This window comes from Actinomycetota bacterium (genome assembly GCA_040754375.1).
Taxonomy (GTDB): domain Bacteria; phylum Actinomycetota; class Acidimicrobiia; order Acidimicrobiales; family AC-14; genus JBFMCT01.
In genome coordinates, this window is record JBFMCT010000008.1 from 1 (window position 1) to 57,472 (window position 57,472).

The following is a 57,472-nucleotide window of genomic DNA, read 5'->3' on the forward strand; positions in this document are numbered from 1 at the left end:
CCGACCACGACCACGACCACGACCGCACCGACCACGACCGCACCGACCACCACGACCACCACGACCACCACCACGCCGGCGGGTACGGAGCCGCCGGACGCTCCTCGGGTGGCGGTCTCCAACACCCCCGATCCCGCGACCCTCCCCGAGGAGGGCGGGCTGTTCGTCCACACGGTGACGGTCACCAACACCGGGCCGACGCCGGTCCGTATCGTCTCGCTGCTCGACAGTGTCGCCGGCGACTTGACGACCCAGAGCGGATCCACCTGCGCCACGGCTGCCAGTACCGTCCTGGCGCCCGGTGCGACCTATTCCTGCTCGTTCACGCTGGCCTTCAGCGGTGAGGGCGGGGCCACCCGTTCGAACACGGTGAGCGTGACTGCCGTCGACGGCCAGGGGCGGCTGGCCACAGCCCAGTCCACGGCCACGGTCAGCCTCTTCGACGTACCCCCCGAGGTCGAGGTCACCGTGACGGTAACCCCCGAGGCACGACCCGAACCGGGCGGCACCTTCACCTACGCGGTAGCGGTCACCAACACCAGCAATCCCGAGACGGTCACGATCGTCGAGCTGCGCAGCGACACCCACGGCGACCTGAGCGGCCGAGGGACGTGCCGCACCGGTGTGGTCCTCATGCCGGGGCGAACATTCACCTGTTCGTTCACGGCCACCTTCACCGGCCGCGCCGGGAGCACCCTTGTCACCCAGGTGGTCGTGACGGTGGAGGACAACGAGGGCACCCGGGCCACGGCGACGAGCCCGGCTGCGGGGGGCACGGTCAGGCTGACCGCCGCCTCACCCTCGGCTGCCTCCCCCACCCCCCCGGCTGCCGCTGCCGAAGGACATCGGGCATCGGTCGCGTTGACCGGCCCGGACGTACAGGGGCCGGCGCGAATTGCGACCGCCCTGGTGCTGATGGGGACGGTGATGTTGGGGCTCAGTTGGCGACGTGCCCGCCCCCGGCCCGTGGAACGCTAGGGGTTCTCGGCGGCTCATTCGCCGTTGGGCCGACGTTGGAAGGGGGGCCCTCCCTTCGATTAACACGCAGGTGGCGAACGTGACCGTCGGCTCGCACCGGCAGTTGGGATCGTGTTGGACGGGTGGGGAAGATGTGGAAGGGGTGCAAAGGTCCTGGCAGTGGGCATGGGCCTGGGGTAGCCTGCTCTCACACACGGCGTGGGCTTGGTCACGTTGTGTTGTAACGGTGGGAGGCGACGTGGCTGGGTTCGTGAGCGGTTGGGTGAGCGTAGGCGGCTTTAGCCGACGCCGGCGGGAAGCGTTCCTCCGCCGCCTCGCCAGCGCGGTCGTCGTGCTCTTGGGGTTGTCGACCATCCTCGCCTCCAGTGCGTCCGGCGTCCTGCTGATCCAGGCCAACGCCGACTTCCCCGACTCGGTCGTGGGCCAGACGTTCCCCGCGGGTTACGCGGTCAGCAACTTCTCGACCCCCCCGCAGTCGGTCGACTTCCCCAACATCCACATCAGCCAGATCGACCTCTACCCCGCCTGCACCCAGCCGACCACCGACTGCATCGGCGGCACCCCCGAGGCGGGCGTCTACGCCCTGAGCGCCACCGGGGTGGGCCAGTCCATCCCCGCCGGTAACGCCACGTGCGAGGGCACCTGGACCATCACCCCCAACACCGGCAATACAGCCACGGCCACCAGCTACCGGCTCACCCCGCCCGGCGGGGAGGGCACCCTCGTCTTGTCAACCGGTAACACCTGCACCATCAACTTCACGGCTACCGCCCTGCGGGTGCCCACCACCGACGTCCAAGCGGCGCCCGGGGTGCAGACCTACCACTCCACCGGTGTAACCCCGTCCTCCCAGCCACCGCAGGACCCCTTCACCTTCTCGAGGACCGGCCAGGCCGACTTCAGCACGGTGGGCCAGGGCCCCACGGAGGTGACCACGGTGGCGGGCCAGGGGGCGGCCACGCCGGGCACCAACCTGGGCACGACCACCGACACCGCCACCCTCAGCCCGGTGCCACCCAACACGGGAGCAGGCGCCACCCCCACCGGGACCATCACGTTCAACCTCTACGGCCCCAACGACCCGACCTGCGCAGGCGCGCCCTTCAACACCCAGCAGGTCGTGGTCACGGGGTTCGGCGACCACGTCACGCCCACACCCGTTCCCATCACCCAGGCCGGCACCTACATCTGGGTGGCCGCCTACAGCGGGGATGCGAACTACGCGGCCGACGCCAACGCCTGCGGCGAGCCTCTCGAGACCGTCACCTTCGCCCCCGCCCAGCCCAACATCGTCACCCAAGCGGTCACCCCCGTCACGGTCGGCAGCCCCATCTCCGACACGGCCACGCTCTCCAACGGTGTGAACCCCACGGGCACCATCACCTTTACCTTGTTCGGCCCGGGCGACCCGACGTGCGCCAGCCCGGCGATCTTCACCGACACCGTCACAGTGAACGGCAACGGCAACTACACGTCCGATCCCTTCACGCCCACGCTCCCGGGTGAGTACCAGTGGGTCGCGGTCTACAGCGGCGACGCCAACAACCTCGAGGCCATCAGCCCGTGCGGCGCCCCGAACGAGACCTCGGTGGTCAACGCTCCGGTGGCCACAGTGGTCACCAACGCCACTCCGACGGCCAACCTGGGCGAGCCCATAACCGACGTGGCCACCGTGAGCGGGCCGGGCGCCCCCGCCCCCAACCCCACCGGCACGGTCACCTTCACGGTGTACGGGCCCAACGACCCCACGTGCGCCGGGCCGGTGGTCTTCACCAGTGCCAACCGGCCCCTAGCCGGTGGCCCGCCGCCCACGGCTACATCGGAGCCGTTCACCCCGACACTCCCCGGCGACTACGAGTGGGTGGCGGTCTACAACGGCGATGCCGTCTACGCCCCGGTGACGAGCCCGTGCGGCGCCCCCAACGAGACCTCGACCGTCCTGCGCCCGGTGGCCACGATCGTGACCAACGCCACCCCGACGGTGACGATCGGTGGCTCCATCACCGACGTGGCCACCGTGAGTGGCCCGGGCGCCCCCGCCCCCAACCCCACCGGCACGGTCACCTTCACCGTGTTCGGCCCCAACGACGCCGCCTGCACCGGTCCGGCCGTGTTCACCAGCGCCAACCGGCCCCTGGCCGGCGGCCCGCCGCCCACGGCCACCTCGGAGGCGTTCACGCCGACCGCCGTGGGCACCTATCGCTGGGTGGCGGTCTACAACGGCGACGCAGTCTATCTCCCGGCGACCAGCCCGTGCAACGCACCCAATGAGTCGAGCGTCGTGACCCAGGCCGAGCCCACCCTGGTGACCCTGGCCACTCAGGCCGGGACTGTCGGTAGTCCCATCTCGGACACCGCCACCCTCTCGGGTGGCGTCAACCCGACGGGCACGATCACCTTCACATTGTTCGGTCCCGACGACGCCACCTGCGCGGGCCCGGCCGTGTTCACGTCGGTCGTGGCCGTCGACAGCGGCAACGGCGACTACGTCTCGGGTGACTACGTGCCGACGGCCCCCGGCAGCTACCGCTGGGTGGCCGACTACAGCGGCGACGCCAACAACGCGCCGGCCAACAGCCCCTGCAACGCCCCCGGCGAGATCACCGCCGTCGACCGGGCCTCGCCGCTGCTGACCACCGAGGCGGTCGAGCAGGTGACGCTGACCCAACCCATCAGCGACACCGCCACCCTGGCCGGGGGAGTGGCCACGCCACCGGCGGCCGGCCCCACGGGCACCATCACCTTCACCCTCTACGGCCCCAACGACGCGGCCTGCGCCGGGCCGGTGGCGTTCACCTCGACGGTGCCGGTCAACGGCAACGGCAACTACAACTCGGGCAACTTCACGCCCACCGCCGTGGGGTCCTACAACTGGGTGGCCGAGTACAGCGGCGACGCCAACAACGCGCCCGCGCTGTCGCCCTGCGGCGCTCCCAACGAGACCTCCATCGTGACCGCGCTGCCGACTGTCCAGGTCGTCAAGACGGCCAACCCCACGACCATGCCCGAGCCGGGTGGGCCGGTGACCTACAGCGTCGTCGTGACCAACACCAGCACCGATGACCTGACGATCACCTCGCTCACCGACGACATCTACGGAGACATCACCACTCGCCCGGGCTCCACGTGCACCGACGCCATCGGCACGGTGCTGGCTTCGGGGGCTAACTACCCGTGCCAGTTCACGGCCGACTTCACGGGCAACGCCGGCGACTCGCTCACCGACGTGGTCACGGTGGTGGCCGAGAACCCCGATGGCGTCGAGGCCACCGACGACGACGACGCCACGGTCACCCTGACCGACGTGCTGCCCACTGTGCTGGTCGACAAGACGGCCAACCCCTTGACCCGCCCGGAGCCCGGGGGCACGTTCACGTTCACGGTCGTGGTCACCAACACCAGCGTGGAGGACGTGACCGTCCTCTCACTGACCGACAGCATCTACGGCGACCTCACCACCCTGCCCGGCTCGACCTGCGGCCCCGTCGTGGGGAGCGTCCTCGCTCCGGGGGCCAGCTCGCCGCCGTGCACGTTCACCGCCGACTTCACCGGTGGCGGTGGCGACACCGAGACCAACACGGTCACCGTGGTGGTGGAGGACGACGAAGGCAACGAGGCCTCTGACTCCGACGACGCCACGATCACCCTCACCGACGTTCTGCCCACCATCACCGTCGACAAGACCGCTGACCCGCTTGTCATGCCCGAGCCCGGGGGCACCTTCACGTTCACGGTAGTGGTGACCAACACCAGCATCGAGCCCGTCACCCTCACCACCCTGACCGACGACATCTACGGCAACCTCAACGGCCAGGGCACGTGCGCCACCGGGGGCGTGATCGCGGCCAACGGGGGCACGTACTCGTGCTCGTTCCCCGGCGACTTCTTCGGCGGTGCCGGCGACATCCAGACCGATGTCGTCACGGCTGTGGCCGTGGACGACGAGGGCAACCAGGCCACCGACTCCGACGACGCCACCGTCTCGATCCTGAACGTGGTGCCCCAGATCGTGGTGACCAAGGACGCCGATCCCAGCAGCCTCCCCGAGCCGGGCGGCACGTTCACGTTCAGCGTCCTGGTGGTCAACAACAGCATCGAGGACGTCACCATCACCTCGATCACCGACGACATCTACGGCAACCTCAACGGGCAGGGCACATGTGCCACGGGTGCGGTGCTGGCCTCCGGGGAGAGCTACAGCTGCGAGTTCGAAGGGGACTTCTTCGGCAACGCGGGCGACAGCCAGACCGACGTTGTGACCGTGACGGCGGTCGACGACGACGGCTCGGAGGTCTCCGACTCCGACGACGCCACCGTGACGATCACCGACGTCCTGCCCACGATCGACGTGGACAAGACGGCCAGCCCCATCAGCCGGCCCGAGCCGGGCGGCCCGTTCACCTACACCGTCGTGGTGACCAATACCAGCATCGAGGCGGTGACCATCACCTCGCTGACCGACGACGTGTACGGCGACGTGACGACACGGAGCGATTCCACCTGTACGGATGCCATCGGCACCGTCTTGGCCCCCGGTGCGAGCTACACGTGCCAGTTCGTGGCCACGTTCACCGGTGACGCGGGCGCGTCGCTCACCGACACCGTCACAGCCGTGGCCGTCGACGACGACGGGTCCAGCGTGACGGCATCCGACGACGCCACCGTCTTCATCACCGACGTCCCGCCGACGGTCACGGTCGACAAGACGGCCAGCCCGCCCAGCCGGCCCGAGCCCGGCGGCACCTTCACCTTCGGGGTGGTGGTCACCAATACGAGCATCGAGCCGGTGACGATCACTTCGCTGACCGACGACATCTACGGTGACCTCAACGGCCGCGGCACGTGTGCCATCGGGGCCGTCCTCCAGCCCGGGGCCAGCTATGCCTGCTCGTTCACGGGTGTCTTCACCGGCAACGCGGGCGACACCCAGACCGACATCGTCACGGTGGTCGTGGTCGACAACGAGGGGACGTCGGCCACCGACAGTGACACGGCCACGGTCACCATCACCGACGTGCCGCCCACGGTGACGCTGACCAAGACGGCCAACCCGACCAGCCTGCCCGAGCCCGGGGGCACGTTCACCTTCACTGTCGTCGTGACCAACACGTCCAACGAGGCCGTGACGATCACCTCGCTGGTAGACGACATCTACGGCAACCTGAACGGCCGGGGTACCTGCGCCATCGGCGTGATAATCCCGGCGGGCAGTTCCTACACGTGCGCGTTCCAAGGCTCTTTCCTGGGCGGCGGAGGTGACACCCAGACCGACGTCGTGACGGTGGTGGTGACCGACGACGACGGGTCGACGGCCACCGCCAGCGACACGGCCACCGTGACCATCACCGACGTACTGCCGACGGTCTCGGTGACCAAGACCGCCGACCCCACCTCGCGGCCGGCGCCGGGCGGGCCGTTCACGTTCACCGTCAGGGGTCAGCTGAGTAACGGCGTCAAAGTGGCCAACAATTCGTCTACTAACCCGTGTTAGAGGCCGCGATGGGGGGGGTCCGCGCTGTCGTGGCGAAGATTGCCGCCACTGCGCCGGTGATGGCGTTGACCAAGGCCGGGAGAGGTAGCCGGGCGCCGCCGACGCCGAGGGCGAGCGCCACCGCAGTGAGGGAGACCGGAGGAGCGCTCCGCACAACACCTCCACCTGGCGTCCATGGCGGCGGAGCCAGGCGAGGGAGCGCTGGGCCCGCCTGAACCCAAGGGCCAGCAGCACGAAGAGGATGCCCAGGCCGATTCACTCAGCTCTCACCCAGGAGTCGTCGGGCGGTCCGGCTATGAGCCGCTTGACCGCCGCCACCGAGGCGAGTAGCTCCTCATTCGAGAAGCTTGGAGGTTCGATGCGGCGCCAATGGTCAGTCGAGCGCGCGGGATCCCACGGGCAGGCCGAACGTACCCATTCGAGTCTGTTCGAGCACTGGCCGGTAGCTGGGTCTTTGCGGGAGTAGTGGAGAACTTGTCCGTTGTGGATCTTGTCGCGTGGGTCGTCCGAGAGAAGCAGTCCGCACCACTGCTCTTGGGTCATGCCTTCGATCAAGAAGCGCGCCGCCCACCTCACGTCCTCGTGCGTGGAGACGATGCAACTGCCGCCGGGGCAGTCTCGCCGCAGCGTGTTGAGGACACGCTCCACCCGCAAGCAGACCTCGGCCAACGACTCGCCCTCAGGCGGGCGCCAATAGCACGGGTCCTCCTTACGTTCGGAGAGCTCGGCGGAGAAGCGCTCGAAGCGCTCGCTCTCGGGCATCACGAAATCCGCACGTCCCCAGGATCGTTCGCGCAACAGGATGTCCTGCACCCAACGCGCTTTGGGCAGCCGTAGGTGCGCAGCGGTCTCCCTCGCCCGCAGGTACTCGGAGGTGTAATACCGCGAGAAGGTCGGCGAGACGTGTTCGCGAATCCAGTGTCCTGCGGCCTCGGCCTGCGCTATTCCGAGGTCGGTGAGCCGCCAGTCGCGGTTGAGGCGGGCGCGGAACTCCCCGGTATAGCAACTGTTGTCTCCTTGCTTGGACTGCTCGCGCGCTTCGTTTCCCTCACTTCGACCATGGCGGACCAACACAAGATCGACAGGCATGACCACCTCGGACTCTCGAAGATCGTCGGCCGGGTTCTTTGGGGTACCGGTCATTTTGGCGCAGTATCCAACGTTGGGCGTGGTGGGTGGGTGGGGAAGACCGTCGGGTCGGTGCTGCCCAACTGGGTGTGAAGGTCCGAGAGGGTCGGCGAGCTCCACGGTCTCGACTGCGCCCCTGCTGCTCCCGGTCCCGCCGGAGCGCGCCAGATCGTTCAGGCAGACCGCCAGCAAAAGCCGGGGCGAGGGCTGGGCGGGGTATCGAGGGCCTGGTCAGGGAGGTTGACGGGACTCAGTCAGCCAAGATCGCCGCGTCGGGAACGGTGCTCGAGACTCGCCCGACTCCCCGGATCAAGCCGCTGCACTGACGAGGACGCCCTCGGCACTCTCGCCCCGCCGCTGCGGTCACGCCGGCGGGTCGGTTTGCTCCTGTGGTGCGACGAGCGACCCGGGGTGCCCCTGGCAACGCCCTGCTTCGGCTGGGTGCTCCGCCATCGAGGCTCGCCGTGCTGCAGGGTATCCCTGACCGGGCGGAACCGACGCCAGTGCCCGCGGGCTGCAGTTCCTGTCCAGGGTGATGGCGTCGCCGAGGCCAACCGCCACCAGCGCCTTCATACTCGTCTCGTTGGGATCGGCGAAGGTCAGCTCGCCGCCCAGCTGCGCAGCCGCATCGACCGCACCTACCAAGGCCTGAAGGCTGGAGCCATCGATCCCAGAGACGTCGTGCACGTCCAAGACCACCTTCAGGTTGCCCTGGCCTTCGATCAGATCGGCCAGCACGGCCTGGAGCGCGTCGGCGTCGGAGGCACCCAGGTGCCCGTGGCGGTCACCACAACTACGCCCATGGCCCGACTGATGGCCAGAGCAATGGCCGTCTTCGCGACCCGAGCACTCGGAGGTCGTGGGGCACAGTCGCGAGGTGGGCGGCGAGGGAGGTGAAGCGCCTGAGGACGGCCGGCAACGCTGCTTGCGTTGCGCCCCGCCGGTGTATCACCGAGCGGCAGTAGTTCTGCGGGCATGGCTTCGCTCCGGAAGGTCGGGGGCGAGCGATCAGGGGCGCCCGCACGACATGGACCGTCACTCCTGATCGGCTGTCTGGTGCAACCGAGCAACGGGGCTTTCAACTGGTACGAGGCTGATGGTCCAACCCTTATGAAGAGCGGAGGCCTCACCGGCGCCCCGCCGGTGTGGCCTGAGAATCGGAGGCGGGTGCAGGGTCTCGGTCCGGTTCGACGTCGGATTCTGGGATGTGGGCGGGGTCGGAGGCGGGATGGCGCGCTGGCGGCACGATGCCGGCGTTGCGGTCGCGCTTGTCCGCGTGGAGCGACGCCATTACCGCTGCGGCGATGACGATGGTGATGACGCTGAGGGACACGTAGGTGGGCATGTGCAGCTCGAACGGCTTGCCGATGAGGAGCATCTTGACGCCGACGAAGGCGAGGATGACGCCGAGGCCGACGTTGAGGTAGCGGAACTTGCCCTGCATTCCACCGAGGAGGAAGTAGAGCGAGCGCAGGCCGAGGATGGCGAAGGCGTTTGCGGCGAACACGATGAACGGCTCGCGGCTGACGGCGAGGATGGCCGGCACCGAGTCGACGGCGAAGACGACATCGGTCGCTTCGATGAGGACGAGGACGGCGAACAGCGGCGTCGCCACACGTTTGCCGTTCTCGCGCGTGAAGAGCTTTTGGCCGTCGAAGCGGCTGGTGGTCGGGACGAGGCGCCGTACGAGGCGCATGGCGACGTTGTTGTTGTAGTCGACTTTCTTCGACTCATCGTGGCGGGCGATCTTGAGCGCGGTGTAGAGCAGGAAGGCGCCGAAGATGTAGAGGACCCAATCGAAGCGCTCGATGAGCGATACGCCGGCGAAGATGAAGATGCCTCGCAGGACGAGTGCCCCGAAGATTCCCCAGAACAGCACCCGGAACTGGTACTCGCGGCGCACTGCGAAGAACGAGAAGATGACGGCCCACACGAACACGTTGTCGATGGAGAGGCTCTTCTCGATGAGGAAGCCGGCGAAGTACTCGCCGCCAGCTTGCCCGCCCTGCCACATCAGCAGGATCAGGCCGAACGCGAGGCCAAGGGAGATCCACACCGCAGACTCGATGGCCGCCTCTTTGATGCTGATGACGTGGGCCGTGCGGTGCACGAGCAGCAGGTCGGCAACGAGCATGATGACGATGGCGCTCACGAGGGCGAACCACGCCCAGGCGGGTACGTCGAAGCTGGCGAAGCTCTCGTTCACGCCGGGTGCGGCGGCCACGAGCGGGGCGGTGATGACGCTAAGCATGAGGGCTCCTGCGATCAGCGGACGCGAGGGTTGCGATCCGCTCCGCGGTGGACGGATCGGCGGGGCGGGGCGCGGGCGGAACTGACTTCTCGGCCCTGCAGGCGGTTGGCGTTGTAGGTCGAGGGCTGGGCGGTCCGCCAGCTCGCGGCCCGGCCGTCGTCGCTTCAGGATCTGACGTGGATCCGCCTCGGCCCCGCGCGTCGGTGCGGCCTCTGCGCTCCCGCAACGGGCGGTAGATGATCTCGCGCCGGGCCCAGGAGCGCAGCCAATAGGCGGCGATCAGGAGCGCGATGGCGCCGGCGGCCGGCAGCCATGCAGCGGTGCCGCTCATCTGCTGCCCGCGAGCACCGCTGGGACGTCGCGACGAGAACCCGCGATGACGGTACGCGGGCCGTTGGGGTCCAAGCGCACGAGCTGGAGGCGGAGGGACGGGAACTGCTCTGCGACCACCTCTCCGGCGATGGCCAACGCGGTCTCGAGCGTGGCGATTTCGGCTTGGGGCCCGGCGAAACAGGCGGAGCCGCCGAGCCGGTCGCAGTCGTGGTGGGCGACGAGCACGATCTCGGCCGGACTGTCCAGCTCGCAGGCCATGCGGATGGTGTCGATGATGGCGTCACGGTCGGGGGTGGCGAGCGCGGCGGCGCCACCGGGCCAGGCGATGAGGTCGACGGTGCCGGTGAGTCCGCGCCGGGCGAGGAAGCGGCGCATCGGTTCGACGAAGCGGTAGTCGCTGCAGGACAGAACCACCGCCTGGCACTGGGCGGCGGGGAGGGCGGAGTCCTCCATTCGGGCGCCAGGTCGGTGGGTTGGTTGCATGAAGCCAATACTGCGCTGCGAGGACCTCGAAGACAATGCGCGCTCCCGGACCAGCAGTGGCCCTCTATACTTCCGAACATCGGAGTGCCGGGATCGTCTTCGACCTAGACTCGGGTTCGAGATGACCGCCCAGGGTGCGGAGGGGAGGTTGGGCGCCGCCCGACCTACCCGCTCCAGGATCGAATCGTTGGTGGCGCCATCGCGCGACGGTGCGATCGGCCGGATCGCGGCCAAGGCTGCTCGCGAGGCGGGCGTCGACCGTGCCTTGCTCGGCGGTTACCTGGAGGCAGTGCTCGAGGACGAAGCGCCCTTCGGGGTCGTCGGCGGCGTGACCGGTGAGCTGGGCGATGCGCTCGAGCCGGTAGACGACGGCGCGGGGACTGAGATGGAGGCGGCGTGCGGTCCCCCGACGCGTAGCCGGACTCGGCGAAGTACGCGTCGAGCGTGGCGATCAACGGTTCGGGGCCGCCACGGGCGCCATCGAGAGGGCCGAGCACGGCTCGGACCATCTCGGTGACCGTGATCGGGTCGAGGGCGAGCACTCGGTAGGGCAGTACCGACTCGAACCGGATGATCGGCTCGGCGAGGCCCAGGCGGCGGGCTAGCTCCAGCGCCTCGCAGGCCTCGTTGTAGGAGCGGACCAGGCCGCCCGGACCGGCACAGGGGCGGCCCACGCCGACCTCACACTGAAGCGGCCTGGGTTTGAGGGTCCGGGCCGTGCTCGGCCCGCTCGATGGCGCCCGTGGCGGCCCCCGAACCGCATCCCTTCATCGCGCCGAATCGGCTGCCGGAACGCCCCCGCGCCGACTTCGAACTGCGCCGCCACGAAAGTGGCTGATCCACTCCTGATCACGGAAGCTGCAGCGCCTCTGAGTCGTCCGGTGTCTGCCGTTGTTTCCGGGACACCGCAGCCCCATGATGGGTGCCATGACTCCTGTGACGACGCCGACACCCGGCTCGCCGGCCCCGCAGACCGCCGGCCGCACCGCCCACCGCGCCTTGCGGCAGACCTCGCCGGCGCCGAGCACCCCGCCCACCGTGGTCCACACCCCCAGGAGCATCCCATGACAGTCGCCATTCCCCACACCGCTGGCGAGGTCCGCCTCACCCGTCAGGGTCGCCGCCACCTGGGCGCCCGCGCCCGGAACCTGCGAGACGAGATCATCCCCCGCCTGATCGAGCTGCGCGACGGCTCCGACCGCGACGACTCGGTCGTGGCCGACTACCAGAGGGCCACTGCCGAGTTGGCTCGGATCTGCACGGTTCTCGCCACCGCTCGCCCCGTCGAGGCGCTCGCAGATTACCCCGACGTGGTCGAGCTCGGCGAAGCCGTCACCATCCGCGTCGTTGGTGCGCCCCCCGAGCGCTACGTCATCGTCGACTCCTCCGAAGCGATCGTCGGCGCCGGACGGGCGTCGGCGCTCTCCCCGTTGGGCCGGGCGCTGCTGGGTCGCCGCGTCGGTGACGAGGTCGAAGTCGCCGCCCCTGGCGGCACCTACCGATGTGTCATCGAGAGCGCCACCAGAACCGAGACCGCCCGGCCACCAAGCCCCTAACCATGACTGCTTCCGCGCCGAACAAATCCGACCCGCACACGACGGGGGCGGCCCCCCGCCGGTGCACGAAGGACCACGCTGCGATGCCGTCGACCGCCGCCCCGACCGGCCCGTCGAGCCCCACCAACCCCGAGGCCACCCCGTGAGCGCTCGACTGGCACATCCCGCCACGCAGGACCTCCGCCGGGACGCGTCACCCCACCCGCTGCCCGCACCGTCCGTCGCCCCAACTCGTCCCGCGATCGCCGAGGTCCTGCTTCGGGTGGTCACCCCGGCCGACCTGGCCCGCCTGCCATACCTGAGCGGCTACCCATGGTTTCGGTCCTCCTGCCGACCACACCAGGGGCGCGACTCGATCCCGAGGACCGGGGTAACCTCGCAGACCTTGTCGAACGGACACAACGGCGGCTCGCCGCCGCGCTGCCCGGCGCCCCATCGACGAGCTCATCGGACCGCTCCGGCGCCTCGCGGCCCTGGTCATCGACTCCTACCGGCTCCTCTGGTTTACCGGACGTTCCTAGATTGGCACGACACCGGGTCGACCCCCGGCGGGATCGCGCTCGCTACCGCTCACCATCGTGCAGCCCCACCACTGGAACGGATCACGACCGAGGACCGCAACGGCGCCCTCGGCCACTTCGACGGGGTTGGGTCGCCCTGGCACTCCGCGCGCCGATCCCACCGAAGCCTGGTAGCTGCGGCGAGCATGGGAGCCGTGGCACACGGGAAACGATCGGCGGAATCACCCGGGGGTACCGGTATGAACCGAAGGGGTCTCCCCACGATGGCCAAGATCAAGGTGTTCGGTGCCGCCGCCGACCTGCCCGTGATCAGTGGGGTGTTCACCATCGCCGAAGTGACCGCATGCGGATCGACCCGGGCCATTGTGGTCTCCAAGACCTTCGTGAGCAGTCCAGAGCCCCTCGGGTGATCCCGGCAACCGTTCCGACCGTCACCCGCGAAGGTCCGGTGTCGGCTCGCGTCGGCATGGTGGGCGGGGGCCAGCTCGCCCGGATGACGCACCAGGCCGCCGTCGACCTCGGCATCTTTCTGGAGGTCCTGGCCCCGTCGGCGACCGAGCCAGCGGTGATGGCGGGAGCGCACCACCTGCGCGGCCCCCACGACTCGCTCCAGATGCTGCGCACCCTCGCCGAGCGGTGCGAGGTCGTCACGCTGGACCACGAGCACGTCCCCACCGAGCACCTGCACACGCTGCAGGCGGCCGGGTACACACTGCGGCCCCGCGCCGAAGTAGTCGGGCTCGCCCAGGACAAGCTCCTGGCCCGCCGTACCCTCGAGCACCTCGGGTTCCGGGTGCCGCCCCATGCCCCCGCCGATCCCGGCGACACCGACGCGGTGGCCGCCTTCGCGGAGCGCTGGGGTTGGCCGGTGGTGGTGAAGTCCCGCCGCGGCGGGTACGACGGCCGCGGGGTGCACCTCGTCGAGGACCTCACCACCGCCCGGGCCGTGCTCCGCACCGATACCCCCGGAGGCTGGCTGATCGAAGCCAACGTCGCCATGGTCACCGAGCTCGCTGTCCTCGTCGCCCGCAACCCCTCGGGCTTCACCGCCGTCTACCCGGTAGTGGAGACCCGCCAGGTCGATGGCATGTGCCGCGAGCTCGTCATGCCGGCCGCGATACCCCACTCTGTCGCTGACGCGGCGTCGCGCCTCGCGAAGTCGATCGCCGACGGCATCGACGCCACCGGCATCCTCGCCGTCGAGCTGTTCCTCACCCGCGAAGGCGACCTCGTCGTCAACGAGCTCGCCGCACGCCCCCACAATTCCGGGCACGCCACCATCGAGGCGACGGTCACCTCCCAGTTCCACAACCACCTGCGAGGGATCCTCGACTGGCCTCTTGGATCCACCGCCATGGTCGCACCCGCGGCCGCGACCGTGAACGTCATCGGCAACACCGCCGGGACCGACCCGCTCCAGAACCTGCCCGCAGCCCTCGCCGTCCCTGGAGCCAACGTGCATCTCTACGCCAAAGCCCCCATCCCCGGGCGAAAGCTCGGCCACGTCACCGCCGTGGGCTCCGACCCCGACGAGGCCCTCGGCACCGCCCGAGCCGCCGCGGTGATCCTCGCCGAACCATGACCGGCATCGCACCCCTCGTCGGCATCGTCATGGGCAGCGCCTCGGACCTCGACACCATGGCGGCGGCATCCGACGTGCTCGACGGGCTTGGCCTCCCCAACGAGGTGCGGATCCTCTCGGCGCACCGCACTCCCTGGGACCTGCTCGACTACGGGACCACCGCCGCCGATCGGGGCCTACGGGTCCTCATCGGCGCGGCTGGAGGCGCCGCCCATCTGCCCGGCATGCTCGCCGCGGTCACCACCTTGCCGGTCATCGGCGTCCCCGTCCCGTCCCGGTACCTCGCCGGCCTCGACTCGCTCCTGTCGATCGTGCAGATGCCCACCGGCATACCCGTCGCCACCGTCGCCATCGGCGGCGCCGCCAACGCCGCCCTCCTCGCCGCCCGGATCATCGGAATCTCCGACCCTGCCATCTGCGCCGCCGTCCGAGCCCACCAGGCCGACATGGCCGATGCCTCACGGGACTCCGACGCCCACCTCTATGGCGGGGCCACACCCTGCTGAACGGCAAGCGCGTCCTTATCGCCGGGGGAGGTTCGCCCCGGGGTCCTGCTGAAGTGAGGCGGCGCTTTTGGCCGTCGGACCCGGTCGAGAGGCCGAAGGTCGGCATACCGGCCGGTAGATCGTCCCGCAGCTACCCGGGAACGGCCGGCTTGCGCGGCATGATCGCAATGTCCGACACGAGCGCCTTCAAGCGGTGGCCTACGCTCATCAGAGCGTCGAGGTCCTCGAGAACTTTCAGCAGGCGTGATTCGGACATGATGATGTAGATCACGACGTTCGAATCGCTGTTGAGCATTCCCGAGCGCAACCCCGACTCGCCAGCGCCCGTGGCGGGCACGATCGTGTAGCCGCCTACGCCACGGTGGCGTGCCGTCTTCACGACCAGGGCCTGCAGCTCACTCGGGGCGATGACCATCAGCAGTTTCTTGTGCTCAAGGGGTCTCATGTTCACGGCCTCCGGCGGGTCGATGCAGTAGGGGTGCGCCATTCTGTCGTAACCCGTTCTTCATCCGCCGCTGGTGCCCGGAGGGTAGGCGGCAACGAGACTGAGATGACCCGTGGATGCGCGACACCATCAATGTTCACCACGCGAGACCGCTCATCCAGAAGTACAGCGGGATGCCGACGAGAATGTTGAAGGGGAACGTCACCGCGAGAGCCATCGTGAAGTACACGCCCGGCTGAGCCTCCGGAATCGCATAGCGGACTATGGCCGGTACCACTATGTAGGACGCGCTTGAAGCCAGCACCGCGACCAGCACGGCATCGCCCTGGCTCAGCCCAAGGAGCCGGCCGAGCCCCAGAGCGAGACTGGCGTTGACCACCGGCATTACGCCAGCGAACCCGATCAGGAAGCGCCCCACGAGCGCTTGCGACTCGAGCAGCTGGCGCGCGACCAGCAGACCCAGTTCGAGCAAGAAGAACGCGAGGATGCCCTTGAAGATGTCAGCCGTGAACGGCTGCATCATCTCCTTCCCCCGCTCGCCGGTGACGAAGCCGATGAGCAGGCTGCCGATCAGCAGGAGGTGGGCGCCGTCCGTGAAGGCTTCGTGCAACACTCTCTTCATGGACAGCGAGGACGGCCGCGGTGGATCCTCAAGCTCCGGACCTGCGTTGACAGCTGCCGCACCGTGGGCAACCGCCTGCTGGGCCTGCCGGTTTCGCGCGAGTGTGGCGAGCAGCACCGCCATGACGATCGCTGGCGATTCCATCAGTACCAACGCCACCGCCATGTAGCCGCCGAACTCGATCTCGTTCCGACCGAGGAACTGCTGGGCGGTGATGAACGTCACGGCACTAACGGAGCCATAGGTGGCAGCGATGGCGGCCGCGTTGAAGGGGTCGCAACGGCGGAGGCGCAGGATCACGAAGCTGTAGCACGGGACCACGCAGGCCATCAGCATCGCTGCGAGCAGAGCCAGCGCTCCCGTCGCTGGGAGCCCGCCGATAGCCAGCTCGGCGCCGCCCTTGAGGCCCAGGGCGACTAGGAGGTAGAGCGAGAAGAACTTCGCGAGAGCCGGCGGGATCTCCAGATTGGAGCGGACTGCACCGATCAACACCCCGAGGACAAAGAACAGGATCGCCGGATCAAGCAGACCCTGGACGAGCTGGGTAGGCATAGGCTAACTCCAGTCCGTCCCGCTCGACTGCGGTCGAACTGTCACTGGGCGGCGGGGAGGGTGGAGTCTCTCCATTCGGGCGCCAGGTCGGTGGGTTGGTTGCATGAAGCCAATACTCCGCTGCCGAGGACCTCGAAGACAATGAGCGCTCCCGGACCAGAATTGGCCCTCTATACTTCCGAACATCGGAGTGCGGGGATCCGTCTCCGGGCCTAGACTCGGGTTCGAGATGACCGCCCAGGCTGCGGACGGGAGGTTGGGTGCCGCCCGACCTACCCGCTCCAGGATCGAATCATTGGTGGCGCCATCGCGCGACGGTGCGATCGGGTTGATCGCGGCTAAGGCTGCTCGCGAGGCGGGCGTCGACCGTGCCTTCCTCGGCGGTTACCTGGAGGCAGTGCTCGAGGCCGCTGTTCTCGGACGCCGGTTGGGCCGGACCGATCTGGACGCCTGCCGCCAGATGGGAGAGTCCGCGGCCGACCAGGGGATCGCTCTCTCCGCGTTGCTCGACCTGTACTTGAGCGCGCTGTGGCGGCTGTGGGACGACATCACCGGGCGAGCCGGCCGCGCCGACGCGGCGCTGGTGGCGGCGGTGGCCGGCGCGTTGTTCCGTACGGCCGATGACGCCGCCGAGGCCCTGGCCGAGGGGCATGAGAGGGCGCAGCGCCAGAGCGTGCGTCGCGAGGAGACGATGCGGCGAGAATTTGTCGACGACCTGCTCAGCGGCGGCGGCGACCCGGACCTGGTGGGGGAGTGGGCCGCCCGCTTTGGCTTCAACCTGGCCGGCACGCACCTGGTGACCGTGGCCCGCACCCGCACCCATCGAGTCCTCGTCGACGCCGGCCCGGTACACGCCCGAGTCGAGACCCACGTGCTGGTGAGCTTCGGTGGGCGCGACGTGGTGGTGGCCACCAGGGACGGCGCCCTCGTCTGCGTGCTCCCGGCCACCGCAACCGACCCGGCCGCAGACTTGGCTCGCACCCTGCACGAGAGCGACGAGGGGCCCTGGCAGGTCGGCGTGGGCCGCCCCTATGCAGGTCCGGGCGGCCTGGTGCGCTCCTACAACGAGGCATGCGAGGCGCTGGAGCTGGCCCGCCGCCTGGGCCTGGCCGAGCCGATCGTCCGGTTCGAGTCGCTACTGCCCTACCGGGTGCTCGCCCTCGACCCGATCACCGTCGCCGAGATAGTCCACGCCGTGCTCGGCCCCCTCGATGGCGCCCGTGGCGGTCCCGAACCGTTGATCGCCACGCTCGACGCATACTTCGCCGAGTCCGGCAACGCGTCGGGGACCGCACGCCGCCTCCATCTCAGCCCCCGCGCCGTCGTCTACCGGCTCGAGCGCATCGCCCAGCTCACCGGTCACGCCGCCGACGACCCCGAAGGGCGCTTCGTCCTCGAGCTGGCCGTACGAGCGAGACGGATGATCAGCGACACCTGAGCGCCCTCACCGGCCCAATCGCCGTTGGGCGCCGGTGGTCGATCGAAGGTCCCGGTGGGCGCCCCGACGAGGCCGTCTCAACGTTGGGGTTACCAATCCGTCGCAGTCCCGGCAACAATCGGGGCGTCAACACCGTCTAGTCGCGCCCTTGTCTGCCACGAGCCGGCAGTAGATGATGGGATACATGCACCCTCACCTGCCCACAACTCCGAGGAAGGCGAGATGCTCATAGCAACCGCGGCATTCGTCGCCTGCGCTGCCGGGCTCCTCGCCGCCGAATCCGCCCGACTGGCCCGGGTCGCCCGACTCTCGCTGGCGCCCCTCGTCGTGCGCACAAGGCGGCAGCGATGAACTGCCCAACGGACGGCACCACCCTCGTGCTCGCCGAACGCACCGGCATCGAGATCGACCACTGTCCGGTATGCCGGGGGGTGTGGCTTGACCGGGGCGAGCTCGACAAGCTGATCGACCGAGCTGCCGGCCTCGACACCGCCGGACCCGGTCGGGTCCGACGGCGTGACCACCACGATGATGACGATGACGACGACCGCTCTCAGTCTGACGGAAGCAGCCCATCCAAACGCAAGCGCAAGTCGTTCCTTGGCGACCTCTTCGAGTTCGGCGGCTGAGACGACCCGGCTAGCCGCCCAGGCCCCACCATTAAAAGGAGACCGAGCATGACCATCCGCCACTGCCCGAGCCGCGACCTGTGCTTCGCGACCGGCTCCGAGCGAGATGACCACGTGGCTACCGACCACGAGACGCTACGGCAAGGCCCCGAACGGGCCGAGGCCGTCCCCGCCGGTGCGGTGGCCGCGCGATGACTGCTGCGACGACCCCTCGAGTTATCACCGCCATGGCAAGCGCCGGCGAGGACGCCGCCGTCACCCACCTGGCGCTGAACACCGCGAACGTGGCTCGCATCCAGCAGGTCCGCGGCTACCCGGCGATCTCGATCCTCATGTCCAGCGGACCGACCAGCGTTGGTGACCGGGCGCGGCTGGCCCGACTGGTCGAGATCGCCACAGCCCGGCTGCTGAACGAATTCTCCCGCCCAGCGGTACAGCCGCTCCTCGATGAGCTGGTGGGCCTGGCCGCCGACGCCGAAGTCGGGCCCGGTCGCCAAGGCATCGCCCTGTTCGCAAGCGCCGACCTTGTCGCCACCGTCGGGTTGCCGGTGGTCGTGCGCGAACGCACCGTCGTGGACGAGACCTTTGCCACCCGCGACCTAGTGCACGCCCTGCTCCGCAGTCCCCACTACCGGGTCCTCGTCCTCGCGAACGTGGCCCGCCTGTACGAAGGCGTCGGGGCCGACCTGACCGAGATTGTGGACGGTGGATTCCCTTTTCGAGGCGACGAGACCTTTGCCGAGCCGGCCCGTTTCGGGGTCGACCGCTCGGACACCCGCGACGCCGGCCTACGCCGGCACCTCCGCGCCGTCGACACCGCCCTCGCCGGTCACCTCGATTCGGATCAGCCGCTGCTCGTAGTGGGCGCCAGTCGACGGCTGTCACTGTTCCGGCAGCACTCCCGCCACCGCTCCCAAATCACAGAAGCACTCCCCGGCAACTTCGAGCAGCGCTCGGCCACGGAGCTCGCGCAAGCGATCTGGCCATCGGTCACCAACATGTTCGACCGCCGCCACCAGGATGCCCTCGCCGAACTGGACCGGGCCGTCGGGGAACGCCGGTACGCTTTCGGCGTCCAGCAGGCCTGGACCCTGGCGAATCAAGGCAGCGGCGCGCTCATCGTCGTGGAAGAGAACTACGTCTACCCCGCCAGGATCGACCCCCACAGCAACGGCCTCGTCGCCGCCGCCGACGTAGCGCACCCCGAGGTCGTCGATGACGTCGTGGATGAGATTATCGAGATCGTCCTGGCCAAAGGAGGACGTGCCACCATCGTTCCCGACGGCACCCTCGCCACCAGGGGTCAAATCGCGATGGCCCTGCGGTATGGGGCGGAAGCGGCACCCGCCCGAGCGGGCCCGGTCTGATTCTTCTAAATGACATTAGTGGAAGCACATTCCCATCAAGCTTCCACTAACGTGGGCTGCGGCCGGGTCGTAGCCCGGCGAATGTGGATCCACTAACAGGGAGAGGCCATGGCCGCTCGGGCGGGGAAGGCGGCACTGCGAGAGGCGGAGGGTGTCGAGGCCGAGGCGGCGCTGGCCACCTACGCCGGCTGGTTGAAGCGCCAGCCGCTGGCGACTCGATCACGTGAGGCATACCTGGCCCAGGTCCGAGCTTTCCTCAACTGGCTCGCCGGCTCCGAGCACGGGCCCCAGGCCCTGGTCGACCCTCATGTGCGCGACTGGGCGGTGCGGGACTACAAGCGCCACGTCAAGACGACCAAGCGCTGGGCGCCGGCGTCGGTGAACCAGGCTCTGGCCGCCATCGACAACTTCTACCGCTCGCTGGCCGCCGGCCGGCCGGAGGTCCTTCGCGAAGAGCTGGCCCAGGTGGCGCCCCGCTCCCTGGAGGAGGCCGACCAGCGGCGGTTCCTGCGCATCGTGGAGGCCAGCCCGTCGCCTCGGGACCGGGCCATGGTCACGGTCTTCTTCTACGCCGGCCTGCGCCTGTCGGAGTTGTCCGCCCTCGACATCGCTGACGTCGAGATGTCGGCCCGCCGTGGTCGCCTCAAGGTCCGCACCGGCAAGGGCGACGCCTACCGCGAGGTCCCCCTCAACAGCTCCACCCGCAAGGCCCTGGAGGAGTGGTTCGAGGCAAGGACCGACCAGCTGTCAGCCGTCGCCGACGCTGACGGAGGCGACGCCGAGGAGACGGCGCTGTGGCTGTCGCGCACCGGCAAGCCCATGAGCAGCCGGGCCGTCGACATGGTCGTGCGCCGCCTGGCCGCCGAGGCCAAGCTGGAGCTGTCGGCCCACGTCCTGCGCCACACCTTCGTCACCAACCTGATCCGCTCCGGTGCCGACGTGGTGCTGGTGGCAGAGCTCGCCGGCCACCGCCGCCTGGACACCACCCGGCGCTACAGCCTGCCCTCACAGGCCGACAAGGACGCGGCCGTCGAAGCCGTTCTGGTCGAGATCTGAGGGGATCGGCGACCATGGCCGGCAAGGTCTTCTCCGACGAGGAGGCGGAGCAGCTCTCCAGCTGGCCGCCCGAAGTGGCCCGCAGTGACGTGGTCGCCCACTTCACGCTGTCGGTCGAGGACCGGCGCTGGGTCCGATCACACCGGGGCGCCGCCGAGCGCATCGGCCTGGCCGTGCAGCTGTGCGGCCTGGGCTACCTGGGCTTCGTTCCCGCCGACCTGGCCAGCACACCCCGGGAGGTCGTGGACTTCGTGGCCAGACAGATCGGCGTGGCCATGGCAACCTTCACTCGCTACGCCCGGGAGGTCGACGGCCGCACCCGGCGCCGGCACGTGGCAGCGGTGGTGGAGCAGGCTGGCTGGCGGGTGTGCGGACCGGGCGACTGGAAGGCCCTCGGTGACTCGCTAACTGCCCGGGCGCTGGAGCACGACACCCCCTCGGTGCTGTTCCGCCAGGCCCTCGGCCAGCTCCGCACCGACCGAGTGGTCCGTCCCGGCCTGGACCGGCTCATGCGGGCGGTGTCGACGGCAAGGGTCACGGCCCAGGAGGAGATCCGTCGGTGCCTGGACCCGGAGCTGACCTCCGAGCGCTGCGCCCAGCTCGACGCCCTGGTGGCCACCGATGCCGAGCTGGGCGTGGCCCGCCTGGTGTGGCTGAACGACGGCGCCACCTCGGCATCGTCGGAGTGGGTGAAGCTGGAGGTGGCCAAGCTGGCCTACCTGGAGGGCCTGGGAGCGCACCGGCTGGACCTCAGCGCCATTCCGCCCGAGCGCCTTCGCCAGCTGGCCATGCTGGCCCGGCGCTCGACGCCCCAGGCGCTGCGCCAGATGGCCCCCGAGCGTCGCCACCCCATCCTGCTCGCCGCCCTGGCTGCGGCTCACACCGAGATCGTCGACGAGATCGTGCGTCTGTTCGACATGGTCCTGGCCAACACCGACGGCAGTGCCCGGGACCAGGTGGCCGTGCGCCAGGCCGAGGCCGTCCGCTCCGACGTCGGGCGCCTGGCCTTGCTCGACGACATCCTCGACGTGGTGCTCGACACCGAACTTGACGACGCCGCGGTGGGCGCAGGGGTGAGGGGATTGGGTTCCGAGCGTCTGGCCGGGGCAGCAAGGAGCGAGGACGATCGCCTTCCCCGCGACGGCGGCCACTTGGAGCTCATGGAGGCCCGCTTCTCCCACGTCCGCTCCTTCGCCCCCCAGGTGCTGGGCGCCCTGACCTTCGCCGCCAGCGTGTCGCCCAGCGAGGTGCTCGACGCCGTCGTCCTGCTCCAGGCCATGAATGCTGGGGGGCGCCGCCACGTCCCCGACGACGCTCCGGAGGACTTCGTCCCCGCCCGCTGCCGCCCCTATCTCGACGCGGCCCGTGCCGCCGGTGACGCGAACCTCTACAAGCACTACTGGGAGCTGTGCGTCCTCTTCGCCCTCCAGGGCGGCCTGCGCTCGGGTGAGATCTGGGTGAAGGGCTCCCGCCGCTACGCCGACCCCGCCTCCTACCTCATCACCGTCGAGGCGTGGCCGGCCCGGCGAGGCGAGGTCATGGAGCTCACCAAGATGCCGGCCACCTTCGCCGAACGGCTCACGGCCGTCGACGCCGAGATGAGCCGCTACCTCGACGACCTCGAAGCCCTGCTCGCCGATCCCGACAGCCCAGTGAGTATCGACGCCAGCGGCCAGCTGCACCTGAAGGCCCTGACCGCCGAGGTCATCGACCCCGAGGTCCTGGCCCAGCGCGACGCCGTGGTGGCCCGGCTCCCGAGGGTGCCCCTGACCGAGCTGCTCATCGAGGTGGACCGGGAGAGTGGCTTCTCCGCCTACCTGACCCACGCCGGCGGGGCGAGTCCCCGCCACCCCGATCTGGAGCACCGCCGCAACCTCTATGCCGCCATCTTGTCGCTGGCCTGCAACTTCGGCTCCACCCGCATGGCCGAGCTCACCGGCATCTCGGCCGACACCATCGATTGGACCATCCGGTGGTACCTCCGGGAGGACACGCTGCGGGCGGCCAACGCCGCCATCGTCAACGCCCACCACCGCCATCCCCTCGCTGCGTCCCAGGGCGGCGGCACCCTGTCGTCCTCGGACGGCCTGCGCATGCCCATGCGGGGCAAGTCCCTTACCGGCAGGGCCCTGTCGCGCTACTTCATACACGAGGGGCTCACCAGCTACACCCACATCTCCGATCAGTACTCAACGTTCGGCACCCAGATCGTGGTCACGACCGAACGCGACGCCACCTTCACTCTGGACGAGATCCTCGGCAACACGACCGAGCTGCCGATCGTCGAGCACACGACCGACAGCCATGGCCAGACCTTGGCCACTTTCGCCCTCTTCGACCTGACCGGCTACCGCCTGTCGCCGCGGATCGCCAAGCTCCCCGAGGCGCCGCTGTGGCGGCCCCACCCACCCAGCTACTACCAGCGGTGGCCACTGGCCGGCCCGCTGCTGGAGCACCACGCCCAGACCGACGTCATCGCCGAGCACTGGGACGACCTGGTCCGCATCGGCGGCTCCCTCAAGCTCGGCTATGTATCGGCGGCGCTGCTCATCGCCAAGCTCCAGGCCGGCTCCCGCCAGCACCCCCTGGCGAAGGCCATGCTGGAGTACGGAAAACTCCTGCGCACCCTCCACGCCCTGCGCTGGTTCACCGACGAGGCGTTTCGTCGCCGGATCGGCCGCCAGCTCAACCGGGGCGAGGCCACCAACGACCTCCGCCGCTTCATCTTCTTCGCCAACCGGGGCGCGGTCCGCTACCCCCACCACGACGACCAGACCACCCAGGCCCACTGCCACACCCTCGTCGTCAACGCCTGCGTCCTGTCCACCACCGGCTACCTCGAGGACGCCGTCGACGCCGAGGAGGCCGACGGGCATCAGGTCACCGACGAGGCCAAGGCCCACCTGAGCTTCGCCCACTTCGAGACCATCAACCCCTACGGGACGATGGTCTTCGACATCACCGGTGTCCTCAACCGGTCCCGACGGCCCCTCCGCCGCCCATGACGACCTTCATCGCCATGACCATCGAGCGACTGGCCGCCCATGTGGCCGACGAGGCCGACGCCGACCGCCGCTGGTCCCTGCTGCTCGAGTTCATGGAGGAGTACGAGCACGAACCAGCGACCGGTCGCCCATCCCTCGTCGAGGTGGAGCCCGGGGGGACCAACGATGCACACTGGGACGCGCTCCTGGCCGGCATCGCCGAGTGGCTCGCGGCTCGCGACGGCTTTCCCGCACCGCCCTGGGTGGGAACGCCTGAACGCACGCTCAGCGACCCGTGGAGCCCGCACGAGCTCGCCTCACTGCGACGTCTGGCTGCCGACCATGTGCCCCCGGAGATCCGCCGGCACGGGGTGCTGCTCGACCCCTACGACCTGGCCCGGGCGTGAACGGTCCGCTTCTCAGCCGACGCCAGCTCAATGCCGCACTCGAACGTCTGGCCCATCACCTCCAGCGCCGGGGAGTTCATGGCGAGCTCTACGTCTTCGGCGGCGGGGCCATGGTCCTGGCCCACAGCGCCCGGGAGGCCACCATGGACCTGGACACGGCCATCAGGCGACATCACGGACCCGTCCTGGCCGAGGCCCGGACCGTTGCCGAGGAGCTCGGTCTTCCGTACTGGTGGCTCAACGAACAGGCGACCTCCTACCTGCCCGCCGGGCAGGACGTCCAGGCCACCGTGGTGCTGGAGCGCCCCGGCCTCACGGTTCCCCTGTCTGTCAGGCTGACGTGAGACACCTGCTGCACCTGACCATCCCTACAGGGCGAGACAGGAACACCTAGACCGATGACCATGACGACTGCATCCTTGATGGCGCGCGCCCATGATGAGGAGGTGGACGAGCCCGACCCGGCTGCCCGGCCCCGACGGCGTTCGTTCACGGCCGAGTACAAGGCACGCATCCTCGACGAGTACGACGCCCTGCCGACCGGCTCCGACGGACGAGGGGCGCTGTTGCGCCGGGAGGGCCTGTACACATCGCACCTCGCCGAATGGCGCAAGGCCCGCAACGCCGGCGCCATCGGCTCCCTCGCCCCCAGAGGGCGCCCGGCCAAGCGCTCGGCCGAGCAGATCGAACTCGACCGGGTCCGTCGCCGCAACCAGCGGCTCGAGGCGGAGCTGGCCCGCACCAAGCTCGCGTTAGAGATCACGGGAAAAGCGCACGCGCTCTTGGAGCTGCTCTCCGAGAGCGCGGACACCGATCCGAAGTCGAAGCCGTGATCGGCCCGGCCTTCACCGAGCTGGTGGAGGTGGTGGCGGCCAAGCGGGCGTGCGAGTTGTTGGGCAAGGCCCGCTCCACCCACTACCGCCGCCAGCGACCGCCGCTGGCCGGCCCGCCAAGGCCTCGGCCCGCCCCGCCCAACGCCCTGAGCGAGGCGGAGCGACAGCAGATCCTGGCCGTGCTGCGCTCGGAGGAGTACTGCGACCTGGCGCCGGCCCAGGTGTGGGCCCGCCTGCTCGACGACGGCCAGTACCTGTGCTCGATCTCGACCATGTACCGGCTGTTGGCCGTCGCCGGCGAGAACCGCGAACGACGTCGCCAACGCACCCATCCGGCCAAGAAGAAGCCCGAGCTGATCGCCCGGCAGCCGAATCAGGTGTGGTCATGGGATATAACGAAGCTCCAGGGCCCCACCCGGGGCACCTACTACGAGTTGTTCGTCATCATCGACATCTTCTCCCGCTACGTGGTGGGGTGGATGGTCTCGCCGGCCGAGACCGGTGAGCTGGCCGAGGCATTCATCGCCGACTCGCTGGAGCGCCACGGCATCGCCCGGGATCAGCTCACCCTGCACGCCGACCGGGGCACGTCGATGACCTCCAAGCCGGTGGCCCAGCTGCTGGTCGACCTCGGCGTCGCCCGCAGCCACAGCCGGCCTCATGTCAGCAACGACAACCCCTATTCGGAAGCGAATTTCAAGACCCTCAAGTACTGCCCGGCGTTCCCCGGCCGGTTCGGCTCCATCGAGGACGCCCGGGCGTTCTGCGTGGCCTTCTTCGATCACTACAACCATGTCCATCGTCACGCCGGCATCGGACTGCACACTGCCGCCTCGGTCCATTACGGCACCGCCACCGAGATCCGCGCCCAGCGGGCCGAAACCCTCGACGCTGCCTATGCCGCCAACCCGTCCCGGTTCCGCCACCGCCGTCCCACGCCGCCGAAGCTGCCCACCATCGCCTGGATCAACGAACCCACCCCCGAAGCACTCATCAGATCCGCATGAGAAGTTGTCTCACGGGGCTTGACACGTACCGTTCTCGCGGCGTCCCCGCGCCACCTGTTGGCGCTGAAGATCAGGGCCGCCCGCCCGAGCGACGTCGCGGACATAGTCGTCCTCGCCCGTCTCGTCCGAGCGACCAGTGCCGGGGAGGCCGAGCGCATCGCGACGGAGGTCTTCGGAGGCGAGCCCGTCAGTGAACGAAGTCGAGCTGTCCTGGCCGATCTCGACGACGTTCTGCGCGAGTCCTGAGTTGATTGCCGACCGCCAATCTGGGCCGAGCGTGCGCCTAACGCGAGTTAGTGGATGAATTGTTGGCCACTTTGGCACGGTTACTCAGATGACCCCGTCAGGGTGACCAACACGTCGAACGAGCCGGTGACGGTCACGTCGCTCGCCGACGACATCCACGGCAACCTCCAGGGCCAGGGCACGTGTGCCGTGGGGGCACTGCTGCAGCCCGGCCAGACCTACACGTGTTCGTTCACCGCAACGTTCACCGGTAACGCGGGGGCCAGCGAGACCAACACCGTCACGGCCGTGGTCGTCGACGACGAGGGTTCGACGGCCATCGGTACGGCCCAGGCCACGGTCAGCCTGACGGTGGTGGCAGCCGTGGCCGCACAGCCCCTGGTCCGCACCGGTGGAGACCTGACCGGCCCGGCCCGGGTGGCCGCTGTCCTGGTCGTGGGGGGCATGCTCATGGTGGCCGCCACCTGGCGCTCCCAGCAGCTCGCGCCTGTCTTCGCCGGTGGGGGCCGCCCGCCTCGAGGACCGGACGGACCGGGCGGGTTGGCGGCCCGGTTCGCCAAGAGCCCACCCCGGGGTGGGGGCGGGGCGGCCGCCTGGGAGGGGGGCGCAGCCGGCGGTGCCGCAGGGCCGCCTGGCGCCCGCCTGGCCCCGGACGCACTGGCCGCCGGGTTGGGCCTTGGGCTGGCTCGTGACCTCGGGGTGCCGACGCGGGCCGCGACCAGCTCCGGAGCGGACCGTTGCGCGGCGACCCTGGGTATGGTGGTGAGGCCCGTGGCCCCCGGCCCGCCCGCCCCCGCCAGCGGGGCCCGGCGGCTGTGGGCGTCGGTGGGGGGCCTGGCCAGCCGGGCCGGTGCTTACCTCGCGGCCTACCGCCCGCGTGATTGAGCCCCATGGCCTCCACGGTCGAGCATCCCTGATGAGGCCCTAGGAGGCCGGTGTCTCTCGCGTTCGGCGCGGCGCGCCGGGGCGACCGACCTGCCGCTGACCAGCACCCTGGCCATTCAGCCGAGCCGCGAACGGGGCGGTCGGCCGCCTGGTGAGGGTTCAGACACCAGCCTCGTAGCCGGCCTGTCGGGTCTGGCGGGCCAGGGTGAGAAGGGCCCCGGCCGCGAAGAGCAGGGCGGCGCCCACGACGACCGCGGCCCAGCGGCGGCCCCCGCCGGCCTCGATGTCGACGACGGCCAGGGCCAGGTCCTGGAACGGCGATACCAGCGTTCCCCGCCCGGTGTCGGCCCAGAAGACGACCATGCCCCCAGCCCGGGAGAGCACCGCCAGGTTGTCGCCCTGGACGGCCACCCCCTGCTGAGCGCCCAGACCGATGCGGCTGTCGGTCCCGCCGTCGGACACCGCGGCCCAGCGGAACGTCCGCCCCCCGTCGGCCGACGTGGCCGCCACGACTTCCTGCACTAAGTCGTCGGGGTCCCGGCTGCGGTCGTAGAAGACCACGTCGACCCGGCCGTCGGGAGCCACTCCGACGGCCGGGAGCAGCTGGGACCCGGCGGTGGGGCCGACCCGGACGGGGGCCGACCAGGTACGGCCGCCGTCGTCCGAGGCCGCCACCCAGCAGTCCCGTTCGTCGCCCCGGCCCGCGTCCCAGGCGGCGTAGACACGGCCGTTGCGGGCGTCGATGGCCAGCCCGGGTGTGGGGCCGAGGTCGGCCAGGATCAACTGGGGCACGACCAGGTCACCGGCCACGACCACCGTAGGGCCGAAGGTGGTACCGCCGTCGCCGGACGTCCACGAGACCACCTGCCAGCGCAGGCTGAGGTCGGGCGGGGTCTGGCCGTCGTGGATGACCTGGTAGTTGTCCACGTCCTCGCCCAGGTCGAGGGCCACGATCGTCACCTGCCGGCCGTCGGAGCTCACCACCACCGAGGGCTGGATGACCCGGCGGTCGGGCTCGCTCACCTGCACGGGTGCCGAGAAGGTCCGCCCGCCGTCGGACGAGCGGGCGGCCACCACCGGGTTGTCACCCGGCTCGAAGCCCAGTTGGTTCTCGACGGTGTCGGGGCCGGCCTGTACCCAGGTGAGCCACACGCCCTCGCCCACCACGGCCATGCGGGCGTGAAAGGCGAGGTCGCCGGCCACTTCCACGGGCGGCCCGGAGGGTCGGCCGTCCACGTAGCGCTGCAGCCAGACCGACAGGGGCAGCAGGTTGGGGCCGCCCAGGGTGGTGTACATTACGAGCAGCGTGCCGTCGGGCAGGTAGGCCACGCGCGGCCAGAAGCAGTTCTCGGCGGCGAGGCCCGGGCTCAGCTCGGCCCGCTCCCACGACGTCCCGCCCGTGGACGAGAAGGACAGCGCGCAGCCGAGCTCGGGCACGTCGAGCCGGTTGGCCACCGCCAGCGTCGCCGGCTGGCGGGGGTCTACGGCCACCGACGGCGTGTTGTGGGCCTCCGAGGCCGCCCCGGTGCGGTCGTTGACGAACTGGTCGGCCGACGCCCGTAGCTCCCCGGGTTGCTCGACAAGCCCGATCCCGACGGCCGCCATCCCTGTGACGCCGACGGTGACGGCCAGGGCCGCGAACTGGGCTGTCCTCATCCCGAGATGCTGCACCACGGCGGCCTCGCGCTCCAGCGCGCCGCGCCGACCATCGCGTTTCAGTCCGCGTTCGAGCTGGCCCGCCGGCCCTAGGGCCCGCCGGTGGGAACGGCGCCCGTGACACCCCCGAGCGGCTCGTCCCCCGAGGTCGTGGCGCGCCGCGGCGTACCCCCGGCCCCGTTGGCCGCCGGTCCCGCCGGTCCCGCCGAGGTCGCGGAGGTCGCGGAGGTCGCGGAGGTCGCCGAGGTCGTGGGAGCGAGAGGGGCGACGGGGGCCAGACCGGGGCCGGCGGCTGCCGGGGCACCGTTCAGGGCGGGTGCCGCGGCTGCGGCGGCCCGGGCGGCCGCCCGGCGGGCGACTAAGGCGTCACGGCGGCGGGCGATCAGGGGGTAGCCGATCACCAAGGCGGCCACCAGGCTCGACAGCCCGCCGATGGCCAGGCCGGCCCGGGGGCCGAGGTGGTCGGAAACGAACCCGATGATCGGTCCGCCGACGGGCGTGCTCCCCAGGAACACCAGCCCGTAGAGGGCCATGACCCGGCCCCGCATCGACGGTTGGGCCGCCAGTTGGAGCGTCGAGTTGGCCGTGGCCAGGAACACCATCATGGTGGCCCCCATCACGACCAGCAGGACGCCGGCGACGGCCGCATTAGGCGACAGGGACACTAAGGTGGCCGACAGCCCGAACGAGGCGGCCCCGCCGATCAGGAACGTGCGGGTCGGTTCCGCCCGGCGGGCGGCGGTGAGCGCGCCGAGCATGGCCCCGAGCCCCATCAGCGACGTGAGCACGCCGTAGAGGCGGGCACCCCCCCCGAACACCTCCCGGGCCAGCAGGGGCAGCACGACGATGAAGTTGAACCCGAAGGTCCCGACCACCGTGACCAGCAGGAGGGTGGGGCGCAGGACTGGGTCCCGCCAGGCGTAGCGCATGCCCGCCCTGACTTGGCCCCTCTCCCGGGGCGTCGGGGGCTGGCGGTACAGCTTGGTGGTGTCCATGGCCCGGAGGGCGACGATGGTGGCGATGTAAGAGAGCCCGTTGATGAGAAAGCACAGGCCGACCCCGACCGAGGCGATGATCAGCCCGCCCACGGCCGGGCCGAGCAGCCGCCCGCTGTTGAACACCGCGCTGTTGAGGGCCACGGCGTTGGTGACGTACTCCGGCCCGACCATCTCGATGGTGAACGACTGGCGGGTGGGCATGTCCACGCAGGTGGCCAGTCCCAGCAGCAGGGCCATCACGTAGACCATCCACAGGTTGACCACGTCGGTCACCACCAAGGCGAACAGGGCGATGGCCAGCACCCCCTGGGCCACCTGGGTGGCCACCAGGAGCGTGCGCTTGTCGCGCCGGTCGGCCAGCAGCCCGCCCCACACCCCGAACAGCAGCATGGGAAGGAACTGCAGGGCCACCGTGATGCCCAGGGCGGTGCCGCTGTCGGTGAGGCTCAGGACCAGCCAGGCCTGGGCCACCTGCTGCATCCCGGTGCCGGTGACCGACACGAGCTGGCCGGAGGTGAACAGCTTGAAGTTACGGTTCTGGAGGGACCGGAACGTGCCCGAGCGGCTCGTCACTCGTCGCCCTCGGCCAGGCGCTCGAGCACCTCGATGGCCCGCTCCAGGGCGGCCCGCTCGGTGGGGGAGAGGCTCCGGAGGCGGGCCTCCAGGTAGGCGTCGGTGCGCAGCCGGCTGGTGGCCAGTAGGGCCGAACCCTGGGGCGTGGCCTCCACCCGGCACACTCGCCGGTCGTTGGGGTCGATTAGCCGGGCCACCAGGCCCTGGTCCTCCAGAGCGGCCACGACCTTGGTCATGGTCGGCGGGCGGACGCTCTCCACGGCCGAGAGCTCGCCCAGGGTCAGGGGGCCGAGGCGCTCGACGCTGGCCAGAGCCGACGCCTGCGACGGGGTCAGGTCGCCCTGCACCTGGCGGTGCAGCACCCGGCGCAGGCGGAAGACGCAGTGGCGGAGCCGGGCGGCGACGTCGGAGCTGAGGTCCGTGGGCAGGGTCCTGGTCATTTCGTTCGTCATACTAACTATCTCGGAGGACCTGCACGAGCGAATAGCGTGCGGGGATGGCCCTGCTGGAAGACGACGAAGTGCGGGCCGCCTTGGGCGGGCTCGACGGGTGGGAGATGGAGGGCGGCGAGATCGTCCGCGAGGTCCGGTTCGAGGGCTTCCGGGCGGCCATCGCCTTCGTGGTGCGGGTGGCCTTCGAAGCCGAGGCCGCCGACCATCATCCCGACATCGACATCCGCTGGGCACGGGTCCGGCTGGCCCTGTCCACCCACAGCCAGGGGGGCATCACCATGGGCGACATCGAGATGGCCCGCACCATCGACGCGCTGGTGCCCTGATGCCGCTGATCAGCGGGATCGTCGGGCCGGTACCCGAGGGCCGTGACCCCGAGGACTACGACAAGCTGCGCCGGCGGGTGCTGTGGGCTCTGCCTTACGGTCTCTACGTGGTCGGCAGCCGAGACGGCGACCGGCGCAACGGCATGACCCTCAACTGGGCCACGCAGGTCAGCTTCGACCCCAAGCTGGTGGCCATCAGCGTGGAGGCCGGTGCGTACACCCACGAGCTCGTCACCGCCGGCCGGGTCTTCAGCCTCAACGTCATCGACCGCGAGGACCGGGCCATCGTGCGCAAGTTCACCAAGCCCGTCGAGGTCGACCTCGAAGCCCGCACCCTCAACGGCTTCGCCTTCCACGACGGCCTCTCGGGGGCGCCCGTGCTCGACCAGGCGGTGGCTTGGGTCGACTGCACCCTGTGGCAGACGGTCGAAGTGGGCGGGCACACGCTGTTCATCGGCGAGGTCGTCGACGCCGGTTTCGCCAAGGCCGAGGACACGCCCGTCCTGCGCATGGAGGACACCCGCATGAACTACGGCGGTTGAGGCTCGCCACCTTCAACATCCTCCACGGCCGGTCTCTGGCCGACGGGGTGGTGTCCGTGGAGAGGCTGGCGGCCGCCTGCCGGTCGCTGGAGGTCGACGTGCTGTGCCTGCAGGAGGTTGACCGCGGCCAGGACCGTTCGGGCGGCGCCGACCAGACGGCCGAGGTGGCCGCCGCCTTGGGTTCCGCCTCCTGGCGCTTCGAGCCGGCCATAGTGGGCGTCCCCGGCGGGCTGTGGCGTCCGGCCGCCGACGAAGATACCGCTGGGACGGGGCCCGGCGGCGAAGAGACCGCTGGGACGGGGCCCGGCAGCGGGGCCGGCCCGGGGGCCGATGAACCGAGGCCGTCCGGTGAGGGCCAGCGCCGGTCGGGCACCGGCGGCGGGGCGGCGTACGGGGTCGCCATCGTGTCGCGGCTGCCGGTCGAGCGCTGGCACGTACTGCGCCTGGCGGCTGCTCCCGTCCGGTCGCCGGTGATGGTGCCCGGCGGCCGGGGGCGGTTCCTCCTGCTGCGCGACGAGCCTCGGGTAGTCCTGGCCGCCGAGGTCGATGCGATGGTGGTCGCCACCACCCACCTGTCGTTCGTCCCGGGGTACAACCTGGTCCAGTTGCGCCGGGCGGTCCGGTGGCTGGAGGGCCTCGGGCCATCGGCCGTGTTGGCCGGCGACCTCAACGCCCCTGGCCCCCTGCCCCGCTGGACGTCGGGTTGGCGCTCCCTGGCCGAGGCCCGCACCTATCCGGCCGACCGGCCCCGCTTGCAGGTCGATCACGTCCTCGGCCGGGGCGACCTCCCGCCCGTCACCGCCGTCGAGGTCAGGCGCTTGGCCCTGTCGGACCATCGTGCCTTGGTGGTCGCGTTGGTGCCCTCATGAGGAAGAGGTTCGCCTCGTTCCTCGCCTGACCACAAGGGGTGTTCGACCGCAGGCGAGTTGGCCAGGGCCAACCGAAGGTAGGGCGAGAAACGAGGCAAGCCTTGACCGTGGAGGCACTAGGTTCGCGCCGATGACGCGGACGCGGCTCGACCCCGGGGCCTACGGTTTCCCGACGCGATGCTTCGTGTGTGAGCCCGCCAACCCTGCGGGGCTGCAGGTCGCCTACAGCTACGACGATTCGTCCGGACTGGTGGAGGCCGAGTTCACGCTGGGCCCGCAGTACTCGGGGGCGCCCAACTACGTCCACGGCGGGGTGGTGATGGCCCTGCTGGACGAGGCCATGGCCTGGACGGCCATCGCGGCGGCCGGCAGGTTCGCGGTCGTGCGGGAGAACACCACCAACTTCGAACACGGCGTGATGGTCGGCCGGCCCCACCGGATCGAGGCTCGGCTGGAGCGGACGGGCTCCATCCGCATGGAGGCTTCTGCCGTCCTGTTGAACGGAGACGGCAAGCGGTGTGCCCGGGCAAGGTCGCGGCTCGTCGTGCTGTCCCGGGAGGCGGCCAAGTCGGCGATCGGAGAGGTCGACGGCGAAGCCCTGAGGTTCCTGCGCGAGGAGAGTTCGTGAGCTACGGCATGGGCACCCCACCCGGTGTACCGGAGGTGACCCCCGAGCAGTTGGAGGCAGCATTGGTCGGCGGGGCCCCGGTGGTCGACGTGCGAGAACACGACGAGTACGAGGGTGGGCACCTCTCCGGTGCCACCCTGGTCCCGATGGGCGAGGTCGTGGCCCGGGTGGCCGAACTTCCCCGTACGGGCCCGGTCTACATCGTGTGCGCCACCGGGGCCCGCAGCGGCCGGGCGGCCCAGTGGTACCGGGCCCAGGGCATCGACGCCCGTAACCTGGCCGGGGGAATGAAGGCGTGGGTCGCCGGCGGCCGGCCGGTCGTGTTCGGGCCCCTGCCCGGCTGAGGGCCCGCCGTGGGAGGCACCGCCCTCGTCAGGACACCCGCCCGCCGCCCCTCGCCTTCGCGGGCGCTAAGCGGGGCGGAGCAGGACTGCCGCCGCCGGCCCGAGCTGGCCGTCGTAAGGCCGGTCCTCCCCGCCGGGGCCGCCCTCGGTCGAGACCTCCACCAGCCAGTCGCCCGGCACTGCCGCCTCGGTCGGGGCCGCCTCGAAGTTCACGAGGACCACCCGGCGGTCGGGGCCGGCCAGCCGTTCGTAGGCCAGCACACCGGGCGCCGAAGCCAGCACGGCCAGCGATCCCCGGCGCAGGGCGGGGCTGGCCCGCCGGGCCGCTAGGAGGCGGCGGTAGAGGTGGAGCACCGATGACCGGTCGGCCCGCTGGGACTCGACGTTGCGGGTGGCGGCGTCGGGCGGCCACGGCAACCAGGCGCCGCCGGGGCCGGCTCCGGGCCAACCGTGGGACTCGGTGGCGTCCCAAGGCAGCGGGGCGCGGCAGCCGTCGCGCCCACCGGGGTCCACGGTCCGGTGGGACGGCACGACCGCGTCCTCCAAGCCCAGTTCCTCGCCGGCGTAGAGGAAGGGAGTCCCCCGCAGGGTGAGCAGCAAGACGGCCGCGGCCCGGGCCTGGGCCTCCCCGCGGTAGCGGGTGGCGTGGCGGGGGTTGTCGTGGTTGGACAGGGCCCACGTGGGCCAGCCCCCGATGGGGCCCAACTCGGCCGCCACGCGATCGATGGCCGCTCGCCAGGCGTCGGCCGTCCACGGTGCGTACAGCGATGTGAAGTCGAAGGCCAGGTGCAGCTCGTCGCCGTCGCCCAGGTAGCGGGCCACCTGCTCGGTGGACAGCAGGTAGACCTCGCCCACGAGCACCGGCTCCTGGGGATAGGCGTCGACCAGGCGCCGGATGAAGCGCAGGATGGGGTGGGCGTTGGGGTGGTCGTTGGTCGTCGAACGGGGCAGGACCGACCCGGGTGGGTCGTCGGCCAACTCGTCGTCCTTGCCCAGGCCTTGGACGACGTCGATGCGGAACCCGTCCGCTCCCCGGTCGAGCCAGAAGCGCAGGACGCCCTCCATGGCCTCGGCCACCTCGGGGTTGCGCCAGTTGAGGTCGGGCTGCTCGGGCAGGAACAGGTGGAGGTACCACTGGGCCGTCCGGTCGTCCCATGTCCAGGCGTGGCCCCCGAAGGCCGCCCGCCAGTTGTTGGGCCGTCCCCCCGGCCCGTCGCCACCGTCGCGCCACACGTACCACCCACGCTTCGGGCTGTCGCGCGACGACCGGCTCTCGACGAACCACGGGTGGCGGTCGGACGTGTGGTTGGGCACCCAGTCCACGATCACCCGGATCCCCCGGGAGTGGGCGTCGGCCACCAGGCGGTCGAAGTCCTCCAGGGTGCCGAAGAGCGGGTCGACGTCGCAGTAGTCGGCCACGTCGTAGCCGAAGTCGGCCATGGGGGAGGGGTAGAACGGGCAGACCCATATGGCGTCGACGCCCAGCCACTGCAGGTGGTCGAGGCGCTGGCGCAGGCCTTCGAGGTCGCCCACCCCGTCGCCCCCCGAGTCGGCGAACGACCGGGGATAGACCTGGTAGAAGACCGCCTCCTGCCACCACCGGGGCCCCGTGCCGTCCATTGGTGCCCGATGCTACGGGTGGCGCGTTACGCTCGGCGCCCGATGCCTGGACAGCGCCCATATTACGAGTTCGAGCACGACGGCGAGAAGAAGACGATCGAGGCCGACACCTGGAGCATGACCGGCGACGAGGTCGTGTTCTCCAAGTGGGTCATCGACGGCCCCAAGCGCCGTGAGGAGGAGATCGCCCGGTTCGCGGGCGTCGACTACCGGTCGATCAACCGGGTCATCCCGTAGACCCCTTCGGCCGGAGGTCGACCCGCAGCACGAGGACCCCGTCCTCCAGCGCGCCGGTGGCGTCGCCCATCATGGCGAAGTCCATGTAGTCGAGCTGCATCTGCTCGAGGATGCGGCGCCGGTCGGCTCCCTCTACGGGCGGCATGCCCCGGGTCTTGACCGCCCGGGCCCGGTCCCGGAAGCGCTCGATCATGGCGTTCACGTCGAAGTCCTCGGCCATGGCCGCCACGCTACCCGCCGGCCCGCGGTGCCCGCGAAGTGCCTCGGTCCCACGCGGGTGCCCACTTCCGGCGCAAGCGCAAGTCGGCGAGGCCGCTGGGCGTGGGGACGGCACCGTGGTGTTGGCGGAGGCCTCAGCGGCCTGGCGCCGGGCCTGGCCCCCTCCCGGGGTACACTGGCGCCCGTCGTCGCAGGAGCTCGAGTCGGGAGCACGGACGTGAAAAAGGGTCGCCATCGTCGCTTCGAGGAAGCGCGTGCCCTGAAGCGCAGCAATGAGGTCGCCGTCGAGCGGTGCCCGGAGTGTGGCGCCCACCCTGACGACGACCACGCCTCGTGGTGCCTGTTCGAAGAAGAGGACGACTTCGACGGCCTGCCCGGCGACCTCGGCTCCCCCTCCACGGGCACCGACGGCCCCACCGGCACCGACGGTCCCGGCGACCGCACCGACTAGCCGGCCCCTGTCCTGACGGCCGGGTGGGGGAGGAACTCGCCTCCTCCGGCGCGAAAGTCCAGGTAGGCGGCAATGCGGGTGTACACGGCCTCGCCCACCAGGGCGGCCAGCTCGGCGGCCATGGCCCGGTAGACGGGCTCCCCGCCGCCGAACGCCTCGGGGGCCTCGGTGCACCACCAGTGGAACTCGGCCCCGCCCGCCCCCCACTGGGCACGGCCCCACTCCGAGATCGTGGAGGTGACCCGGCCGGCTCCCTCCTCGCGGTCCTCCCGCCGCAGAGGTAGCTGCCAGCACACGTCGGGCTTGAGGTCCATGGGCGACAGACCCCGGTCCAAGGCGGCCCTGTGCAGGGCGCAGCCCGGGCCCCCGGGGAAGTCGGGCCCGTTCAGGAAGATGCAGGCCCCGCCCACCATGCGGGTGACGGTCTCGCCGCCGCGGTCGACCTTGGTGACCCCCCGGCGGCGGCCCTGGGCCCGGTGCTGCCAGTCGGCCGCCTCCAAGGCGGCGGCCGCGGCCTCGACCCGGGCCACGTCCTCGGGCCCGGTGAAGTGTGCGCCGTACGAGCAGCAGCCCTGGACCAGTTCGGGGGCCGGTCCGGTCAGCACCCCCTGGCAGCCCCGCCCGAAGATGCACGTCCACCGGCTGAGCAGGAACGTGACGTCGAACACCCACGTCCGGTGCTCGTGGTCGTCCTCGAACGAGGCCCACTCCCGCTCGGGAGGGGCGGCGGTCACTGGGTCTCCCCGGGGGCGAGGGCGGCCGCCAGTTCGCCCCACAGCTCCCCGGCGGCCAGCAGGCCCTTCCAGAACTGGTCCATGACCAGGCGCTCGTTGGGGGCATGGAAGCGGTCGCCGGGCAGGGCCACCCCGAGGTAGAGGACGGGGGCGCCGAGCACCCGGCCCAGGGCCTCCTCGGGACCGCTGCCCCCGATGCGGGTGAACAGCGGGTCGCGGCCCCACACCCGGGCGATGGCCCGGCACAGGGCGGCCATGGCCGGGTGGTCGACGGGGGTAAGTGCGGGGGCCACGCCGCCCTGGGGCGCCACCTCGACCTCGACGCCCTCGGGCACGGCCGCCGCCAGCCAGGCCCCGAACAGCTCGGCCACCCGCTCGGGCCTCTGGTCGGGCACCAGGCGGAACGTCACCTTGAACCCGGCCCGGGCGGGCACCACCGTCTTGATGCCCTCGCCCTGGTAGCCGGCCGAGATGCCGACCACGTCGCAGGTCGGGCGCGTCCAGATGCGCTCCAGCAGCGAACGGCCGGCCTCGCCCTCCAGCCGGGCCACACCGGCCATGGCCCGCCACGCCTCCTCGTCTACCGGGATGGCGGCCAGCGAGGCCTCCTCGGCGGCCGTCAGGGGGCGTACGTCGTCGTAGAAGCCGGGCACGGCCACCCGCCGGTCGCCGTCGTGGAGGGCGGCCACTAGGCGGGCCACGACGTGGGCCGGGTTGGGCACGGCCCCGCCGAACAGGCCCGAGTGCAGGTCGGAGGGGGCGGTGCGCACGGCCACGTCGAAGGCCACCAGGCCCCGCATGCCCACGCACGTGGTGGGCACGTCGGGCGCCCACATGTCGGTGTCCGAGACGACCACCACGTCGCACGCCAGCCCGTCCCGATGGGTACGGAGCAGCTCCCCGAAGTGGGGGCTGCCCACCTCCTCCTCGCCTTCGATCAGGAACTTCATGTTCACCGGCAGGCGCCCGGCCGTGGCCAGCAGGCCCCGCACGGCCTCCACCTGGTAGAGGACCTGGCCCTTGTCGTCGACCGCGCCCCGCGCCCGGACCTCGCCGTCCACGGGCCCGCCCACGACGGTGGGCTCGAACGGCGGCGAGGTCCACTCGTCGAGGGGGTCGACGGGTTGCACGTCGTGGTGGCCGTAGACCAGGGCCGTGGGCGCGCCGGGGCCGGCGTGGAGGTGATCGCCGTACACCGACGGCGCCCCAGCCGTCTCGATCAGCTCGACGTTCTCCAGCCCGGCACCCTCGAGCAGGCCGGCCGTCCACTCGGCCGACCGCCGGACGTCGGGGGCGTGAGCCGGCTGGGCCGAGATCGAAGGGATGCGCAGCCACTCCAGCAGGGTCGAGACGATCCGGCCGCGCTCGGCCTCGACGTAGCCGGCCAGGGCGGGCGGTGGGGCGGCCATCGCCGGCAGGCTACCCACCCCCACCACTACGGTGCCTCCGGGCGACAACCGACGGGGAGGTGCCCGATCGACGACGAGACGACGCGCCAGCTGGAGGCCATCGCCGAACGTCTGGCCGACCTCGCACTCGACCGGCTGCGGGAGGCGACGGCCGCCGGTCCCGACGAGCGCGACCGGCTGGTGGCCGAGGAGAAGCGGCTGACCAGGGCCCGGCGGGCCGTCGAGAAGGCGGCCGCCCTGCTGAAGGGCCCGGAGGCAGCTACCTTCGACCCGTGAGCGACCTCGGCACCCGCGCCCCCGACTGGTACCCCGACCCCTTCGGCCGCCATGAGCTGCGCTACTGGGACGGCAGCCAGTGGACCGAGCACGTGGCCACCAGGGGCCGCCAAGCCCAAGACCCCCCGACCGGCCAGCCCCACGTGCCCACCGTCAACCGGGAGAAGGGCAAGATCATCCGCGACGTCGAGAAGGCGGTTGCCGCCGGAGAGGCCCGGCCCGGGGGCGGCACGTTGTTCACCGAGCCCGTGCTGGTCGTCAACCAGAAGGCCAAGCTCATCGAGGTCAACAACGAGTACGCCATCTACGACCGCGAGGGCCGCCAGATCGGGGCCGTACGCCAGGTGGGCCAGAGCACGCTCAAGAAGGTCATGAGGGTGGTCACTTCCTTCGACCAGTTCATGACCCACAAGCTCCAGGTGGTCGACGCCACCGGCACCCCGGTCCTTGTCCTGACCAGGCCGGCCAAGCTGGTCAAGTCGCGCGTCGTGGTGGAGGACGGTGCCGGTCGGCCGGTGGGCGAGATCGTCCAGGAGAACATGATCGGCAAGATCCACTTCGGCCTCATGGCCGGCGGCCACCGGCTGGGGTCGATCAACGGGGAGAACTGGCGGGCGTGGAACTTCAACATCGCCGACGCCAACGGCACCGAGGTGGCCCGTATCACCAAGACGTGGGAGGGCCTGGCCAAGACCATGTTCACGACCGCCGACAACTACGTCGTGCAGGTCCACCGGGCACTCGACGAACCGCTGCGCAGCCTGGTGCTGGCCGCCGCCCTGGCGGTGGACACCGCCCTCAAGCAGGACAGCCGGGGCTTCGGCTGACCCGGGCCCCGCCGGCGGCGGCAGTCACCGCCTCCCGCACCCGGGCGGCGGCCGCTTCTGGCCTCTCGTGCTCCCACACCCGCACGACGGTCCAGCCTGCGGCCGCCAGCCGGGCGTCGGTGTCGGCGTCACGCCGGCGGTTGCGCTCGATCTTCTCGGGCCAGTACCACCCGTTGACCCGGTGCTGGCGCCGCCCGTGCTCGGGGCAGCCGTGCCAGAAGCAGCCGTCGACGAACACCGCCACCCGGGCCCGGGTGAACACCACGTCGGCTTGGCGGCGAAGCCCAGCCAGCGGCGCCACGTGCACCCGGTAGCGCAGGCCCGAGGCGTGCAGTGCCCGGCGCACGGCCAGTTCGGGCCCGGTGTCCTGGCGGCGCTGAGCCGACATCCGGCTCCGGAGGGCCTCCGACGAGGCGAACGGCTCCCTCCACCTCTCGGCCACCGCCCCCGTCCCGGCCGTCAGTCCCTGGCCAGGTGGGCGGCCAGCGCCGCCCCCACGGCCCGGGCCAGGGCCGGAGGGACGGCGTTGCCCACCTGGCGGTAGCGGCTCGACCGGGCACCGGCGAAGGCGGTGGCCGGGGGGAACGTCTGGAGAAGGGCCGCCTCCTCGACGGTGATGCGCCGAGCCCCGGGCACGAGGCCGGCCCGCGGCTGCCCGCCGGCCACCAGGTGGGCGTGGTAGCCGGGCACCACCCCGGCGGTGTCGACCCACGGCGTCTTGTTGCCGCCCATGCTGGCCAGCAGGGTGCGGGCCGGCCGGGCCAGGTCGAGGGGCCGGCCCCCCCCGTTGTAGAGGTGGCCCCCGTAGGGGTCGGCCCGCAGGTCGGGCCGGCGGGCGTAGGTCACGGCCGACGGGTTGGGCACGCCCAGGGCCTCGATCCCGACCACCGACCCGGCCGCCACCCAGGGCCGGGGGCGGCCCGGGCCGTACCCCGCCTCGGGGAACCGGTAGCCGGGACCTCCCCGTACGCCTACAACCACTAGCCGGTGCCGGTGCTGGGGTACCCCGTAGCCGGCGGCGTCGACCAGCCGGGACGTGACCACGAACCCCCGGGCCGCCAGTTCGCCCAGCAGGGCGTCGAGGTGTGCCCGGCGGGCGCGGCTGGCCAGGCCGGCCACGTTCTCGGCTACGAAGGCCCGGGGCCTGACCTCGTCGAGCACCCGCAGGTAGGCGGGCCAGCCGTCACGGGCGTCGGCCGGGCCCAGGCGCTTGCCGCCCGTGCTCCACGGCTGGCACGGTGGCCCGCCCGCCACTACCTCGACCTCGTCCCGCCAGCGGCGCAGGGGAACGCGGCCCACGTCCCCCTCGACCACCTCGGCGGACGGGTGGGCCTTGGCGAAGGTCTCACAGGCGTCCCGGTCCCGCTCGACGCCCCCCACGACCTCGAAACCGGCCTCGGCGAGGCCGGTCGACAGCCCGCCCGCCCCGGCGAACACGTCGAGCACGCCCACGCCCGGAGGCTATCCACCGCGCCCCCCTCGGGCGGGGATAGGCTGGTCTCCCGTGACCAAGCACATTTTTGTCACGGGCGGCGTGGCCAGTTCGCTCGGCAAGGGAATCACCGCGGCGTCGCTCGGCAGGCTCCTCAAGAGCCGTGGCCTACGGGTCACGATGCAGAAGCTCGACCCCTACATCAACGTCGACCCGGGCACGATGAACCCCTACCAGCACGGTGAGGTGTTCGTCACCGAGGACGGGGGCGAGACCGACCTCGACCTCGGCCACTACGAGCGCTTCGTCGACGAGAACCTCAAGCGCGAGTCCAACGCCACCACCGGGTCGATCTACTCGGCCGTGCTGGCCAAGGAGCGCAAGGGTGACTACCTGGGGGTCACCGTCCAGGTCATCCCCCACATCACCAACGAGATCAAGGCCCGCATCCTCAAGGTGGCCACCGACGACGTCGACGTGGTGATCACCGAGGTGGGCGGCACCGTGGGCGACATCGAGATCCTCCCGTTCCTGGAGGCCATCCGCCAGTTCCGCAAGGACGTGGGCCGCGACAACGTGTGTTACCTGCACGTCACCCTCGTGCCCTTCATCGGGCCCTCGGGCGAGCAGAAGACCAAGCCCACTCAGCACTCGGTCACCGAGCTGCGTAGCCGTGGCATCCAGCCCGACGTGATCGTGTGTCGCAGCGACCGGCCCATCTCCGACGGGCTAAAGTGCAAGATCAGCCTGCTGTGCGACGTGCCCTCGGAGGCAGTGGTCAGCGCCGTCGACGCCGCCAACCTCTACGAGATCCCCCTCGTGCTCCACGACGAGGGCCTCGACGATTACGTGTGCAAGCTCCTGCGCTTCGACAGCCCCGAACAGCGGCCCGACCTGTCGAGCTGGCAGGCCCTGGTGGCCCGGGTCGAGGCGTCCACCACCCCGGTGCGCATCGGGCTCATCGGCAAGTACGTCGTGCTGCCCGACGCCTACCTGTCGGTGGTCGAGGCCCTGCGCCACGGCGGGTTCGCCCACGGGGCCCGGGTCGACGTGGAGTGGATCCAGGCCGAGGACGTCGAGGGCCTGCTGGCCGCGGGGCGCATGAACGACCTCGACGGCGTGGTCATCCCCGGGGGCTTCGGGGCCCGGGGGGTCGAGGGCAAGGTGGCGGCCGCGGGCTACGCCCGGGAGAACGACATCCCCTGCCTGGGCCTGTGCCTGGGCATGCAGACCATGGTCATCGAGTTCGCCCGCAACGTGCTGGGCCTCGGGGGCGCCAACTCGTCCGAGTTCGACCCCGACACCCCCCACCCGGTCATCGACCTGATGGACGACCAGCGCGAAGTCGTCAACTACGGAGGCACCATGCGCCTGGGTGTCTACCCGGCCCGCCTCCAGCCCGGCTCGCAGGTGGCCGAGGCCTACGGCGAGCCCTTCGTCTACGAGCGCCACCGGCACCGCTACGAGTTCAACCCCCGCTACCGGCGCCGGGTCGACGACGCCGGCCTGGTGGCCGTGGGCACCTCGCCTGACGACCGGCTGGTCGAGTTCGTCGAGCTGGCCGGTCACCCGTTCTGGATCGGAACCCAGGCCCACCCCGAGTTCAAGAGCCGGCCCGACCGGCCCCACCCCCTGTTCGCGGCGTTCGTACGGGCCGCCCTCGACCGGGCCGAGGCCCGCGCCCCCCGGCTCCTGAGCTTTGTCGACGCCCCGGTTCCGCAAGCTCGCTGAACGGGTCGCCTTCGAGGGGTCGCTGATCTCGGTCGCCGAGGGCACCTTCGAAGGCCCCGGGGGCGGCCGCTTCCAGCGAGACATCGTGCACCACCCCGGTGCCGTGTCGGTCGTGCCCGTGACCGGGGAGGGCCGTGTGCTGATGGTCCGCCAGTACCGGGCGGCCGTCGACCGCGAGCTGCTGGAGATCCCCGCCGGCAAGCGCGACGTGGCCGGCGAGGACCCCGTCCTGACCGCCCGCCGCGAGCTGGCCGAAGAGGTGGGCATGGAGGCCGCTCAGATGGTGCTGCTGGGCGAGTTCTACAACTCGCCCGGGTTCTGCGACGAGCACTCGTTCGTCTACCTGGCCACCGGCCTCAGCCCCTGCCCGCTCTCGGCCCAGGGCGAGGAGGAGGAGCACATGACCATCGAGGAGATCGCCCTCGACGAGGTCCCCGCCCTCGTGGCCGACCGCTCCATCGTCGACGCCAAATCGATCATCGGCCTCTGCCTGGCCCGCGCGGCCCTCGCCTGAGGCACTACCGGCGGGTGGCCGGTCCTCCCCCCGGGACATAGTCGGCATGGATGGTGGCCACGCGGCGATTCTCGGCCTCCTCCGGGGCCATGTCAACGGCCGCCCGCTACGGTGACGGGCCATGATCGTCGGCGCACCGGCCGAGACCAAGAAGGGCGAGCACCGCGTCGCCCTCACCCCCGACGGCGTACGCGAGCTGGTGGCCAACGGCCACCGGGTGTGCGTCGAGGCTGGCGCGGGGTCGGCCTCGTCGGTGACCGACGACGAGTACGTGGCCGCCGGGGCCGAGATCGTGGGCACCGACGAGGCGTGGGCGTCAGACATCGTGGTCAAGGTCAAGGAGCCCCAGCCCGGCGAGCTCGGCTACCTGCGGCCCGGCCTCGTGCTGTTCACCTACCTCCACCTGGCCGCCTACCCCGACGTAGCCGAGGCCCTGCTGGTGTCGGGGACCACCTCCCTGGCCTACGAGACCGTCCAGGCGGCCGACAACAGCCTGCCCCTGCTGGCGCCCATGAGCGAGGTGGCCGGGCGCATGGCCCCCCAGATCGGCGCCCACTTCCTCGAGCGCGAGCACGGTGGCCGGGGGGTCCTGCTGGGCGGGGCCCCGGGGGTGCGCCCGGCCCGGGTGGTGGTCATCGGGGCCGGCAACGTGGGGTGGAACGCGGCGTGGATAGCCCAGGGCATGGAGGCCGAGGTCATCCTGCTCGACCGCAACCTCGACCGGCTGCGGTGGGTCGACCAGATCCACAAGGGCCGGATCATGACATTGGCCTCCAACCGGGGGGCGGTGGAGCGGGCCGTGGCCAAGGCCGACCTGGTCATCGGGGCCGTGCTCGTGCCCGGCGGGCGGGCACCGGTGGTGGTGACCGAGGCCATGGTCATGGGCATGAGGGACCGGGCGGTGATCGTCGACGTGGCCGTCGACCAGGGCGGCTGTGTGGCCACGACCAGGGAGACCTCGCACGCCGACCCCGTCTACCGCGTCCACGGAGTGCTGCACTACGCCGTGGGCAACGTTCCCGGGGCCGTCCCCCACACCTCGACCTACGCCCTGACCAACGCCACCCTCGCCTATGTCGTGGAGCTGGCCAACCTGGGTGTGAGGGACGCGGCGGCCGCCGATCCCGCCCTGCGGCGGGGCGTGAACACGGTGGGCGGCCGGGTCACCAACCCGGCGGTGGCCGAGGCCCTCGGCCGTGAACCCGCCGACCCCCTGGCGTGCCTGGGCGCCTGAACGACACGCCCCGGGAGGTCGAGGAGCTCCTGTCGTGGCTGGCCGTGGAGAAGGGCCGGTCCCGCAACACCCTGGCCGCCTACCGCCGCGACCTGGCCGCCTACACCGAGTTCCTGGCCGCCCGGAAGTTGGCCGTGGGCGAGGTGACCGAGGCGGTGGTCGAGGACTACCTGGCCTTCCTGCGGGCCGCGGGCCGGGCGCCCGCTTCGGTGGCCCGCGCCCTGGTGTCGGTGCGGGCTCTGCACCGGTTCTGCGAGGACGAGGGCCTGGCCCCCACCAACCCGGCCGAGGACGTGGAGCGCCCGCCGGTGCCGGCCGGGCTGCCCAAGGCGTTGTCCGAGGACGAGGTGGCCTCCCTGCTGGCGGCCGTCACCGGAGAGGACGCCCTGGCCCGGCGCGACCGCGCCATCTTGGAGGTCCTTTACGGCTGCGGCCTGCGGGTGTCCGAGCTGGTGGGGCTGTCACTGGGGGACATCGACCTCGACGCCGGCTTCGTCAGGGCCTTCGGCAAGGGGGCCAAGGAGCGCCTCGTGCCCGTGGGCCGGATGGCGGCCGACGCCTTGCGGGACTGGCTCACGCCCTCGGGCCGGGGTGCGCTGGTCCCCGCCCGCTGGGCCCGGCGGACCGACTCGGAGGCCGTCTTGCTCAACGCCCGGGGAGGACGGCTGTCCCGCCAGGGGGCCTGGGGAGTCGTGCGCCATTACGGCGACCGCGTGGGCCTGTCCGACCGCCTCACGCCCCACGTGCTGCGCCACTCGTGCGCCACCCACATGCTCGACCACGGGGCCGACATCCGGGTCGTGCAGGAACTGCTGGGGCACGCCTCGATCTCGACAACCCAGGTCTACACCCGGGTCTCGACCGAGCGGCTGCGCCAGGTCTACGAGGCCGCCCACCCCCGCGCCCGCGCTCACAAGCGTACGAACGACTAGGGTGTGGCCCGTGAGCGACGCGACCCTCGCGGATATTCGCGCGTCCTTGGAGCAGGAGCGGTCCAACCTGCTCCAGCGCCTCAACGACCTCGGCGAAGGGCCTGACTCCGCCGGCCTCGACTTCGATAGCAACTTCGCCGACTCCAGCCAGGTGACGGCCGAACGGGCCAACGTCGAAGCTGTGGTCGGCGCCATCCGCGACAGCCTGGCCGACGTGGAGAACGCGCTGGGCAAGTTCGACGCCGGCACTTTCGGCCTGTGCGAGACCTGCGGCCAGCCGATCTCCCCGGCCCGCCTCGAGGCCATGCCCGAGGCCCGCTACTGCATCGAGCACGCCACCCGGCGCTAACCCCACATCCCGCACACGGGTAGTCGGGGCGGACGTGGGAGGCAAGCGCAGGGCGGTGCTCGTACTAACACGGTCCGAGGTGATCGATGCTCGCGCCCTTGTCACCGTCGCCGAGGTGACGACGTCGGTTCGTGGCCTCGCGGCGGAGGTCAGCCTCGATCATGCCGCCGGCGGCCTCGACCGCCCCTCGGTCGTCAATTGCGACGGCCTCCACACTGTGGCGCAGTCGTCGCTGACCCGCGCCGTCGGCACCGCCACGATCCGCACCACGTGTTCCGCTATCAAGTACGCGCTCGGGTGCTGACGACCACCCCCACCTGGCACCAAGGGTCTACGGCACCAGGGGTCGGCGGCCCCGGCCTATGCGGCTTCCGCCAGGAGCAGGGCGAGGAGGCGCTCCTGCACCCGGCGGAAGTGGGGGTCGTCGATGACCGTCACCCGGTCGCGGGGGCGGGGCAGTTCGGTGGGGATGACGTCCATCACCGACGGGTGGGGTGGGTTGGCCATGACCACGATCCGGTCCGACAGCAGGATGGCCTCGTCGATGCCGTGGGTCACCATGACGACGATCTCGGTGTCGCTCTCGCTCTTCCACAGCTCGACGAGCTGGGCCTGGAGGCGGGCACGGGTGAGGGCGTCGACGGCCGCGAACGGCTCGTCGAGCAGCAGCACCCGCGGTTCGACGGCGAACGCCCGGGCCACCGCCGCCCGTTGTTGCATGCCGCCTGACACCTGGCCGGGGCGCTTGTCCTTGTGGGGCCACAGGCCCACGGCTGTCAAGTAGCGCTCGGCCAGTTCCGCGCACCGGGCCGCCGACCGGCCGGGGCGGGCGGCCCGCACCGCCACCCGCACGTTGTCGACCAGCGACAGGCGGGGCAGCAGGGAGTAGTTCTGGAAGACCATGGCCCGGTCGGGGCCCGGGCCGGTCACCGCCACGCCGTCGAGGCTCACGGTGCCCGAGTCGGCCGGGAGCAGGCCGCCGGCGATGTTGAGCAGGGTGGACTTGCCGCACCCGGAGTGGCCGATGAGCGATACGAACTCGCCCGGTTCGACGCACAGGTCGACCCCCCGCAGCACGTCCTGGCGGCCCGTGCGGCCCACGAACGCCTTGCGTACCCCCACGACGTCGAGGCTCACGCCTGCACCCCCTCGACGGCGACGGCCTTGCCCAGGCGCAGGAAGAGGAGATCGAGCACCAGGCCCACGGCGCCGACCACCAGCAGGGCGGAGATGACCTTGGACAGGTTGAGGGCGTTGTAGGAGTCCCAGATGAAGAACCCGATCCCCGTGCCGCCCGAGAGCATCTCCACGGCCACGATCACCATCCAGGCCACACCCATCGACTGGCGCAGCCCGGTGACGATGGACGGCAGCGAGTCGGGCAGCAGCACGTGGCGCACGTAGGCGACCCTGCCGAAGCGGAACACCCGGGCCACGTTGCGGTGGTCCCTGGGCACCGCGCCGGCGCCGGCCGCGGTGTTGAGCACGATGGGCCACAAGGCGGTGATGACGATCACCCAGACGGCCGCCTTGGGCGCGTCTTTGAGGATGACCAGCCAGATGGGGAACCAGGCCAGGGGCGACACCGGGCGCAGCAGCTGGACGACGGGGTTGGCCGCCTTCCAGGCCCACTTGCTGGCCCCCAGGAGCAGGCCGAAAGGGACACCCACCAGGGCGGCTGCCGCGAACCCCTTGAACACCCGGCCCAGCGACGCCCCGAGCTGCACGGCGATGCCCTTGTCGTTGGGCCCGTTGTCGTAGAACGGTCTCGACAGAAGGTCCCACAGGGTCGCGAAGGTCGTCGCCGGCGAGGGCAGCTCCCGCACGTAGGTCGAGGCCCAGGCCCAGATCAGCACCAGGACACCCAGGCCCACGGCCGCGGCCAACGCCGTCGAGACCGCTCGCCGGGCGGTCTCCAGCACCCCGGTCCGCTCGGGCCCCGGCTCACCGCCGAGCGCGGCACCGGTGGGTGACGGGGGTGCGGGCCCGGTGGCAGCCCGCCCCGTCGTGTCGTGGGTCTTGAGGTCGGTCATGGCCGCTTCGCCTCCTGTTCGGGACTACGGGGGTCGAACACCGCCCCGTCGAGGCGCACCTCGAACGGGGCCATGTCGTCATCGGGGACCGCGATCCCCTCGGCCTGGGCCACCTCGGCGTAGAGGTCGCCCATCACGAGCTGGTCGGCGATCTGCTGGTAGGGGGGCGGGTCCTTCAGGTACCCCATGCGCACGTACTGGGCCATGGCCCACACGGCGTGTGACCGCCGGGGGAAGTTGACCAGTCCGCCCCGGAAGAACTGCATCTGCTCGCCCCTGAAGTCCTTGGTGCCCAGACCGCCGCCCAGGTCGTAGACGCCGGTGAGCCGGCCCCGGATCTCGGCCGCGGGGGCGTTGATGTAGTTCTCGGGGGCCACCGTCCCGGCCGCCTGGGCCCGGTTGGCCGCGTCGTCCAGCCACCGGCTGGCCTTGAGGACGGCCGCCATCACGTCCTTGAGCACGTCGCGGCGCTCGGTGGCGAACCTCTCGGTGACCACCAGGGCCTTCTCGGGGTGGTTGAGCCAGATGTCCTGGGTGGCGATGTGGGTGAAGCCGATGCCCTGCTGCACGGCCACTGCGTTCCACGGCTCACCCACGCAGTAGCCGTCGACGTTGCCGACGCTCATGTTCTGCACCATCTGGGGCGGGGGGACGGGGCTGATCTTGACGTTGGCCAGGTTGGCCTTGGTGGCCAGCAGCCAGTAGCGCAGCCACAGGTCGTGGGTGCCCCCCGGGAAGGTCATGGCCATGGCCGGGGCGTTGCGGCCCTCCAGGGCCTCCTTGGCCTTGGACGGGTCGCCGTAGCCGATGGCCGCGTAGTCCTTGGACAACGTGATGGCCTGGCCGTTGTTGTTGAGCATCATGGCGATGCGCAGGTCCCGGGTCCCGGCCCCGCCCACGCCCGTGGCCACCGAAAGCGGCAGGCTGTAGAGGCCGTGGCAGCCGTCGATCTGGTTGTTGAGAAGGGCGTCGCGTGTGGCCGGCCACGACGCCTGCTTGAGCACCTCCACGTCGAGGTCGCGCTCGGCGAAGTAGCCCAGCTCCTTGGCCATGATGATCGAGGTGGCGTCGGTCAGGGCGATGAAGCCGAGCTTGACCTTGCGGGCACCAGCCCGGCCCGAGGCGCCGGCCGCGGCCGCCGCCCCGCTCGTCGAGGCCACCTTCTTGGCATCGCCGCACGCCGCCAGCAGGCTGCCGAGGGCGGTCGCTCCGGCGGCGGCCAGGAACTGCCGGCGGTCGATCTGTGTCATGCCGGCAGTTAACCGGGCCCTTGTTCCCGGGCCGTTGCCTGCGGGTGAACGGGCCGGGTCGAGGCCCGCACAGGTCCGGGCCCGCCACTGTGAGGCCCTACGGTCACGCCATCGGCTCGATGTGGACAGCCGACTGCTTGTAGTTGGGCTCGCGCGAGATCGGGTCGAACTCGTCGACGGTCAGGCGGTTGACGCACAGCTCGTCGTAGTGGAAGGGCATGAACACCTCACCGGGCCTCACCGTGGCCGTGACCCGCACGGGTACGTTCTCGACGAGGCCGCGCCGCGACGCCAATCGCACGAGGGCGCCCGGCCCGACGCCCAGGCGGGCGGCGTCGGCGGGGTTGACTTCGACCCAGCCCTCAGGCGCCAGGTGCTCGAGCACGGCCACCCGGCCCGTCTTGGTGCGGGTGTGCCAGTGCTCCACGGTCCGGCCCGTGTTGAGCAGGAACGGGAAGCGCTCGTCGGGGGCGTCGGCGATGGGCTCGGGGGAGACGCACCACAGCCGGGCCCGGCCCGACGGCGTGTTGAAGTGCCCGTCGGCGTAGAGCCGAGGGGTCCCCGCCGAGCCCGGGGGGCAGGGCCACTGGAGCCCGCCGGCGGCCTCGATGGCGGCCCACGTCATGCCGCTGTAGTCGCACGGTCGCCCCGCTGATACCCGGGCCCACTCGTCGAAGGCGTCCTCGGGCCCCGACCAGCGGGCGAACAACTCGTCGCCCACCCCTGCCGCCTGGGCCACGGCCATGAATATGTCGAAGTCGGGGCGGGCGTGGCCGGGCGGCTCGACGGCCGGGCGCACGATCGACACCCGGCGCTCGCTGTTGGTGTACGTACCACTCTTCTCGCCCCAGATGGCCGCCGGGAGGACCACGTCGGCCAGGGCGGTGGTCGGGGTCTCGAACCCGTCCTGGACGACCAGCAGTTCGAGGCTGGCCAGTGCCCGTTCGAGGCGGCGCCGGTTGGGGAACGACACCGGCGGGTTGGTGGCGATCACCCACAGGCCCCGCACGGTTCCCTCGAGGATGCCGTCGATGATGTCGGGGTAGGCCCGGCCCCGGGCGTCGGGGATGCGGTCGACGGGCAGCCCCCACAGGGCGGCCAGCTCGGCCCGATGGGCGGGGTCGTCGTAGGCCCGGTAGCCAGGCAGCGAAGCCGTCCCCCCGGCCTCGCGCACCCCCATGGCGTTGCACTGACCGGTGATCGACAGGGGAGCGGCCCCGGGCCGGCCCACGTTGCCCGTGACCAGGCAAAGGCTGTTGAGCAGGGTGACCGTCTCGGTGCCCTGCACCGAGTGGTTCACGCCCATGGTCCAGGCCGCCATGGCCCGATCGGCCCGCCCGAAGGCCAGAGTGGCCTCCCGCACCAAGCCGGCGTCAACGCCGCACTCGGCTGCCACCCGGTCGAGGCCGTAGCCGGCCACGTGGGCCGCCAGTTCCTCGAAGCCCTCGGTGTGGGCGCCGAGGTACTCGCGGTCGACGAGGCCCTCGTCGATCAGCAGCTTGAGCATGCCGTTGAGCAGGACGATGTCGGTGCGGGGGCGCACGGCCAGGTGGATGTCGGCCATGGCCGCCGTCTTGGTGACCCGCGGGTCGACCACGATCACGGTGGCATCGCGGTTGTCGAGCACTCGAGGTGCCAGCAGGGGGTGGTTGTCGGCGATGTTGGCCCCCACCAGCAAGATGGCGTCCGCCTGGTCGAAGTCCTCGTAGGCCCCCGGGGGGCCGTCGGTCCCGAAGCTGCGCTTGTAGCCGGCCACCGCGCTGGCCATGCACAGGGTGGTGTTGCCGTCGTGGTGGGCGATGCCCAGGCCCAGACGCACCAACTTGCCCAGGGCGTAGAACTCCTCGGTCACGAGCTGGCCGGTGGAGATCACCGCCACCGAGCCCGGGCCGTGCTCGGCGTGCAGGCGCCGGAACCCTCCGACCACCGCCTCAACGGCCTCGTCCCAGGTCACCGGTGAGCCCCCGACGGTAGGGACCACGAGGCGGCCCTCGGCGGCGAGGGTGTGGTGCTCGGACAGGCCCTTGGGGCACAGGCGCCCTCGGTTGACAGGGTGTTCGGGGTCGCCCATGACGGCTACCGCCTCGTTGCCCCGGGCCCCGAGCAGCATCCCGCACCCGACCGAGCAGTAGCCGCACGTCGTGCGGGCCCACCGGTCGGGGCGCCGAGCCTCGTTCATGACCCCGCCGAGGGGGTCGAGGGCGTAGGTGGTCACCGCGGCCCGAAGAAGCCGCCGGCGACCCGGTAGGGCACCACCGAGACGTAGAACAGGTAGCGGCCCACCAGCTCGCCGGCGGCCGCCACCACGAGTGCTCCGGCCATGCGCCCCCCGGCGGCTGGGCCCGCGAAGGGGACGGCCAGGGCGCTGGCCAGCAGGGCCAAGGTGACCCCCGCGGCCACGGCCCGCCACAGCACGAGATGGCGCAGCGGGCCGGCTAGCAGCCAGCCCGTGCCCGCGTACTGGCGGCTGGCCGACCGCCTGACGGAGCGCCGCAGGAGGAGGCCGTTGACCACCTGGCAGGCGGTAGCCGCCATGGCCACCACCACCAGGGCCCGCACCGGCCCGGCGGCCAGCGCGGCCCGGTCGATGCACAGCAGGGTGGCCACCGGCCCCACCGCGCCGGTGGTGGCGAAGAAGGCGGCCGGGGTGCGGGGCGAGTCCCACACGGGCCGGGCCGGGACCAGGTAGAGGCGCGCGCTGGCCCAGACTCCGGCCGCGCCCGCGACCACCGCCGCGCCCCCCAGGGCCGTCCCGGGCACGCCGGGGAGCAACCAGGACGCGGAGTACGCCCCGCACAGGGCGGAGAACAGCCCGAACAGCGCGACCTCGCGGCTGAGCCAAGACGTCCGCAGGTTGCGTACCGCCTTGAGGGCGCGGGCAGGCCGGCCCAGGTGGAACAGCGACGCCCCCAGGGCGATGACCCCGGCGGCCAGGGCGGCCACGGCCGCGCCCCCCAGGCGCCCGCGCTCACCGCCTCCCAGCTCGAGCAGCCACGTGGCCGTGACCATCCCCAGCGAGAGCTGGGTGAGCAGGGTGAGCACGACCAGCGGCCAGTGTGGGTGCTCGGGGGACGGGGGCCGTTCATTGGCCGCCGCCATGTCTTCGGGCAGGCCGGCGGGCAGGACAACCCGGGTGGTCGACAGAGTGATGGAGGCCGGCGGCAGCCCGGGGGCATCCGCCTCGTGGTGGTCGGCCCGCCACCGGGCCACGTCGACGGGCTCCACCCCGATGGCCTGTGTCGGGCACGCCCCCACGCACGCGGGTGCCTGGCCGGCGTCGATACGGGGCCGGCACATGTCGCACTTGGACACCACCTTGCGGACCGGGCTGAACACCGGCACCTCGTAGGGGCAGTTCCACATGCAGTACTGGCAGCCCACGCACTCGGCCTCGTGGTGCACGACGATCCCGTTGGCCAGCTTCTCGTAGGCGTTGGTCGGGCACCCCGACAGGCACGTCGGCTCCACGCAGTGGTTGCAGGCGATCGACAGGCTGAACCTCCGGGTGTGCGGGTAGGTGCCGCCCTCCAGCTCTCCGACCCGGCGCCACGCTCCCTCCACGGGCGTGCCGTTCTGCTCGGCGCACGCCACCTCGCACGAGTGGCAGCCCACGCACGCCTCCACGGCAAAGGTGAACCGGTACTGCTCGCCCGCCTGCAGCGGCAGCAGGGAGGGGCCGCTCACCCGGCCACGGCGACCTGGACGAGCCCTTGCACGACCCGCACGGCGTGGGTCGCCAGGGCCACGCCGGGGTCGTCGAGGCACTTCCCGGTCCGCAGGTCGAAGCTCTGCTTGTAGACGGGCGAGGCCACCTTCAAGACCTCGCCCCGGCTGCCGACCAGGCCGCGCGACATCACGTACGCCCCGCTGAAAGGGTCGAGGTTGGACACCGCGAAGAGCTCGCCGTCGACCCGGAAGACGGCCACCTGGTACCCGCCGACGAGCGCGCAGACGCCCCGCCCGGGGACGATCGCATCCAGGGGGCAGACATCGGCCCATGTGACAGGGGGGGCCACGGCCGTCACCCCTGGGCCATCGGCCCAGCCCCGGTCCCGGCCCTCTCGTGGGGCAGGGCGGGGCGGGGCTGGCTCCGCTGGGTCACGTACACGAGGCTGGGGTCGGGTTCCTCGCAGTTCACGAACGAGCGGAACCGAGCCAGGCGTTCGGGGTCCTCGACCGTGGCCTTCCACTCGCACCGGTAGGTGGCCACGTGGCGCTCCATGTCGGCCTCCAGCTCGGCGCAGATGCCCAGGACGTCGTCGATCACGACCCGCCGCAGGTGGTCGATCCCGCCCTCGAGGTTGTTGAACCATGTGGCCGTGCGCTCCAGGCGGCCGGCCGTGCGGATGTAGAACATGAGGAAGCGGTCGAGGTAGCGGAACAGCGTGGCCCGGTCGAGGTCGGCGGCCAGCAGGACGGCGTGTTGGGGGCGCATGCCCCCGTTGCCGCACACATAGAGGTTCCAGCCCTTCTCGGTGGCGATGACGCCGAAGTCCTTGCCCTGGGCCTCGGCGCACTCCCGGCTGCAGCCCGAGACGGCCGACTTGAGCTTGTGGGGCGCCCGCAGGCCGCGGTAGCGCAGCTCGATGTCGATGGCCAGGGTCGTCGAGTCCTGCACGCCGAACCGGCACCAGGTCGTGCCCACGCACGACTTGACCGTGCGCAGGGCCTTGCCGTAGGCGTGGCCCGACTCCATGCCCACGGCGATGAGCCGGCGCCAGATCTCGGGGAGCTGGTCGACGCTGGCCCCGAAGAGGTCAATGCGCTGGCCACCGGTGACCTTGGTGTAGAGGCCGAACTCCTTGGCCACCTGGCCCAGGGCGATGAGCTGGTCGGGGGTGATCTCCCCGCCCGGCACCCGGGGCACGACCGAGTAGCTGCCGTCGCGCTGGAGGTTGGCCAGGAAGTGGTCGTTGGTGTCCTGGATGGACGAGTGCTCACCGTCGAGGATGTAGCCGTTCCCCAGGGAGGCCAGCATGGAGGCCACCGCCGGCTTGCAGATCTCGCAGCCCCGGCCCCGGCCGTGGCCGCTGAGCACCTCGGAGAACGTCGACAGCCGCTGCACCCGGACGAGGTCGAACAGCTCCTGGCGGGAGTGGTCGAAGTGCTCGCACAAAGCGTTGCCGACCTCCACCCCCGCCCGCCGCAGCTCGTCGCGCAGGATCTCGGTCACCAGGGGCAGGCATCCGCCGCACCCCGTGCCCGCCCCGGTGCACGCCTTCACCGCGGTTGCGTCGGTCGACCCGGAGGCCACCGCTGCGCACACCTGGGCCTTGGTCACGTTGTTGCACGAGCACACGGTGGCCTCGGGCGAGAGGCCGGCTACGCCCGCGGCCACCGGCCCGCCCTGGCCGGCCCCGGCCGCCGTGGGCAGGACGAGGAGCTCGGGGCGTTCGGGTGTGGGCACGTCGCCCCGGGCCATCTGCACGAGGGTGTGGTAGGCCGACGAGTCGCCCACCAGGACGCCGCCGATCACCGATCGGCGCCCGGCCCGGCCCTGCGGCGGGCCGACGACCAGCTTCTTGTACACGTCCGAGACGGGGTCGGACCAGACGATGGCCTCTGCCCCCTGGGTGGAGGCCATGGAGTCGCCGAAACTGGCCACCTCGACGCCCAGCAGCTTCAGCTTGGTCGACAGGTCGGCCCCGGCGAACACGGCGTCGCCGCCCAGGAGACGGTCAGCCGCCACCCGGGCCATCTGGTAGCCGGGGGCCACCAGGCCCCACACCCGGCCGGCGGCCAGGGCACACTCGCCCACGGCGTAGATGTGGGGGTCGGACGTAAGGCACCCGCCGTCCACGACCACCCCGCCCCGTTCGCCGACGTCCAGCCCGCAGTCGCGCGCCAACTGGTCGCGAGGGCGGACGCCGGCCGAGAACACGACTATGTCCGCCTCGAGGTCGTCGCCTGCGCTGAACCGCAGGCCGGCGGCCGCCCCGCCGGGGCCGAGAGCGACCTCGCGAGCCGCCCTGGAGGTGTGGACCCGTACGCCCAGGGCCTCGATCCGCCGGCGCAGGGCGGCTCCGCCCCCGTCGTCGACCTGCAGGCCCATGAGCCGGGGAAGGAACTCGACGACGTGGGTCTCGAGACCGAGGTTGAGCAGGGCGTTGGCCGCCTCCAGGCCCAGGAGGCCGCCGCCAACCACCGCACCGACCCTGCAGCGCCGGGCGTAGTCGCCGATGGCGGCCAGGTCGTCGAGGGTCCGGTAGGCGAAGGTGCCCGGAGCGGAGGCACCGGGGATGGGCGGCACGAACGGGTAGGACCCGGTGGCCAGCACGAGGGCGTCGTAGCGTACGGGCAGGCCGGCGGTGGGGAACACCAGGCGGTGTTCCCGGTCGACGCGCTCGGCCCGCTGGCCCAGGTGCAGCGCCAACCCGGCCCGGTCGTAGAACCCGGGGGCCACCAGCGACAAGTCGTCGTCGGTGGCACCCGAGAACCACGAGCTGAGCCCCACGCGGTCGTAGGCAGGGCGGGTCTCCTCGCCGAACACCACGATGTCCCACTCGGCCGTGGCGCCCCGCTCGACGAGGATCTCGACCAGCTTCTGGCCGACCATGCCGTTGCCGGCCACCACGAGGGTGCGCCGAGGGCCGGCGCCCGAGCCGTTCATCGCCCCAACAGTGGTGCCCGGGTGTGTTGCGGCGGTTGCCGGCCGGTTAACGGCGTGATACCGGTCGCTCACGGCGCTTGGCGGGCGCTGTGAGGGCCGAGGCCCTCTTCAGGTTGGGTTCAGGCGGGTTTACCGGTGGCGACACACGGGCCACACGGGTCGTTCACGGTCGAGGGCGAAGATGTAGGGCGATGGCTCTACGACCACTCGACGGGTTCGTGGTCGGGATCACCGCCGATCGCCGCTGGGAGGAGCAGGCCGAGCTCCTCGTGCGCAGGGGCGCGGCCGTCCTGCACGGCCCCACGATGACCACCCAGTACCTGGCCTCGGACGACGACCTGCGCCAGGCCACCGAGGCCGTCATCGCCCGCCGGCCCGACTACCTGGTGGCCACCACGGGCATCGGCGTGCGGGCGTGGACGGAGGCGGCCGCCGTCTGGGGCCTGGGCGAGCAACTGGCCGCCGTCCTGGGAGGCGCCCGCATCGTGGCCCGGGGGCCGAAGGCGGCGGCCGCCGTGCAGGCCGCCGGCCTCGAGGTCTGGGGCCGGTCGGCCACCGAGCAGATGGGCGCGCTCGTCGACATGCTGTTGGACGAACCGCTGGCCGGGCGCACGGTCGCCGTCCAGGAGTACGGCATGGTGAACCCCGAACCCTCGTCGGCCCTGCGGGCCGCGGGGGCCGACGTGCTGGAGGTACCGGTATACCGCTGGCGGGCCCCCGAGGACCGGGGCCCGGTGTTGCGCCTGGTGGAGGCCGTCTGCGATGGCCGGGTGGACGCCATCACCTTCACCAGCGCGCCGGCCGTCCACAACCTGTTCGCCATCGCCCGCGAGCACGGGGCCGATGCCGGTCTTCGGGACGCCTGCAACCGGGGGGTGGTCGTGGCCTGTGTGGGACCGGTGTGCGCCGAGGGGGCACGGGCCGAGGGGGTCAGTGCCCCCTTGGCCCCGTCCGTCGGGCGGCTCGGTCTGCTGGTGCGGGCGCTCAGCGACCACCTGGCCGGGCGCCGGCGCACCCTGACCCTGGCCGGTGCCCAGGTCGCGTTGCAGGGGTCGGTGGTCGAGATAGACGGTGAACGGGCCGAGCTCGCCCCCCGGGAGCGGGCCGTGCTCGACGCCTTGGTGGCGGCCGGTGGTGCGGTCGTGCCGAGGCCTGCCCTGATGGAGCAGGTGTGGGGCCCGGGTGGGACCGACCCCCACGTGCTGGAGGTGACCGTCGGGCGCCTGCGCCGCCGCCTGGGACCGGCGGGCGGGGCGCTGGTCGCCTCCCCGGGCCGCGGCTACCGCCTCGACCTCTCCGGGTAGCCGTCCCCCCGGGCCACTACAGTCGGGGCGTGCTGCAACGGGTCGCCGAGTGCCAGATGCGGGCGCGGCGCTTCGGCCCCAAGGTGATCTACCGGGTCGACCTGCACGGCATCAGCACCTTCGGCCCCGGGGACCAGCGGGTGGCCATCCGCTGGGAGTGGGTCGAGGACATCTCCGTGGAGCCCGGCGGGGTCGACGTCCGTTCGGCCACCGACCGGGTCCTGCTGCCCCCGGGGTCGTTCGGCTTCGCGCCCGAGGCGCTGGCCGGCCGCCTGCGAGAAGCGCAGTCGATCACCCGCCGGCCCGAGGTCATCGGAGAACTGGCCGCTGGCTGAGAAGGCGCGGCCTGCGCCCCCGCCCGACCAGGCCATGGTCGCGACCGCCGGGGCTCGTCCGGTGAGACGTTCCGGTGTGCCGCCTCGTCTGTGGGCCGGGCTGTGCCTGTTCGGGGTGTTCGTGGCCGTCACGTTCGCCGTCCTCCCCGTGGGAGTGCGCTTCGACGGCGACCCCCTGCTCCGCCTACGCGACCTCGACCCCCAGCTCTCGCCCCCCGAAGCCACGGCCGTGTGCGGGCCGGCGGTGCGCAACCTCGACGTCTCGCCCCGCAGCACCGAGCTCTTCG

General features: G+C 71.3%; 55 protein-coding genes and 3 pseudogenes (1 of these 58 cut by a window edge). 34 read left to right on the plus strand and 24 right to left on the minus strand.

Features of this window, described 5'->3' with window-relative positions:
- Positions 1 to 108 precede the first annotated feature (108 nt).
- Positions 109 to 978 carry a hypothetical protein gene (locus AB1673_05290; GenBank protein MEW6153392.1) on the plus strand — a complete coding sequence of 290 codons (870 nt, stop codon included), beginning with the start codon at positions 109 to 111 and terminating at the stop codon, positions 976 to 978.
- Positions 979 to 1,216: 238 nt separating this feature from the next.
- A complete protein-coding gene (locus AB1673_05295) occupies positions 1,217 to 6,469 on the plus strand; it encodes a hypothetical protein (GenBank protein MEW6153393.1) in 5,253 nt (1,750 codons plus the stop codon).
- A gap of 255 nt (positions 6,470 to 6,724) precedes the next feature.
- On the opposite strand, the gene AB1673_05300 is transcribed toward AB1673_05295, so the two are convergent.
- From AB1673_05300 to AB1673_05325, 6 genes and pseudogenes are all read right to left on the minus strand, one after another.
- Entirely contained in the window at positions 6,725 to 7,612 is an 888-nt protein-coding gene (locus tag AB1673_05300) for a phosphoglycerate mutase family protein (GenBank protein MEW6153394.1), read from the minus strand.
- A gap of 348 nt (positions 7,613 to 7,960) precedes the next feature.
- Positions 7,961 to 8,467 carry a sodium-independent anion transporter gene (locus AB1673_05305; GenBank protein ID MEW6153395.1) on the minus strand — a complete coding sequence of 169 codons (507 nt, stop codon included), beginning with the start codon at positions 8,465 to 8,467 and terminating at the stop codon, positions 7,961 to 7,963.
- Positions 8,468 to 8,723: 256 nt separating this feature from the next.
- Positions 8,724 to 9,848: a TerC family protein gene (locus tag AB1673_05310; GenBank protein ID MEW6153396.1), complete on the minus strand. Its 1,125-nt coding sequence runs from the start codon at positions 9,846 to 9,848 to the stop codon at positions 8,724 to 8,726.
- 327 nt (positions 9,849 to 10,175) lie between these two features.
- Entirely contained in the window at positions 10,176 to 10,634 is a 459-nt protein-coding gene (locus AB1673_05315; GenBank protein ID MEW6153397.1) for a carbonic anhydrase, read from the minus strand.
- A gap of 94 nt (positions 10,635 to 10,728) precedes the next feature.
- Positions 10,729 to 11,061: pseudogene (locus AB1673_05320) on the minus strand (helix-turn-helix domain-containing protein).
- 217 nt (positions 11,062 to 11,278) lie between these two features.
- A pseudogene (locus AB1673_05325) lies at positions 11,279 to 11,359 on the minus strand (hypothetical protein).
- 369 nt (positions 11,360 to 11,728) lie between these two features.
- Here AB1673_05325 and AB1673_05330 point away from each other — a divergent pair.
- From AB1673_05330 to purE, 4 genes are all read left to right on the plus strand, one after another.
- Complete coding sequence (locus AB1673_05330) at positions 11,729 to 12,220, plus strand: GreA/GreB family elongation factor (protein MEW6153398.1); 492 nt, start codon at positions 11,729 to 11,731, stop codon at positions 12,218 to 12,220.
- Between the two features lie 784 nt (positions 12,221 to 13,004).
- A complete protein-coding gene (locus AB1673_05335) occupies positions 13,005 to 13,151 on the plus strand; it encodes a hypothetical protein (protein ID MEW6153399.1) in 147 nt (48 codons plus the stop codon).
- A gap of 38 nt (positions 13,152 to 13,189) precedes the next feature.
- Positions 13,190 to 14,323, plus strand: a complete 1,134-nt coding sequence (locus AB1673_05340) for a 5-(carboxyamino)imidazole ribonucleotide synthase (protein ID MEW6153400.1) — start codon at positions 13,190 to 13,192, stop codon at positions 14,321 to 14,323.
- Positions 14,320 to 14,829 (plus strand): 5-(carboxyamino)imidazole ribonucleotide mutase, encoded by a 510-nt coding sequence (gene purE, locus AB1673_05345; GenBank protein ID MEW6153401.1) that lies wholly within the window; start codon positions 14,320 to 14,322, stop codon positions 14,827 to 14,829. The genes AB1673_05340 and purE overlap by 4 nt, the downstream gene beginning before the upstream one ends.
- 130 nt (positions 14,830 to 14,959) lie before the next feature.
- Here purE and AB1673_05350 read toward each other — a convergent pair whose 3' ends face one another.
- Positions 14,960 to 15,316 carry a transcriptional regulator gene (locus AB1673_05350; GenBank protein MEW6153402.1) on the minus strand — a complete coding sequence of 119 codons (357 nt, stop codon included), beginning with the start codon at positions 15,314 to 15,316 and terminating at the stop codon, positions 14,960 to 14,962.
- Positions 15,317 to 15,410: 94 nt separating this feature from the next.
- Positions 15,411 to 16,448 (minus strand): sodium-dependent bicarbonate transport family permease, encoded by a 1,038-nt coding sequence (locus AB1673_05355; GenBank protein MEW6153403.1) that lies wholly within the window; start codon positions 16,446 to 16,448, stop codon positions 15,411 to 15,413.
- Positions 16,449 to 16,776: 328 nt separating this feature from the next.
- Between AB1673_05355 and AB1673_05360 the strand changes: the two genes are divergently transcribed.
- The 11 genes and pseudogenes from AB1673_05360 (at position 16,777) to AB1673_05410 (ending at position 27,300) form a co-directional block, all read left to right on the plus strand.
- Complete coding sequence (locus tag AB1673_05360; protein ID MEW6153404.1) at positions 16,777 to 17,886, plus strand: helix-turn-helix domain-containing protein; 1,110 nt, start codon at positions 16,777 to 16,779, stop codon at positions 17,884 to 17,886.
- A gap of 347 nt (positions 17,887 to 18,233) precedes the next feature.
- A complete protein-coding gene (locus AB1673_05365) occupies positions 18,234 to 18,515 on the plus strand; it encodes a zf-TFIIB domain-containing protein (protein ID MEW6153405.1) in 282 nt (93 codons plus the stop codon).
- A 227-nt stretch (positions 18,516 to 18,742) separates the two neighbouring features.
- Positions 18,743 to 19,882, plus strand: a complete 1,140-nt coding sequence (locus tag AB1673_05370) for a hypothetical protein (GenBank protein MEW6153406.1) — start codon at positions 18,743 to 18,745, stop codon at positions 19,880 to 19,882.
- 108 nt (positions 19,883 to 19,990) lie between these two features.
- Positions 19,991 to 20,938 (plus strand): tyrosine-type recombinase/integrase, encoded by a 948-nt coding sequence (locus AB1673_05375; protein ID MEW6153407.1) that lies wholly within the window; start codon positions 19,991 to 19,993, stop codon positions 20,936 to 20,938.
- A 14-nt stretch (positions 20,939 to 20,952) separates the two neighbouring features.
- Positions 20,953 to 23,943 (plus strand): Tn3 family transposase, encoded by a 2,991-nt coding sequence (locus AB1673_05380; GenBank protein MEW6153408.1) that lies wholly within the window; start codon positions 20,953 to 20,955, stop codon positions 23,941 to 23,943.
- Entirely contained in the window at positions 23,940 to 24,329 is a 390-nt protein-coding gene (locus AB1673_05385; protein MEW6153409.1) for a hypothetical protein, read from the plus strand. Before AB1673_05380 ends, AB1673_05385 begins: the two co-directional genes overlap by 4 nt.
- Complete coding sequence (locus tag AB1673_05390; protein MEW6153410.1) at positions 24,326 to 24,673, plus strand: hypothetical protein; 348 nt, start codon at positions 24,326 to 24,328, stop codon at positions 24,671 to 24,673. The genes AB1673_05385 and AB1673_05390 overlap by 4 nt, the downstream gene beginning before the upstream one ends.
- A 54-nt stretch (positions 24,674 to 24,727) precedes the next feature.
- A complete protein-coding gene (locus AB1673_05395; GenBank protein MEW6153411.1) occupies positions 24,728 to 25,162 on the plus strand; it encodes a transposase in 435 nt (144 codons plus the stop codon).
- A 32-nt stretch (positions 25,163 to 25,194) separates the two neighbouring features.
- A pseudogene (locus AB1673_05400) lies at positions 25,195 to 26,061 on the plus strand (IS3 family transposase).
- A 165-nt stretch (positions 26,062 to 26,226) separates the two neighbouring features.
- Entirely contained in the window at positions 26,227 to 26,415 is a 189-nt protein-coding gene (locus AB1673_05405) for a hypothetical protein (GenBank protein MEW6153412.1), read from the plus strand.
- 102 nt (positions 26,416 to 26,517) lie between these two features.
- Complete coding sequence (locus tag AB1673_05410) at positions 26,518 to 27,300, plus strand: hypothetical protein (protein ID MEW6153413.1); 783 nt, start codon at positions 26,518 to 26,520, stop codon at positions 27,298 to 27,300.
- 159 nt (positions 27,301 to 27,459) lie between these two features.
- Here the strand turns inward: AB1673_05410 and AB1673_05415 are convergent, their stop codons facing one another.
- The 3 genes from AB1673_05415 to AB1673_05425 form a co-directional block, all read right to left on the minus strand.
- Positions 27,460 to 28,956, minus strand: coding sequence for a sialidase family protein (locus AB1673_05415; protein ID MEW6153414.1), 1,497 nt, complete (start codon positions 28,954 to 28,956; stop codon positions 27,460 to 27,462).
- Between the two features lie 89 nt (positions 28,957 to 29,045).
- Positions 29,046 to 30,527: an MFS transporter gene (locus AB1673_05420; GenBank protein MEW6153415.1), complete on the minus strand. Its 1,482-nt coding sequence runs from the start codon at positions 30,525 to 30,527 to the stop codon at positions 29,046 to 29,048.
- The gene (locus tag AB1673_05425; GenBank protein ID MEW6153416.1) at positions 30,524 to 30,967 is read right to left on the minus strand and encodes a MarR family transcriptional regulator; all 444 of its coding nucleotides are present in this window, start codon (positions 30,965 to 30,967) and stop codon (positions 30,524 to 30,526) included. Before AB1673_05425 ends, AB1673_05420 begins: the two co-directional genes overlap by 4 nt.
- Before the next feature lie 56 nt (positions 30,968 to 31,023).
- Here AB1673_05425 and AB1673_05430 point away from each other — a divergent pair, with 56 nt between their 5' ends.
- The 5 genes from AB1673_05430 (at position 31,024) to AB1673_05450 (ending at position 33,688) form a co-directional block, all read left to right on the plus strand.
- Complete coding sequence (locus AB1673_05430; protein MEW6153417.1) at positions 31,024 to 31,305, plus strand: 4a-hydroxytetrahydrobiopterin dehydratase; 282 nt, start codon at positions 31,024 to 31,026, stop codon at positions 31,303 to 31,305.
- Complete coding sequence (locus AB1673_05435) at positions 31,305 to 31,847, plus strand: flavin reductase family protein (GenBank protein MEW6153418.1); 543 nt, start codon at positions 31,305 to 31,307, stop codon at positions 31,845 to 31,847. The genes AB1673_05430 and AB1673_05435 overlap by 1 nt, the downstream gene beginning before the upstream one ends.
- A complete protein-coding gene (locus AB1673_05440; GenBank protein MEW6153419.1) occupies positions 31,844 to 32,716 on the plus strand; it encodes an endonuclease/exonuclease/phosphatase family protein in 873 nt (290 codons plus the stop codon). Before AB1673_05435 ends, AB1673_05440 begins: the two co-directional genes overlap by 4 nt.
- A gap of 130 nt (positions 32,717 to 32,846) precedes the next feature.
- Entirely contained in the window at positions 32,847 to 33,344 is a 498-nt protein-coding gene (locus AB1673_05445; GenBank protein ID MEW6153420.1) for a PaaI family thioesterase, read from the plus strand.
- The gene (locus tag AB1673_05450; protein MEW6153421.1) at positions 33,341 to 33,688 is read left to right on the plus strand and encodes a rhodanese-like domain-containing protein; all 348 of its coding nucleotides are present in this window, start codon (positions 33,341 to 33,343) and stop codon (positions 33,686 to 33,688) included. Before AB1673_05445 ends, AB1673_05450 begins: the two co-directional genes overlap by 4 nt.
- A 66-nt stretch (positions 33,689 to 33,754) precedes the next feature.
- Here AB1673_05450 and AB1673_05455 read toward each other — a convergent pair whose 3' ends face one another.
- Positions 33,755 to 35,308, minus strand: coding sequence for an alpha-amylase family glycosyl hydrolase (locus AB1673_05455; GenBank protein MEW6153422.1), 1,554 nt, complete (start codon positions 35,306 to 35,308; stop codon positions 33,755 to 33,757).
- Between the two features lie 42 nt (positions 35,309 to 35,350).
- Here AB1673_05455 and AB1673_05460 point away from each other — a divergent pair, with 42 nt between their 5' ends.
- On the plus strand, positions 35,351 to 35,545 hold the full coding sequence (locus AB1673_05460) for a hypothetical protein (protein ID MEW6153423.1): 195 nt from the start codon (positions 35,351 to 35,353) through the stop codon (positions 35,543 to 35,545).
- Here AB1673_05460 and AB1673_05465 read toward each other — a convergent pair.
- A complete protein-coding gene (locus tag AB1673_05465; protein ID MEW6153424.1) occupies positions 35,535 to 35,765 on the minus strand; it encodes a hypothetical protein in 231 nt (76 codons plus the stop codon). The two genes, AB1673_05460 and AB1673_05465, sit on opposite strands and share 11 nt — an antisense overlap.
- 216 nt (positions 35,766 to 35,981) lie before the next feature.
- Here AB1673_05465 and AB1673_05470 point away from each other — a divergent pair, with 216 nt between their 5' ends.
- On the plus strand, positions 35,982 to 36,215 hold the full coding sequence (locus AB1673_05470; protein ID MEW6153425.1) for a hypothetical protein: 234 nt from the start codon (positions 35,982 to 35,984) through the stop codon (positions 36,213 to 36,215).
- Here the strand turns inward: AB1673_05470 and AB1673_05475 are convergent.
- Positions 36,212 to 36,949 (minus strand): hypothetical protein, encoded by a 738-nt coding sequence (locus AB1673_05475; protein ID MEW6153426.1) that lies wholly within the window; start codon positions 36,947 to 36,949, stop codon positions 36,212 to 36,214. The genes AB1673_05470 and AB1673_05475 overlap by 4 nt on opposite strands.
- Positions 36,946 to 38,358 carry a dipeptidase gene (locus AB1673_05480; protein MEW6153427.1) on the minus strand — a complete coding sequence of 471 codons (1,413 nt, stop codon included), beginning with the start codon at positions 38,356 to 38,358 and terminating at the stop codon, positions 36,946 to 36,948. Before AB1673_05480 ends, AB1673_05475 begins: the two co-directional genes overlap by 4 nt.
- A 272-nt stretch (positions 38,359 to 38,630) precedes the next feature.
- Between AB1673_05480 and AB1673_05485 the strand changes: the two genes are divergently transcribed.
- Positions 38,631 to 39,461, plus strand: a complete 831-nt coding sequence (locus AB1673_05485; protein ID MEW6153428.1) for a phospholipid scramblase-related protein — start codon at positions 38,631 to 38,633, stop codon at positions 39,459 to 39,461.
- Here AB1673_05485 and AB1673_05490 read toward each other — a convergent pair.
- Both AB1673_05490 and AB1673_05495 read right to left on the minus strand, forming a co-directional pair.
- The gene (locus AB1673_05490; protein MEW6153429.1) at positions 39,433 to 39,903 is read right to left on the minus strand and encodes a very short patch repair endonuclease; all 471 of its coding nucleotides are present in this window, start codon (positions 39,901 to 39,903) and stop codon (positions 39,433 to 39,435) included. The genes AB1673_05485 and AB1673_05490 overlap by 29 nt on opposite strands.
- A 17-nt stretch (positions 39,904 to 39,920) precedes the next feature.
- Entirely contained in the window at positions 39,921 to 40,913 is a 993-nt protein-coding gene (locus AB1673_05495; protein ID MEW6153430.1) for a DNA cytosine methyltransferase, read from the minus strand.
- Positions 40,914 to 40,965: 52 nt separating this feature from the next.
- On the opposite strand from AB1673_05495, the gene AB1673_05500 reads away from it, so the two are divergent.
- The 6 genes from AB1673_05500 (at position 40,966) to AB1673_05525 (ending at position 45,957) form a co-directional block, all read left to right on the plus strand.
- Complete coding sequence (locus tag AB1673_05500; GenBank protein ID MEW6153431.1) at positions 40,966 to 42,624, plus strand: CTP synthase; 1,659 nt, start codon at positions 40,966 to 40,968, stop codon at positions 42,622 to 42,624.
- Positions 42,593 to 43,138 (plus strand): NUDIX hydrolase, encoded by a 546-nt coding sequence (locus tag AB1673_05505; protein MEW6153432.1) that lies wholly within the window; start codon positions 42,593 to 42,595, stop codon positions 43,136 to 43,138. The genes AB1673_05500 and AB1673_05505 overlap by 32 nt, the downstream gene beginning before the upstream one ends.
- Before the next feature lie 121 nt (positions 43,139 to 43,259).
- Positions 43,260 to 44,372 (plus strand): alanine dehydrogenase, encoded by a 1,113-nt coding sequence (ald, locus tag AB1673_05510; GenBank protein ID MEW6153433.1) that lies wholly within the window; start codon positions 43,260 to 43,262, stop codon positions 44,370 to 44,372.
- Entirely contained in the window at positions 44,357 to 45,304 is a 948-nt protein-coding gene (gene xerD, locus AB1673_05515) for a site-specific tyrosine recombinase XerD (protein MEW6153434.1), read from the plus strand. The genes ald and xerD overlap by 16 nt, the downstream gene beginning before the upstream one ends.
- A gap of 10 nt (positions 45,305 to 45,314) precedes the next feature.
- Positions 45,315 to 45,653 carry a TraR/DksA C4-type zinc finger protein gene (locus AB1673_05520; protein ID MEW6153435.1) on the plus strand — a complete coding sequence of 113 codons (339 nt, stop codon included), beginning with the start codon at positions 45,315 to 45,317 and terminating at the stop codon, positions 45,651 to 45,653.
- A 34-nt stretch (positions 45,654 to 45,687) separates the two neighbouring features.
- Positions 45,688 to 45,957, plus strand: a complete 270-nt coding sequence (locus AB1673_05525) for a type II toxin-antitoxin system PemK/MazF family toxin (protein ID MEW6153436.1) — start codon at positions 45,688 to 45,690, stop codon at positions 45,955 to 45,957.
- A gap of 56 nt (positions 45,958 to 46,013) precedes the next feature.
- On the opposite strand, the gene AB1673_05530 is transcribed toward AB1673_05525, so the two are convergent.
- The 7 genes from AB1673_05530 to nirB form a co-directional block, all read right to left on the minus strand.
- Positions 46,014 to 46,790, minus strand: coding sequence for an ABC transporter ATP-binding protein (locus tag AB1673_05530; GenBank protein MEW6153437.1), 777 nt, complete (start codon positions 46,788 to 46,790; stop codon positions 46,014 to 46,016).
- Entirely contained in the window at positions 46,787 to 47,686 is a 900-nt protein-coding gene (gene ntrB / locus AB1673_05535) for a nitrate ABC transporter permease (protein MEW6153438.1), read from the minus strand. Before ntrB ends, AB1673_05530 begins: the two co-directional genes overlap by 4 nt.
- Complete coding sequence (locus tag AB1673_05540; protein ID MEW6153439.1) at positions 47,683 to 48,936, minus strand: CmpA/NrtA family ABC transporter substrate-binding protein; 1,254 nt, start codon at positions 48,934 to 48,936, stop codon at positions 47,683 to 47,685. The genes ntrB and AB1673_05540 overlap by 4 nt, the downstream gene beginning before the upstream one ends.
- A gap of 103 nt (positions 48,937 to 49,039) precedes the next feature.
- Complete coding sequence (locus tag AB1673_05545; GenBank protein MEW6153440.1) at positions 49,040 to 51,151, minus strand: nitrate reductase; 2,112 nt, start codon at positions 51,149 to 51,151, stop codon at positions 49,040 to 49,042.
- Positions 51,148 to 52,620, minus strand: a complete 1,473-nt coding sequence (locus tag AB1673_05550; GenBank protein MEW6153441.1) for a DmsC/YnfH family molybdoenzyme membrane anchor subunit — start codon at positions 52,618 to 52,620, stop codon at positions 51,148 to 51,150. The genes AB1673_05545 and AB1673_05550 overlap by 4 nt, the downstream gene beginning before the upstream one ends.
- Positions 52,617 to 52,952, minus strand: coding sequence for a nitrite reductase small subunit NirD (gene nirD, locus AB1673_05555; protein MEW6153442.1), 336 nt, complete (start codon positions 52,950 to 52,952; stop codon positions 52,617 to 52,619). The genes AB1673_05550 and nirD overlap by 4 nt, the downstream gene beginning before the upstream one ends.
- Positions 52,953 to 52,957: 5 nt before the next feature.
- Positions 52,958 to 55,546: a nitrite reductase large subunit NirB gene (gene nirB / locus AB1673_05560; GenBank protein ID MEW6153443.1), complete on the minus strand. Its 2,589-nt coding sequence runs from the start codon at positions 55,544 to 55,546 to the stop codon at positions 52,958 to 52,960.
- A 191-nt stretch (positions 55,547 to 55,737) separates the two neighbouring features.
- Between nirB and AB1673_05565 the strand changes: the two genes are divergently transcribed.
- The 3 genes from AB1673_05565 to AB1673_05575 form a co-directional block, all read left to right on the plus strand.
- Positions 55,738 to 56,850: a uroporphyrinogen-III synthase gene (locus tag AB1673_05565; protein MEW6153444.1), complete on the plus strand. Its 1,113-nt coding sequence runs from the start codon at positions 55,738 to 55,740 to the stop codon at positions 56,848 to 56,850.
- A gap of 29 nt (positions 56,851 to 56,879) precedes the next feature.
- Positions 56,880 to 57,185 (plus strand): hypothetical protein, encoded by a 306-nt coding sequence (locus tag AB1673_05570; GenBank protein MEW6153445.1) that lies wholly within the window; start codon positions 56,880 to 56,882, stop codon positions 57,183 to 57,185.
- A 61-nt stretch (positions 57,186 to 57,246) separates the two neighbouring features.
- On the plus strand, positions 57,247 to 57,472 hold the 5' portion of the coding sequence (locus AB1673_05575; GenBank protein ID MEW6153446.1) for a hypothetical protein. Its footprint extends 182 nt past the window's final position; the window shows 226 of its 408 coding nt (coding positions 1-226); the start codon lies at positions 57,247 to 57,249; its stop codon lies off the right edge, out of view.

Bases quoted from the DNA above. Each gene is read 5' to 3' on its own strand.
- AB1673_05540 (MEW6153439.1), bottom strand. From the start codon at position 48,936: ATGACACAGATCGACCGCCGGCAGTTCCTGGCCGCCGCCGGAGCGACC.
- AB1673_05480 (MEW6153427.1), bottom strand. From the start codon at position 38,358: ATGGCCGCCCCACCGCCCGCCCTGGCCGGCTACGTCGAGGCCGAGCGC.
- AB1673_05435 (MEW6153418.1), top strand. From the start codon at position 31,305: ATGCCGCTGATCAGCGGGATCGTCGGGCCGGTACCCGAGGGCCGTGAC.
- AB1673_05380 (MEW6153408.1), top strand. From the start codon at position 20,953: ATGGCCGGCAAGGTCTTCTCCGACGAGGAGGCGGAGCAGCTCTCCAGC.
- AB1673_05430 (MEW6153417.1), top strand. From the start codon at position 31,024: ATGGCCCTGCTGGAAGACGACGAAGTGCGGGCCGCCTTGGGCGGGCTC.
- AB1673_05335 (MEW6153399.1), top strand. From the start codon at position 13,005: ATGGCCAAGATCAAGGTGTTCGGTGCCGCCGCCGACCTGCCCGTGATC.
- AB1673_05385 (MEW6153409.1), top strand. From the start codon at position 23,940: ATGACGACCTTCATCGCCATGACCATCGAGCGACTGGCCGCCCATGTG.
- AB1673_05460 (MEW6153423.1), top strand. From the start codon at position 35,351: ATGCCTGGACAGCGCCCATATTACGAGTTCGAGCACGACGGCGAGAAG.
- AB1673_05465 (MEW6153424.1), bottom strand. From the start codon at position 35,765: ATGGCCGAGGACTTCGACGTGAACGCCATGATCGAGCGCTTCCGGGAC.
- AB1673_05565 (MEW6153444.1), top strand. From the start codon at position 55,738: ATGGCTCTACGACCACTCGACGGGTTCGTGGTCGGGATCACCGCCGAT.
- AB1673_05350 (MEW6153402.1), bottom strand. From the start codon at position 15,316: ATGGCGCACCCCTACTGCATCGACCCGCCGGAGGCCGTGAACATGAGA.
- AB1673_05315 (MEW6153397.1), bottom strand. From the start codon at position 10,634: ATGGAGGACTCCGCCCTCCCCGCCGCCCAGTGCCAGGCGGTGGTTCTG.
- AB1673_05310 (MEW6153396.1), bottom strand. From the start codon at position 9,848: ATGCTTAGCGTCATCACCGCCCCGCTCGTGGCCGCCGCACCCGGCGTG.
- AB1673_05370 (MEW6153406.1), top strand. From the start codon at position 18,743: ATGGCAAGCGCCGGCGAGGACGCCGCCGTCACCCACCTGGCGCTGAAC.
- AB1673_05415 (MEW6153414.1), bottom strand. From the start codon at position 28,956: ATGAGGACAGCCCAGTTCGCGGCCCTGGCCGTCACCGTCGGCGTCACA.
- AB1673_05375 (MEW6153407.1), top strand. From the start codon at position 19,991: ATGGCCGCTCGGGCGGGGAAGGCGGCACTGCGAGAGGCGGAGGGTGTC.
- AB1673_05445 (MEW6153420.1), top strand. From the start codon at position 32,847: ATGACGCGGACGCGGCTCGACCCCGGGGCCTACGGTTTCCCGACGCGA.
- AB1673_05330 (MEW6153398.1), top strand. From the start codon at position 11,729: ATGACAGTCGCCATTCCCCACACCGCTGGCGAGGTCCGCCTCACCCGT.
- AB1673_05300 (MEW6153394.1), bottom strand. From the start codon at position 7,612: ATGACCGGTACCCCAAAGAACCCGGCCGACGATCTTCGAGAGTCCGAG.
- nirB (MEW6153443.1), bottom strand. From the start codon at position 55,546: ATGAACGGCTCGGGCGCCGGCCCTCGGCGCACCCTCGTGGTGGCCGGC.
- AB1673_05425 (MEW6153416.1), bottom strand. From the start codon at position 30,967: ATGACCAGGACCCTGCCCACGGACCTCAGCTCCGACGTCGCCGCCCGG.
- ntrB (MEW6153438.1), bottom strand. From the start codon at position 47,686: ATGACCGACCTCAAGACCCACGACACGACGGGGCGGGCTGCCACCGGG.
- AB1673_05355 (MEW6153403.1), bottom strand. From the start codon at position 16,448: ATGCCTACCCAGCTCGTCCAGGGTCTGCTTGATCCGGCGATCCTGTTC.
- purE (MEW6153401.1), top strand. From the start codon at position 14,320: ATGACCGGCATCGCACCCCTCGTCGGCATCGTCATGGGCAGCGCCTCG.
- AB1673_05395 (MEW6153411.1), top strand. From the start codon at position 24,728: ATGACCATGACGACTGCATCCTTGATGGCGCGCGCCCATGATGAGGAG.
- AB1673_05455 (MEW6153422.1), bottom strand. From the start codon at position 35,308: ATGGACGGCACGGGGCCCCGGTGGTGGCAGGAGGCGGTCTTCTACCAG.
- ald (MEW6153433.1), top strand. From the start codon at position 43,260: ATGATCGTCGGCGCACCGGCCGAGACCAAGAAGGGCGAGCACCGCGTC.
- AB1673_05365 (MEW6153405.1), top strand. From the start codon at position 18,234: ATGAACTGCCCAACGGACGGCACCACCCTCGTGCTCGCCGAACGCACC.